Raw genomic sequence first — 57,671 nt, 5'->3', positions numbered from 1 at the left:
TATGACCATCTGGACACCACAGGACGACGGCTATGCCGACCTGAGCAGCCACGACACCTTTGCCAATGGGGCGCCGCATAACACCTTTGCCCGTCTGCGCCGCGAGGATCCGCTGCATTGGACCGCCTATGCCGGCGGCGAGGATTTTTGGTCGGTCACCCGCTACGAGGACATCACCCAGATGAACAAGAACACTGAGGTGTTCTCTTCGGCGCGGGGCATCCGCATGGAAGACCAGAGCTATGAGGAGTATCTGGCGCGACGCACCTTTCAGGAGACCGATCCGCCGGAGCATTCCAAGGTGCGGATGAAGCTGATGAAGGCCTTTTCCAAGACCTCGATGGCGCAGTATGAGCAGGAAATCCGCGATATCTGCGCCGAGATCCTGGACCCGGTTCTGGAGCAGGGCAGCTTTGACGCCACAAAGGACATCGCCCGGCAATTGCCGATGCGGATGCTTGGCCGCGTCGTGGGCCTGCCAGAGGCGGATCTGCCCTGGCTGGTGGAAAAGGGCGATGCTCTGATTGCCAATACCGACCCCGATTTCACCGCCCATGTGATGGATAAGCTGCAAACGGATGAATACCGGATGATGCCGTTTAACTCGCCCGCCGGGGCGGAGCTGTACGTCTACGCCAAGGAGCTGATGGCGGCAAAGGCAAAGGCGGGGGATACCGCAGGGGTGCTCAATATGATTTTGCAGCCCGCCAAGGATGGCTCCACCATAACCGAGACCGAGTTCCGTAATTTCTTTTGCCTATTGGTGGCGGCGGGCAATGATACCACCCGTTACTCTATTGCGGCAGGGATTCAGGCCCTGTGCCATCAGCCTGAGCTGTTGGCGCAAATGCAGGCGGGGGGCGCGGTTTGGGAGACTGCAGCGGATGAGATCATCCGCTGGGCCACGCCTGCGCTGTATTTTCGGCGCACTGCGACGCGGGATGTCGAGATGCATGACAAGCTGATCCGGGAGGGTGACAAGGTGCTTTACTGGTTCATCTCGGCCAATCGCGATGAGAGCTATTTTGACGATCCCCTTCGGGTGAACCTGATGCGCAGCCCCAATCGCCATCTGTCCTTTGGCCAGTTTGGCCCCCATGTTTGCCTGGGCATGTGGCTGGCCCGGTTGGAGGTCACGGTGCTGTTTCAGGAGCTGGCAAAGCGGATCAGCCATATCGAAGCCAATGGGCCGCAGAAATTCCTGCGGTCGAATTTTGTTGGCGGCATCAAGGAGCTGCCGGTGTGCGTCACCCGGCGCTGATCCTGTGCTGATCTTGCGTTTATCCCAGGGTGTCTTTTTGCGGAGCTCAGGCAAAAATGGGTCCCTGTTAGGCGCTAAATATGTTAAGTAAATATCTGGCAAGCGCTGCGGCAGAACAGGCGCGACCAACCCAATTTGACGTCTCCAACCCGGAAGGATTCCCCTCATGAAGACCCGCTTGCGTGCGATGTTTTGCGACCACCTCAGCATCATGCGGGGGAAGTACCTGCCCAATTCCAAGATTGGCGATGGGGACACCCGGTTTTGCCGCTCTGTCTTTGGCACCCATTATGATCGCGATTTGCTGGATGCGCCGGGATCCCTGGTCAAGCAGGGGATGCCGGATATGGAGCTGCGCTGGCAGCATGACGATATTCGCGACAGCTGGCATGCCTCGACCAAAGTGGTTCTGGGCGACCTCTTTGATGTCGAGGGCGTGCCTTTGTCGCTGTGCCCGCGGGGGGCACTGAAACGCGCGGTTTCGGCCTGGAAGGCGCGGGGCTTGACCCCGAAGGTGGGGATCGAGCTGGAAGCCTATGCGCTGCAGGCGGATGATCGGGGCCGGTTGATGCCCTATGATGCGCCTGGTGGCGTGGTCTATGGCACCGGGCCTTTTGCGGATCCCTTGCGGTTCAATGACCGGATCTGGGCGATGGCGGATGAAATGGGATTTTCGCTGGATATGATCACGGCAGAGTTCGACTCGCCGCAGTTTGAATACACGCTGACCTTTGATGATGCGGTGAAGGCGGTGGATGATATTGTCTTGTTCCGCCTGATGGCGCGGGAGATTGCGCTGGAATATGGCATTGTGCTGACCTTCATGCCCAAGCCGGTGGCCGAGGCGGGCGGATCTGGCATGCATATTAACTTTTCCTTTGTGGATGAGGCCGGGGGCAATGCGCTCTCGTCTGGGCCACGGGGCGGGCCGGAGCATATGAATGACCTGGCGCGGGGCTGTCTGGCGGGGGTCTTGCAGCATCACAAAGGCCTGGCCGGGCTGATTGCGCCCACCGCGAACAGCTATATGCGGCTGCAGCCGGGATCGCTGTCGGGCTATTGGCAGAACTGGGGCGGCGATCATCGCAATGTGACCACGCGGATCAGCTCAGAGGGAGGCGCCAAGGCGCGCTTGGAGCACCGGATGGCGGATGCCTCCTCCAATCCTTACACTTCGGTAGCAGCAGTTATGCAGGCCTCATTGCTTGGGGTGGAGAAGGGCTATGAATTGCCGCCGATGGAGACGGGCGATGGCTTTGACCGCACCGATGCGCGGGAGGGGACAGCGATTGACCTGAAAGGCGCGGTGAATGATCTGGAACGTGATACGGTGCTGGCAGAGGCCGTTGGCGCCGAGCTGGTCGCGAACCATGTCTTTATGAAGCGCAAAGAAGTTCGCAAAACCCGGGACCTTGAAGGCGACGGGATGCGGGACTTCTACGTTCACTTTGTCTAGCGCTTTGTACGGCACGGACGAGACCGGGCTTGATGGCAGGGCTGCTTTTGCAAAAGCAGCCTAGCTCACCATATAGAACAGCCGCGCCGCGGTAGCGGCGCTACGAGAAGCAGCGGGCCCGAAGCATATGCTTCGGGCCCGCCATGGTATCTGGTGGCAGCCGACCTATGGTCGGCTGCGGCGGCGCTTGTGTCTGCGTTAGCGCACCGCCGAAAAGCCTGCGTCCAGGGCGGAAAGGATGCCCTGGACGTCTTGTGCGGTGAGAACCAGCGGGGGCGAGAGGATGATATTGGGGCCGGAAACGCGCACCATTGCACCGTTCTGGTAGGTCACCTCTTGCAGGGTGGCAGTGGTCTGTTTATCGATTGGGCTCTTACTGGCGCGATCTGCCACCAGCTCCATGGCGCACATCAAACCATGGCCGCCACGGACATCGCCGATCAGCGTGTGTTTCTCTTGCAGAGCGAGCAGCCCCTGATGCAACTCCTGGCCACGGGCCGCTGCGTTCTCGGCCACATTCAGGCGCAGGGTTTCCTCCAAACAAGCAAGCGCGGCGGCGGCGCCGACCGGGTGGCCGGAATAGGTGTAGCCATGGCCAATGGCCGCGCGCCCGGTTTTGTCCTGCTCAAACACCTCTGCCACCGCATCCGCGATCATCACTGCACCAAAGGGAAAGTAGCCATTGGTGATGGCCTTGGCGGTGCACATGAAATCAGGCTGCACCCCCCAATGCCGCGACCCGGTCCAAGAGCCTGTGCGACCAAAGGCGGTGATGACCTCATCCGCAATCAGCAGGATGCCGTGCTTGCTGCAGATCTCGCGCACCCCAGGCATGAAGCTTTCATGGGGCGGGATCACTCCGCCAGCGCCCAGGATCGGCTCCATGATAAAGGCCGCGATGGTGCCTGCCCCCTGAAAGGCGATCTCGTCTTCCAGGGCCTGCAGGCAGAGCTGTGCCAGCTTTGCGGGGTCGCTTTCATGAAAGGGATTGCGATAGGTATAGGGGGCCGGGATATGGTAGCAGCCTGGCAGCAGTGGTTCATACTGGGTACGGAAATTGGCATTGCCGTTGACCGAAGCCCCGCCCATGTGGGTGCCATGGTAGCCTTTTTTCAGGCTGAGGAATTTGGTCCGCCCAGCCTCGCCCCGGATTTTGTGATACTGCCGTGCCAGCCGCAGGGCGGTTTCCACCGAATCTGAACCGCCAGAGGTGAAAAAGGCACGGGTCAGCCCGTCCGCCGCGAAAAAATCCTTCAGCACCTCGGCCAGCTGGATCACCTGATCATTACTGGTGCCGCGAAAGGTGGAATAATAGGGCAGCACATCCAGCTGGGCGGCAATGGCGTCTTTGACTGGCTGACAGGAAAACCCAAGGTTGACGTTCCACAGCCCGCCCACGGCATCAATCACTTCGTGACCATCCACATCGCTGATCCGCACGCCGGAGGCGCCGGTGATGATGGTGGGCGGGTTGGCCAGGCTATCGGCGGGATGCGCCATGGGATGCCACAGCGATTTGGCGTTATGTTCCTTGAGGAAATTGGAATCTTTCATTGGCTAAACTCCTGATCGGGTCCAGCGGGGGACCGGGATATCTTGAAAAAGGGCAGTGGTTACAGAGCCGCATCCTGCGGATAATCAGCGGGAGGGCTGCCTCCGATGCGATGGGTGAGGGAGGCCCCGGCCCTGCGCAGGGCGGTGCGAATAGTATCCTGTTGTTGCGGAGACATCCGTGAGGCAGGGGCGGCCACGGCAAGCGCCCCGAGCGCCTTATGGTCTGCACCAAAGATCGGCACCGCATGGGAGTGCACTTCCAGCTCAAAGCTGCCCAGGGTGTCTGCAATGCCAGTCTCGCGGATCTGGGTCAGTTTGGCGCGGATCTCATCAGGATCGACCAGCGTCTTGCTGGTATGCACTTTCAGCGGCTGCGCCAGCACCTGTTCGACAAAGTCCGGATCGGCATAGGCCAGGATCGCGAGGCCAGAGCTGGTAGCATGATAGGTCACGGTCTGGGCGTCATCCATGGTGACCTTGGTGGCATGGCGCGGCGAATAGGCATGGCTGAGGGTCTGCACCCAGGTTTCATGCCCCAAGGACACATGGGTCGTCTCGCCGGTTTCATCGCTCAGCTCGCGCAGGACACGGCGGGACACCGATAGGATCGGGGTTGAGGCTTCGCGCAGCGCTGCCAGGTGCAAAACCTGTGGCCCCAGCCGATAGGCGCGATCGTTTTCCCCCTGTTCCACAAAGCCCGATTCTTGCAGCTCACCCATAAGGCGATAGGCTGTCGCCTTGTTGATGCCCGAGAGGCGAGTGAGGTCGCTCAGGCCGATTTCGGTTCGGTCGGGGGCGAAAAAACTTAACAATGAAAGGGCTTTGCTGACAGTTCCCATATGCCGGTCCGAGCTCCGTTTGGCCAATTGCGCGGCGAGAGTTTGGAAAAGAAAACTCCTGCGTTGATATTTTGTTGACAGATAAGCAAGCGGCCTGTCAATCTAAATTCAAACCAACGGTTCAAATAATGAACCAATCTTGCTGAAACCTCAGCACCAACCGGGAGACTGAAATGAAACTGACCCATCTCGTGAAAGGCGCCGCTGTTGCTGCCGCTCTTGGCCTCAGCGCTGTGGCTGCGCAGGCTGAATATCCAGAAAAACCTGTAAGCTTTATTGTGCCCTGGCCTCCTGGTGATCTGGAGGATGTGCTGACCCGCATGATCGCAGATGATTTTCAGGCCGAATACGGTGTGGCTGCTGCTGTGGTGAACAAACCCGGCGGTGGCGGTGGCCCCTTCCCAGGCGCAATCGAAGTGGCCAATGCGCCTGCGGATGGCTACACGGTTGGCTCTTTTGTGATCGGCGTGCCGGTGATGGGTCATCAGATTGATATCCCGCCGCTGACCCCGGAAAAGTTCGACCCGCTGGGGATCTTCCTCACCTATCCCTTTGTCATCGCCACCTCGGCGGATGCGCCCTATTCTTCGATGGAAGAGCTGGCCGCCTATGCCAAGGACAACGACGTGGCCCTGGGCCATTTTGGCGATGTGCTGACGCCGACGCAGGTAACCAAAGCCTTTGCCAAGAACGCAGGCTTTGAGTGGGGCTCGGATGCGGCTTTTGATGCGTTGGACTGCAATACCCTGGCCTCTGGCGATGCGGATGTGATCAACACCACCCTGCAGCTGATCCTGCCCTGCCTGGATCAGGTCAAGGTTCTGGTCTCAATCACCGATGAACGTATCCCGCTGGTGCCCGACGCGCCCGCCATTGGTGAGCTGGACGCAGGCCTCAACATTGCCCTGTGGAACGGTCTGTTTGTCACCAAGGACACGCCGCAGGATGTGCGCGAAAAAATCATTGCCGTGGCGCAGAAAACCATGATGAGCGAACGGGCGCAGGCCGTGGCAGCGGAAACCGGAGCGCTGGTCTATTGGCAAAGCGCCCCCGACAGCGCCGCCCGCGTGGCGACTGACATTGCCACCATGGCAAAAATCGGCTCGATCCTAGAGTAATACTCCGCACCTTTTGCCGGGGCCAGAACTGGCCCCGGTTCCCGTTTCAGCGCGAAAAAGATCCTCCCAATGACCACGGAACGAGAACGCCGCTTTGTCGGCCCCCGGCGCGGGCAGCTGGTATTTGCCCTTGTGTTTCTTACCCTCTCGGTGCTGCTTTTGGCGCTGATTGGTGAACAGACCACCTGGGTCAAAAAGGCCAAACTCTTTGCCCAGCCCCGGTTCTGGCCAGCCGTGAGCCTGGGCGGAATGGTGCTGCTTGGGGGTTTGCATTTTTACCATCTGCCCTGGCGGCGGGCCTCGCGCTATGACCTGTGGGAGACGCGGCAATGGGGGCGCAGCGCGGAATATGCGCTCTGGTTTATGGGCTATGTGCTTTTGGTTCCCATCATTGGCTATCTGCCCGTAACCCTGATTTTTGTCCCGTTGCTGGCGCGCCGTATGGGCTATCGCAGTCGGTTCATGATGGGAATTAGTCTCGGCTTTGCCCTGGCAGTTGTGCTGCTGTTCAAGGGCGTCTTGTCTGTCCGGATCCCTGGTGCACTGCTCTATGAGTATCTGCCCGGGGCCCTGCGCAACTTCTTTATTCTCTATTTCTAGTCCTCGGGGTTTTTGATGGATCTTATCCTCTCTGCAATCGAAATCCTGATGCGCTGGGACGTGGCGCTGGCGCTGCTTGCGGGCTCGGTTGGTGGGGTGCTGATTGGCGCCATCCCCGGCGTTGGCCCGGCGGTGGCCATCGCCATCCTGCTGCCGGCGACCTTTTCTATGGATCCAATTGTGGGCCTGACAGTACTGTTGGGGATCTATGGCTCCTCGATGTATGGCGGTGCCATCCCGGCGATCCTGATCAATACACCGGGCACTGCAGTGAATGCGCTGACCACCTATGATGGCTATCCGATGACCGCACGCGGTGAGCCGCGTCGGGCGCTGAGCCTGGCTTATTCTGCCAGCTTTTTTGGCGGTGTCTTCTCGGTGATCTGTCTGATCTTGTTTGCGCCGCTGCTGGCCAAGGTGGCGCCGATGTTTGGCAGCCGCGAGATCTTTTTGGCGGCCCTGCTGGGGTTGATCCTGGTGGTGGTGGCCCATCGGGGCCAGGCGCTGATCGCAGGTGCACTGGCCTGTCTGGGGATTTTTCTCAACACCATCGGCATGGAGCCGGTAAAATACACCCAACGCTACACCTTTGATCAGAATTTCTTGGGCAGCGGCGTGAACCTGATCGTGGTGGTTCTGGGGTTGTTTGCGCTGAGCCAGGCCTTTGTGTTGCTGATGGATGAGGACGAAAAGGTTCATATCACCAAGCTGCGCGGCGGCATGTTTCAAGGGCTGCGCGAGCTGGCGCGGCATCCTCGGGTCACCGCCGTTTCAGCCAGCTTTGGCGTTTTGATGGGAATGATCCCCGGGGTTGGTGAATTCACCGCTCAATTCATGTCCTACACCTATGCGCAAAAGTCATCAAAACGGCCGCAGGATTTTGGCAAGGGCTCCTCTGAGGGGCTGATCGCTGCCGAGACCGCCAATAACGCCGTGCCCGCCGCCGCGATGGTGCCTCTTTTGGCCCTGGGCATTCCCGGCGAGGCGCTGACAGCGATGATGCTGAGCGTTTTTTACGTGCATAACGTGGTGCCGGGGCCGGGGCTGTTTCAAAACGACATGGATTTTGTCGTGGCGCTGTATTTGGCGTTGCTGATCCTTAATGTGCTGGTTCTTGGCTTTCTGCTCTTTGCCACTCGCGCCTTGGTGCAGGTGGTGAAGATCCCCAATCGCTTTCTGGGCGTCTGCATCCTGACGCTGAGCTTTGTGGGGGTGTATTCGCTGCGCAATTCCGCCACCGATTGCCTGATCGCGGCGGGCTTTGGTCTCTTTGGCTTTATCCTCAAACGCCTGTCCCTACCGGCGGTGCCGATCATCCTAGGCATGGTTCTGGGTGGCATTATGGAGGTCAAGCTGCGTTCGGGTATGGCCCGGGTCAAGGAGCTGCTGGATTTCATCGACCGACCGATATCGTTCATTCTTTTCATCATCATCATCTTGGTTCTGGCGAGTCATATCCTGCGCGTCTGGCGCGATCGCAAAGAACTGAAGGAGGCCGAATGGCAGAACAAGACCGCATCCACCAGCTTCGGAAAGCTGATGTCGCGCCGCAAAAACTCTTTCTTGAAGGATCGTGGGAAAGAGGTTCGGGGACGCCACTCGAAGTTACTTCGCCGATTGAAGGGGCTGTTCTAACCACGCTTGAGGGCGCCTCTGCAACAGATGTTGAACGCGCTGTCGCTTCGGCGCGGCGGGCCTATGACGATGGCCGTTGGGCGGGGCAGTCCCCCGCCGCACGCAAGAAAGTGTTGCACCGCATCGCTGACCGCATCGAGGCCGAAGCGGTGGAACTGGCGGTGCTGGGTGTGCGCGACAATGGCACCGAATTCAACATGGCGCTGAAGGCCGAACCAGGTTCGGCGGCCGGCACCTTTCGCTATTACGCCGAAGCCCTGGATAAGGTTGCGGGCGAGGTGGCACCGACGCAGCCGGATGTGCTGGGGCTGGTGCATCGCACGCCTGTCGGGGTGGTCGGTGCCATTGTGCCCTGGAACTTTCCGCTGATGATTGGCGCCTGGAAGCTGGCACCGGCTTTGGCCATGGGCAATTCGGTGGTGCTGAAACCAGCGGAAACAGCCTCGTTGACGCTGTTGCGCCTGGCGCAGATCTGCGTCGAGTGTGGCCTGCCGGATGGGGTGTTCAACGTGGTCACAGGCAGCGGCGCCGAGACCGGCGCCGCCTTGGCGATGTCCATGGGCGTGGATGTGCTGACCTTTACCGGATCGGGCGGCACCGGGCGCAAACTGCTGGAGGCCTCGGCGCGGTCCAATCTGAAACGCTGCTATTTGGAACTGGGCGGGAAATCCCCCAATATCGTCTTTGGCGACGCGCCGGATTTGCAAAAGGCGGCCCGGGTTTCCGCCATGGGAATTTTCCGCAACTCTGGCCAGGTCTGTGTGGCGGGATCACGTCTGCTGGTTGAGGCCTCGGTACATGATGAGTTTGTCGCCCTGCTAAAGGCCGAGGCCGAGGCCCTGCGGGTAGGCGATCCACTGGATCTGGGCAATCAGATCGGCGCGGTGAACTCGGAAGAACAGCTGCGGCGCAACCTGTCCTTTATGGATATGGCCCGCGCGGAGGGCGGTCAGGTGATCACCGGAGGCGCGCGCATTCTGGCAGAGACCGGCGGCAGCTATATGGCGCCAACCATCGTCACTCATGTGGCACGCGATCATGCCCTGTTCCAGCGCGAGGTTTTTGGCCCGGTATTGTCGGTCACAAAGTTTGAGACCGAGGCCGAGGCCGTGAGCCTGGCAAATGCCACGGATTTTGGCCTCGCCGCTGGGGTCTGGACTGCGGATCTGTCGCGGGCCCATCGTATGGTCGCGGCTATCCAGGCCGGGGTTGTGCATGTGAACACCTATGGGGGGGCGGATAATACGGTGCCTTTGGGCGGTGTTGGGCAATCTGGCAATGGCCATGACAAATCCCTGCATGCGCTTGATAAATATGTCGATCTGAAGACGGCCTGGATTCAGTTGTGAGGGATGTTGTGAACAGGTTTTGCAGTGCAAAACCTGTGGCCTCCGGCGGAGGTATTTGGAGTAAGATGAAAGCGGGGGCGCCTTGGGCGTTGGGTGGGTGAGATGATGGCTGCAAAAACAATCCTGGTCGCAGGGACCTATGATACCAAAGATGATGAGCTGCATTATCTGGCGGAGATTATTCATGGCCAGGGCGGTCGGGTCTTGTCGATGGACGTGAGCGTCCTGGGGGATCCCAGCCGGCCTACAGATGTCAGCAAGCATCAAGTGGCCGAGGCAGGGGGCAGCTCAATTGAGGCGGCAATTGGCGCGGGTGATGAGAATACCGCGATGCAGATCATGGGCAGCGGTGCTGCGGCTAAGGCGTTGGAACTGTACCGTGCGGGAAGCATTCACGGGGTTGTGGTCTTGGGGGGGACTATGGGGACGGATCTGGCGCTGGATCTCTGCGCTGCCCTGCCCCTCGGGGTGCCCAAATATGTGGTCTCTACCGTTGCGTTTTCGCCGCTCCTGCCGCCGGAGCGGATTCCGGCGGATGTGCAGATGATTCTCTGGTCAGGCGGTCTTTATGGATTGAATTCGATCTGCAAGGCGGCGCTGAGCCAGGCTGCCGGGGCGGTCTTGGGGGCGGCGCGTGCTGTCGAAGCGCCGCGCCGGGAGCGGCCGTTGATTGGCATGACCTCCTTTGGGAAAACGGTACTGCGTTACATGGTGACGTTGAAACCTGCATTGGAGGCCCGAGGCTTTGAGGTGGCGGTGTTTCATGCCACCGGTATGGGGGGGCGCGCCTTTGAAAGCCTGTCCCGTGAGGGGGCTTTTGCGGCGGTAATGGATTTTGCGCCACAGGAGGTTTCTAACCACATGTTTGGCGGGCTCTCGGCGGGGGCGGACCGGCTGACCAATGCAGGTCAGGCGGGTATTCCGCAATTGGTGGCTCCGGGCTGTTACGATCTGGTGGATTTTGTCGGATGGCAGGCCGTTCCCCCGCAGATTGAGGGGCGTCCGACCCATGCGCATAACCGCCTGTTGTCTTCTGCGGTGCTCGAACCGGGGGAGCGTCGCGCTGTGGCGAAGAGCCTGTGCGATAAGCTGTCGCAGGCGCAAGCCCCGGTGGCGTTTGTGCTGCCAAACCAGGGCTGTAACGAATGGGATCGTCCGGGCGGCGAACTGCATGATGCTGAGGGGCTTGCGGCTTTTTGTGATGAGATCCGCAGCCTCTGTCCTGACACCGTTGCGCTGCATGAGCTGGATTGCCACATCAACGATGGGGCATTTTGTGACCGGGTGTTGGAGATCTTTGACGGGTGGATGGCAAGCGGCCTGGTGCGCGCGACGGCGTAGGGTCGGCTGGACTGGCTGACGGAGACGCCCGAACTGGCCATCTGAACTCCAGTCTGAACAGGACAGAGACGATTTTTGCGCGGGCGGAGCTGTGGCAGCGGGCTTTAGAATGTTGCCTGGCGTGGCCCTGACAGTCGCAGGGGCATCGGCGGAAAAGACAAGGAGGGCATCTGTTTAGAGCAGCTGTCCTTTTTTCTGTTGGCGGCCTGGATTTCTCCGTAGTGCAGCATTCCCCAGCGTCGCGCAGGTTTATTGCTTGATCACCGCGATGCTCTTGCCTAAGGTGCCTGCAATTTTGTGGAACTAGGTTCTGCATAGTGGAATTTTTGCACAAGCTGCTCCACCTCCAAGTTGTAGCGGGTGAGCCGAGGTCGTGACGCAGGGTTCTGGATCGCGGTATCGAGCCGGGGCTGGCATGGGGACTTGGCTTGTGCTGAGAATGAAAAAGGACTTAGGGCTAGACCGGACGATTGTTTGGTAGACCTAAAGAGGAGAGGAAATTCGAATGACAGATGCCATCGCATACGAGCGCATTGGGGAAATTGCGGTTCTGAAAGCGCAGAATCCTCCGGTGAACGCGCTGGGCTTTGATATTCGCGAAGGCCTGCTGGCTGGGATCGAACGGGCTGAAAAGGACGGTGTAAAAGCGGTTTTGATCTATGGTGATGGCCGCACCTATTTTGCCGGGGCCGACATTACTGAATTTGGCAAACCCCCACGCGGCATCTTTTTGCCCGACCTCTGCGCACGCATCGAGGCCTCTCCTTTGGTGGTGGTCTCTGCGCTGCACGGGACCGCTTTGGGGGGCGGGCTGGAGGTTGCATTGGCCTCGCATTACCGCATTGCAGTTCCATCGGCGCGGGTGGGTCTGCCCGAAGTGCTGATTGGGGTGATGCCCGGTGCCGGTGGTACCCAGCGTCTGCCACGTTTGATCGGTGTTGAGGCCTCTGTGGATGTCATCACCTCGGGTCGTCAGGTTGGCGCCAAAGAAGCGCTGGCACTGGGTATTCTGGATCGCATCGAAGAGGGTGAGCCGCGCGAGATTGGTCTGGCCTATACTCAGGAATTGCTTGATAGCGGCGCCACCCGTCGCCCCGTGAGCGAAATGCCAGCACCAGAGGCGGTTGATTTCGATGCGCTCTATGACAAGGTTCTGAAAAAGGGCCGTGGCCTGCTGGCGCCTGCGGTTGCGGTGCGCGGTATTCAGGCCTGCTGTGAGCTGCCTTTTGACGCGGGCATGAAGCGCGAGCGCGAATTGTTCATGGAACTGATGGATACTGATCAGCGTCAGGGCATGATCCATGCTTTCTTCTCGGAGCGCGCTGTCAGCAAGCTGCCTGAGCTGAAAGGCATTGCCCCGCGTGCGCTGGCGTCGATTGGCGTTATCGGTGGTGGCACCATGGGTGCAGGTATTGCTACCGCAGCACTGCTGGCCGGCCTTCCGGTGGTGATGCTGGAGATGAGCGACGAGGCGGCAGAGGCCGCAAAAGGCCGCATCGCGGGCAATTTGCAGGGCGCCTTGAAGCGCGGCAAGATTTCCGAAGCGCAATTCACCCAGCTCACCGAAGAGGCGCTGACCCTGGCCACCGACTATGACGCCTTGAGCGATGTGGATCTGGTGATCGAGGCGGTCTTTGAAGAGATGAGCGTCAAGAAAGTGGTGTTTGGCAAGCTGGATGCGGTCTGCAAGAAGGGCGCGATCCTGGCCTCCAACACCTCCTATCTGGATGTGAATGAAATTGCCGCCTGCACTTCGCGTCCTGAGGATGTGATCGGGCTGCACTTCTTCTCGCCCGCGCATGTGATGAAGCTGCTGGAAATTGTTGTGGCAGACAAGACTGCGCTGGACGTGGTTGCCACCGGCTTTGCCCTGGGGCAGCGGCTGAAAAAGATCTCGGTGCGCGCTGGCGTTTGCGATGGCTTTATCGGCAACCGTATTTTGGCTACCTATCGCAAGGCGGCTGACCATATGGTGCTGGATGGGGCCTCACCCTATCAGATCGACAAGGCGCTGACTGATTTTGGCTTTGCCATGGGGCCCTTTGCCGTGGCGGATCTGGCCGGGCTCGACATTGGCTGGGCGGTGCGCAAACGCAAACGGGCCGAAGGCATGGACCCGCGCGATCGTGACAGCGAATATATGGATAAGGTCTGCGAAGCTGGCAACTTTGGCCAAAAGACCGGCAAGGGCTATTACATCTATGAGGCCGGTAAGCGCGGCGGCACGCCAAACCCAGAAGTCACCGATTTGATTGCGGCGGAACGGGCGGCAAAAGGCATCACGCCCCGGGCCTTTACCGATGACGAAATTGTCACTCGTTATATGGCGGCAATGGTCAATGAGGCCGCCAAGGTTGTGGGCGAAGGCATCGCCCGCCGCCCGCTGGATGTCGATATGACCCTGCTGTTTGGCTATGGCTTCCCGCGTTACCGGGGTGGGCCGCTGAAATGGGCCGATATGGAAGGCTTGGACAAGGTTCTGGCCACGATCAAAAATGGTGCGCAGGAAGATGACTATTTCTGGGAGCCTGCGCCCCTGCTCGAAAAACTGGTGGCTGAAGGCCGCTCCTTTGATGATCTCAACAAGGAATAAAGCAAATGAAACAAGTCGTTATTGTCTCGGCCGCCCGTACCGGGTTGGCTAAGTCCTTCCGGGGATCCTTCAACATGACCCATGGGGCCACCATGGGTGGTGCTGCGGTTGAGGCTGCCATGGCGCGCGCCGGGATCGAGGGCGCGGAAATCGAAGACTGCATCATGGGCTGTGGCGCTCCCGAAGGGGAAACCGGATCCAACATCGCGCGTCAGATCGCCCTGCGCGCAGGCCTGCCGGTAACCGTATCGGGCATGACCGTGAACCGGTTCTGCTCGTCCGGTTTGCAGACCATCGCGCTGGCGGCTCAGCAGATTATCTGCGAAGGCGCAGGTCCCATGGTTGCCGGCGGGGTCGAAAGCATCTCGATGGTGCAACCAAAGGTGCGCGCGGCTCCTGAGGCCTGGCTGCAGGAACACAAGCCCGCTGTCTATATGACCATGATCGAGACCGCCGATATCGTGGCGCAGCGCTATGGTATCAGCCGCGAAGAGCAGGATGCTTATGGTCTGCGCAGCCAGCAACGCATCGCTGCGGCGCAGGAGGCAGGTCTTTTTGCTGATGAAATCGTGCCAATGACCACCACCATGGCGGTCAAGGACAAGGAAACCGGCGAAATCTCGATGAAAGAGGCGCTGGTGGATCGGGACGAATGCAACCGCCCCACCACCACGCTGGATGGTCTGGGCAGCTTGGCGCCGGTTCGCGGTGACGGCAACTTTGTCACCGCAGGCAACGCCAGCCAGCTGTCTGATGGTGCCGCCGCGGTGGTCCTGATGGACTCCAAAGAGGCCGAGAAGCGCGGGCTCGAGGCCATGGGCGCCTTTAAAGGCTTTGCGGTTGCAGGCTGTGAGCCAGACGAGATGGGCATTGGTCCGGTCTTTGCCGTTCCACGTCTGCTGGAGCGCCACGGCCTGACCGTGGACGACATCGACATCTGGGAGCTGAACGAAGCCTTCGCCAGCCAGGCGCTCTATTGCCGCAATCGCCTGGGCATTGATGACGAGAAATGCAACGTCAACGGCGGCTCGATCGCCATTGGCCACCCCTTTGGCATGACCGGTGCGCGGATGACCGGCCATATCCTGCGTGAAGGCAAACGTCGCGGGGCCAAACTGGGCGTTGTCACCATGTGTGTGGGTGGCGGCATGGGGGCCGCAGGCCTGTTTGAGATCTACTGATCTAAAGCGTTTAATCTAGCAAAGGAGCGCCCATATGCCCCATCGAGGGCCATATGGGCGCGCCCCGGCCTGCGGACCGGGGGGCGGCTTTCTGGGAGGAAGCACCAAATGGATCTGAATTACTCAGTTGAAGAGCAGGCGTTTCGCGCCGAAGTGCAAGAGTTTCTGGCACAGAAATTGCCAAAGGAAATGTCTGACGCCATTCGCGTCGGGCGTGAGCTTGGCAAAGAAGGCCATGAGAAATGGCATGGCATTCTGAACGACCAGGGTTGGCTGGCGCCGAACTGGCCCAAGGAATTTGGCGGCTGCGAGTGGAACGCGGTACAGCGCCATATCTTTGAGGAAGAATGCTGCCGCGCCAATGCGCCCCGCATTGTGCCTTTTGGCTTGGCGATGCTGGCGCCGGTGTTGCAGAAGTTTGGCTCCAAGGAACAGCAAGATCACTATCTGCCCCGCATTCTGTCTGGCGAAGACTGGTGGTGTCAGGGCTATTCCGAGCCCGGTGCCGGATCGGATCTGGCCAGCCTGAAGACCCGCGCTGTGCGTGAGGAGGACCACTATGTGGTCAACGGCCAGAAAACCTGGACCACCCTGGGCCAATACGCCAATTGGATTTTCTGTCTGGTGCGCACGGATCCGGATGCGAAACAGCAATCCGGGATCTCTTTCCTGCTGATCGACATGGACACACCGGGTATCGAAGTACGTCCGATTATCCTGCTGGACGGCACCCACGAGGTGAACGAAGTCTGGTTTACGGACGTCAAAGTTCCGGTGGAAAATCTGGTGGGTGAGGAAAACAAAGGCTGGACCTATGCCAAATATCTGCTGACCCATGAGCGGACCAATATCGCCGGTGTTGGCTTTAGCAGTGCTGGCCTGGAGGCGGTGAAACGCATGGCTCGCAGCCAGATGCATCGCGGCCGACCTCTAAGTGAGAACCCGCATTTTGCCGCCCGTGTGGCGCGGGCCGAGATCGATCTGATGGCCATGTCCACCACCAACCTGCGGATCATTTCGCGCGCCGCCTCTGGTCAGGCGCCAGGGGTTGAAAGCTCGATGCTCAAGGTGAAGGGCACAGAAATCCGTCAGGAAATCAACGACTTGGCACGTCGCGCAGCGGGTGCCTATGCGATGCCATTTGTTTCGGAGGCGCTGGAAGGCGGCAATGAGCCCGACATGGGGCCGGAAGGCAGCGCCGCTGCCGCTCCGCAGTATTTCAACAATCGCAAACTTTCGATCTTTGGGGGCTCCAACGAGGTCCAGAAGAACATCATTGCCAAAGTCAAACTGGGAGGCGGGGCATGAACTTTGATCTGACAGAAGAACGTCAAATGCTGCAGGACAGCCTGCGTCGGTTCCTGCGGGACAACCAGGACGGGCTGCGCGCCAGCACGCGTTTGGGGGATGCAGAAAACGCTCTCGGGTTTGATGCTGGGATCTGGGGCAAACTGGCTGAGCTGGGCGTCATCGGTGCCCTGTTCAGCGAAGAAGACGGCGGTTTTGCCGGCGCGGGTTTTGACCTCACCACCGTGTTTGAAGAGCTGGGGCGCGCCGGTGCCGTAGAGCCGCTGCTGGACACAGCCATTCTGGGCGGTGGCTTGATCGCGGCCCTGGGCAATGAGACGCAAAAAGAACTGGTGGAGCAGGTGATTGGTGGCGAATTGCACCTGGCCCTGGCCCATGGTGAACCCAACAGCCGCTATGATCTGGCGCAGGTGGAAACCACCGCACAGGTTGAGGGCGACGACATCGTTCTCACCGGGCGCAAGGCCGTTGTGATCAATGCTGAAGCCGCCGACTACCTGATTGTCTCGGCACGCGAGTCCGGTGCTGCCGCAGACGAAGAGGGGATCTCTTTGTTCCTGGTGCCACGTGACAGCGCTGGCCTGTCGCTGCGCGGCTATGCGCTGCTGGCCGGTGGCCGGGCGGCTGAGGTCGATATCGACGGGTTGCGTCTTTCTGCGGATGCGCGACTGGGCGCAGGGGGCTCTGCCTATGGGGCGCTGAAACGGGCGAGCAACCGCGCCGAGGTGGCGCTGGCTGCCGAAACGCTGGGCGCGATGGAAGCGGCAACCGAGTTGACGCGGGAATACCTGCTGACACGGCAACAGTTTGGGCGGCCAATTGGCACGTTCCAGGCCTTGCAACACCGGATGGCCACCCTGCTGATCGAGCTGGAACAGGCCCGCTCTGCGGTGATCAATGCTGCGGGGTACCTGGACTCTTCTGCTGCAGAACAGGCCTTGCAGATTTCAGCGGCACGCAACCTGATTGGCCGCGCAGGCCGTTTGGTCGCTGAGGAAAGCATTCAGCTGCATGGTGGTATTGCCATGACCGAAGAGTATGAGCTGGCCCATATCGCCAAGCGCATCGTGATGGCGGACCACCGGTTTGGTGACACCGATACTCAGCTGGAGCGTTTTATTGACCAAAGCGCGGCCTGAGGCAGATCAAGCTGAAACGGGCCAGTGTGACGCTGGCCCGTCAGAAACCGACCTTACTTTTCAGATCGAAGACCCGGGCGTTCAGCAACTGGTGGGGTACAAAACGACAATCGACCGGCGGGATGGGTCCTGCCGGGTGACTTTGGATTTGCAGCCACCTCACCTGAACCGCCATGGCATCCTGCACGGCGGTATCGTTGCGACGGTTCTTGACGTGGTCTGCGGCAATACCGCCTCGCAGTTTTTTGATCCTGAAAACCATGCCGCTCTGGTCACTGTATCGCTGACGCTGTCCTATGTGGCGGCGGTGCGTCAGGGGCGGATTACCGCCACGGCACGGGTCACCGGCGGTGGCGCCTCCATTGCGCATCTCTTGGGCGAACTGCACGACGAGGAAGGTCGGCTTCTGGCCACTGCAACGGGCGTGTTCAAAAGGATTCGCAAATGACTGTTTTGGCCCGACTGGAAGACCAGGGCGATCGCGCTGTTGTGGTGAACATGAATGCCACCCGTCGCGGCGCCCTGTCGCCAGATCTCTATGCTGCGATCAATGACGCGGTGGCCCTGGCGCAAGAGCCGCGCATTCGCGCCATTTTGCTGACATCTGAAGGCGGCTTTTTCTGTGCGGGCGGGGATCTGAACGTCTTGATCGAACGGCGCACCCTGACTGAGGCGCAGCGGCGCGACAAGGTGGATGAGCTGCACGGGATGATCCGGGGGCTGCGCGCAGCCCCGGTGCCGGTGATTGCCGCCGTTGAGGGTGGCGCCGCAGGCGCTGGCCTGTCGCTGGCCCTGGCGGCGGATCTCATCGTGGCTGAGGCAGGCATCAAGTTCACCGCGGCTTATGTCAAGGCGGGGCTGGTGCCGGATGGGGGCCTGACCTCTGCTTTGGCACGCATGCTGCCACGTCCGCTGGCAATGGAGATGTGTCTTTTGGCACGTCCGGTGACGGCGGAACGGATGCAGGCGCTGGGGGCGGTAAACCTGGTGGTGCCCGGCGATCAGGTTCTGGCCTCGGCACAGGCGCTGGCAGATACTCTGGCCAAGGGACCACCTCAGGCACAGCGGATGATCCGTCACATGATGTCTGAGGCCTATGAGACCAGCGAGTCAGCGCAGCTGGACCGCGAGCGCAACGCTATGGCAGAGGCGGCTGGCGCAGCCGAGGCTGGCGAGGGGATCGCGGCATTTTTGGAAAAACGCGCGCCGGAATTTGGCGCGACATAGCCCTGGGCTGGAACTGCTGTGCGGCAGTACAGGGCGGAAGACACACAAACAAAAACAGGTGGGGAGCTGCGGTGATGAATTACTGGCATGATCTATTGGCAGCGCAGGCAAAGGCGCGTCCTGAGGCTGCAGGATTTTCCGACAGTGTCGGCGTGAGCTGGAGTTATGGGGCGCTGGCAACGGCGGTGGCAGAGCTGTCACAGGTGATCACGCAGGCGGGCGTTCGGCCCGGCGACCGGGTGGTGGTGCTGGCAGAAAACTGCTGTGCGGTGGTGGCGGCGCTTTTGGCAAGCTCGCAATGTGGCGCCGTGGCGGTTCCGGTGAATGCCCGGATGAGCAGCGGAGAAGTGGACCGTATCCTGGATCATGCCCGCCCTGTGGTGGTGTTGATCTCGACCCAGATCGAAGGCAGTGCGCAGACCCATGCAACCCGATTGGGTGCAGAGGAAATTACCGGCTCTTTTGGCGCAATGCATATGGCCTGCCCTTACCCAAGTTCTGGCGATGCGCCCGCAGATGCTGCTGTGCTGCTCTATACCACGGGCACCACTGGCGCCCCCAAAGGCGTGATGCTGACCCATAAGAACCTGCTTTATGGTGGCAAGGCCTCTGCAGAGCTGCGCGATATGGTGCCGGGGGATGTGATTTATGGGGTTTTGCCGATGACCCATGTTTTTGGTCTGGCATCAGTGATGACAGCCTCGCTTTATATCGGCGCGGAGGTTTTGCTGGAGGCGCGGTTCTCGGCTGAAAAGCTCTATCAGGCACTGCGTCGGGGGGTGACCCGGTTGTCGGCGGTGCCGCAGATGCATGCTCTGGTGATGCAATTTGCCAAGGAACAGGGGCTGGACCGGCTTGATAGTCCGGTGTTGCAATATGTGTCCTCCGGGGCGGCGCCGCTCGACCCGGATTGGAAGCGACGGGCCGAGGCCTTTTATGGTGTGGCCCTGCAAAACGGCTATGGCATGACAGAAGCCACGGCCGGGGTGTGCGCCACCAAGAACAGCAGCCCCGGAAATCCGGATATCTCGGTTGGGCCGCCCCTGCCTGGTGTCGAGGTGCGCATTGATGAAAGCGTTGCGGGTGGCGGCGAGGGCATTGGCGAGGTGCTGATACGCGGTGATAATGTAATGCTGGGGTACTACCGCAATCCGGAAGAGACGGCGCTGGTGCTGGATCAGGACGGCTGGCTGCGCAGTGGCGATCTGGGACGGCTGGACGCCCAGGGTTTTTTGCATATCGAGGGTCGCTCGAAAGAGTTGATCATCCATGGTGGCTTCAATGTATTCCCACCAGAGGTCGAAGCCGCGTTGAATGCCCATCCGCAAGTGGTGCAATCCGCAGTGGTCGGGCGGCGCGGCAAGGGCGATGAGGAGGTTCTGGCCTTTGTGCAGGTTTCACAAGACGACCAGCCTGATGTGGCCGACCTGATGCAATTCGTGCGGGGGCAGCTGGCTGGATACAAATGCCCGGCGCAGATCGTTTTGACAGAGGTCTTGCCGGCGGCGCCTACCGGCAAAATTCTGAAACATAAGCTGTTGGAGCATTTTGCCCAGCAGCTTCGGTGATGTCGCGCGACGGCTTTAACAGGAAAGGCGAGGGGCAGTGCCCTCGCCTTTGATCATGGTGGTTAGAAGTCTTGCCATTTACCGTCGTCGCTGTCGGCCGGCCCATTGACCTGTTGTTGAACCACCTCTTCCCCCCAGTCCAGATAGTCATGGGCAATGACGGGGTCTGTGGTTGCAGCCTTGGCCAGCGGTGGTTTGGCAGTTCGCGGCGCGCCCAGAGTCTGAAACCCAGCAACCACTTCTGTGAGTTTTTGCGCGTCTGCCTTGAGCAGATGGCCCGCTGCGGTGGATTCTTCAACCATGGCGGCGTTTTGCTGGGTCACCTGATCCAGCTGGGTGACGCCAATATTGATCTCGGCCAGGCCGGTGGATTGCTCAACCGCCCCTTCGGTAATACCTGAGACCAGCTCGGAAATCTCGTTGACCCGCCCGACAATGGAGTTGAGCGCCTGGCCTGCTTTGCCAACCAGATCAACCCCGCGGCCAACCTGTTCGGCGCTGGCGCCAATCAGTGCTTTGATCTCCATCGCCGCCTCAGAGGAGCGCTGCGCCAGCCCCCGGACCTCGGCGGCAACCACTGCAAAGCCCCGTCCGGCTTCGCCAGCGCGGGCGGCTTCAACCCCTGCATTCAGCGCCAATAGGTTGGTCTGAAAGGCGATGTCATCAATCACGGTGATAATCTGGCCGATATGGCTGGAGGAGTCGGAAATTTCGGTCATGGCGGCGACGGCATTGGCGACCACTTCACCGCTGCTACGGGCCTCATTCTTGGCCTCATCCATGGTTGTCTCGACACTGCGGGCCCCATCAGCGGCCGCCTTGACCGAGGCGGTCATCTGGTCCAGCGCTGCAGCGGTCTGTTCCAGGGTTGCTGCTTGGCTTTCGGTACGGTGCGACAGATCATCAGAGGCCTGGCTGATTTCGGTGGCGCCATTGCCAATTGATTCCGAGGCTTCGATCACCTGGGCAACTGTGACCGAGAGGGTATCAATGGTCTGATTGAAGTTCTGGCGGAGTTTTTCGTGGGCCCCGGAAAACTCTACAGTAATCGGCTGGGAAAAATCACCGCGTGATAGCCTGACCAGCCCGGAGCTGAGATGCTGTACCACATCGTGTTGTTCCTGTTGCAGTGCGGCGCGACGTTCTTCGCCGACGCGGGCCTGTTGCAGATCGCTTTGCAATTCGACCAGCGCCTTGCCGATCTTACCGATTTCATCCTTGCGGCTTGCCGATGCGACCTCGGTGTTCAGATCGCCAGAAGAAACCGCAGCAATATCTGCGCAAACGCGGTCAATTGGCCGGATTACCGAGCGGGCAACCGAAATGCAGACTGCCAGAAGAACCGCACTCATCACAGCCAAACCGATGAGTATGTTCCGCGACAAGGCCTGTGTATTGGCCAGTATGGGATCAAGATTTCGGCGGACTTCGATGACGCCGCGCAGATCGCCCAGCTGCCAGTCGGTTTTGGGCGACCCTGCCACCGTGTTGTGACAGGCGACACAGACTTCCGAAGTCATCTGGTCCGCAACCGCCACCCGCAGAAAGGTGCTGCCATTGACCACTGCGGTCTGTTCAAAACTGCGCGCGGGGTCATTTGACAGGGCGTCCCAAGCCTCCTCCATGAAAGCGTCTGATGGGCGGTCGGCCCGGTTTTCAAATGGAAAGGGACTGTAAAGGGAGAAATTGATCTGTTCCCCAGCAACCAGTTCGCTGACGTCGTGCACCATTGTGGCTGGCAGAGGAATGACGTTTGGGTCGTTTTGGTGATCAATTCCCAAAGACAGGCTGCCGGAGGCCTTTGCGTCGCTCACCACGAATTTTGTATAATAGCTGCGCAGTGTCTTGACCTGGCCTGCGGTTTCAACAGCGGCTTCGGTTGCAGCTGAAATTGCATTATTGCGCATGGCGGAGGGAAGGAGCAGCCCCGCGAGCAGAAGACCCAGGCACAGGCACAGGGGGATGGGCACAACCAACTTGAACAAGAGAGAGTCTTTATTCACCTAAACGAACCTTCTATTCTCTAGGGTGCTTCCAGCGGAGCAACCGGTATTCGGCGGTTGCAAAACAGACGGCGAAACACTGCCAAACCTTAAACGACAGGTTCAAGGTGACTTGATTCGGTTAATTTTCCTGAAAATTGAATTTGTATTGCCACGACCCTCCTGCAACCAGGGGGATAGGTCGGTGCAGACGCGCAAACGCTGGGGCGACTGGGGGCCTGTCACAGGGGCAGGTTAGCCTGCGATCTTCAATCCGGTTTTGCTAAATCAAAAAGAGCGGCCCAAAAGGACCGCTCTGATACCGTAAACAACAGCCCATGGGCAACGATGCCCGGTGCCACAGAGCCGGGCGTGACACACATGTGGTCTCTTGTCCTGCGCGGTGCGGTCAGGCCCAGTGACCCTCGGCTGCGGCGCGGATAAGACGCATGTTTTCGCCATAGACCTCGGGGTTAGACACCGAGCCGCCCTTGAACACAGCCGAGCCTGCAACCAGAACATCAGCGCCGGCCTCAACAACCAATGGCGCGGTCTTGGGGTCTACGCCGCCGTCGATTTCGATATGTACCGGGCGGTCACCGATCATCTGGCGCAATTGACGAACCTTGGCCGTCATGTCGATGAATTTCTGGCCGCCAAATCCTGGGTTTACCGTCATCACACAGATCAAGTCGGTGAGATCCAGCAGAGGGGCGACCGCTTCGGCGGGGGTGCCGGGGTTCAGCGCCACACCTGCTTTCATGCCTGCGGCACGGATCGCCTGCAGGGTGCGGTGGATATGCGGACCTGCCTCGATATGGGCGGTGAGCACATCGGCACCAGCATCGGCGTAGGCGTCGATATAGGCATCGACCGGAGAGATCATCAGATGCACATCCATCACGGTTTTTACATGCGGGCGGAAGGCTTTGACCGCCATGGGGCCAAAGGTGAGGTTGGGCACAAAATGGCCATCCATCACATCCACATGCACCCAGTCAGCGCCCTGGGCCTCGATGGCCTGAATTTCCTGGCCAAAATTGGCAAAGTCAGCAGAGAGGATGGAGGGGGCAATCTTGATCTTGCGGTCAAAGGACATCGGGCGGTTTCCTTTTGGAAAGACAATAGAGGAGTGTTCAGCCGCCATATAGCTGCTTGCTGGCGCTCTGCACAGGGGCTGTTTGCCGAGTCAAATCAATGACATTTACAAAAGCTTCATTCCTTTGACACAAATCGTTTGAGTGCCAGCCTTAGTCAATGCCCGAAACGAGAGGGACCGACTGTGCTGCGTATCGATAAATTGACGAAACGTTTTGGTGACAAGATTGCGGTGGATGCCGCGACATTGGACATCGACAAACCTTGCATGATCGGGGTGATTGGGCGGTCAGGTGCCGGCAAGTCGACCCTGTTGCGGATGATCAACCGCCTGTCCGATGCCAGCGAAGGCCGCATCCTGTTTGAAGACCGCGAGATTACCGGCCTGCGGGGAAATGCGAAGCGCGCCTGGCAGTCGGACTGCGCGATGATCTTTCAGCAGTTCAATCTGGTGCCTCGTATGGATGTGGTCTCCAACGTGCTGCACGGCACGCTCAATCGCCGCTCCACCTTTGCCACCATGTTCAATCTGTTCCCGATGGATGACATCCACCGGGCGATCGACATTCTGGACCGTCTCGGCATTGCCGAACATGCCGCCAAACGGGCCGAAGCCCTGTCTGGGGGGCAACAACAGCGTGTCGCCATTGCCCGCGCGCTGATGCAAGACCCCAAGATCATTCTGGCGGATGAGCCGATTGCCTCGCTGGATCCGATGAACGCACAGACCGTGATGGAGGCGCTGCGCCGCATCCATGAAGAAGACGGGCGCACGGTGATTGCCAACCTGCACACGCTGGATACGGCACGGCGCTACTGCGACCGGGTCATCGGCATGCGCGATGGGCGCATCGTCTTTGACGGGCTGCCGGAACAGCTGACCACAGGTGTCGCCCGTGAGATCTATGGCGCTGATGCCAGTTTCTCGGAAGCGGCGACCTCGACCGAGATCGACACCCTGGATGCCACCATCCGGGCTGAGATGGCGCAAGCCTGAACAACCGAACCATCCAATTTCATCACCCGTACCCGATGGGGGGGCGGGAAAACTTAACCGGAGAAAAAAGATGAAAAAACTGCTGCTGGCCGCTCTGGCCTCGACTGCTTTGACCACACCTGTCATGGCCGAAGAAATCACTCAGTTCCGCATTGGTCTCCTGGGCGGCGAGAACGCTCAGGACCGTTTGAACAACAACGAATGCCTGCGCGCCAAAACCGAAGAGCTGCTGGGTGTTGAAACCAAGCTGTTTGCCCCTGCCGACTATAACGGTGTTATCCAGGGTCTGCTGGGCGGCACCCTCGACATGGCGTGGCTGGGTGCCTCCGGTTATGCAAAAACTTACCTGTCCGACCCAGAAGCGGTTGAGCCAATCCTGGTTAAAGTCAACGAGGACGGCGGCTACGGCTACTACTCGGTAGGCTTTGCGCGCGCCGACAGCGGCATCACCTCGCTGGAAGACATGCAGGGCAAAGTTTTTGGCTTTGGCGACCCTAACTCGACCTCCGGCTTCCTGATCCCGTCGATCGAGATCCCTGAAATCACCGGTGCCACCATGACCTCGGGCGATTACTTTGGCGAAGTCAAATTCTCCGGCGGTCACGAGCAGACCATCGTTGGCGTCAACAATGGCGATTTTGACGGTGGTGTGACCTGGGCTGACGGTCTGGGCAACTGGGAAGACGGCTACAACTCTGGCGCCCTGCGTCGCGCTGTGGATGCCGGCCTGGTTGACATGAACGACCTGGTGCAGATCTGGCAGTCCAAGCCAATCCCAGAAGGCCCAATCGTTCTGCGCAAAGACCTGCCAGAAGACGTCAAAGTCAAGTTCACCGCCTTGATGGCTTCGCTGCCCTCAATGGATCCTGAGTGCGCCTATGGTGTGCTCTCCGGTGAGGCCAAAGGCGTTATGCCAATCGGTCACGACGCCTACCAGGCAATCATCGAAGCCCGCAAGCTGAAGTCCAACTAAGACTTCCACGTGGTTCTTTCTTCGGGGTCCGGGCAGCAATGTCCGGACCCCGTTTCCCAGTGATCGACCGGCCCGGAGCGGCCCTGGATCACAGTTTCCCAAATCAGGACGGCAACGATGGCAGATCTGACCGCAGCGCCCCTAACGACGGCCGATATTCGCGCCCAATATGGCGAGATGACCCGGCGCAAGCGTCTTTATGGCGGCATAATTTTGGTGGTGTTTGTCGCCTTGATGATGGCAGGGTTCCGTACCGCTGACGGCCGCAATGCTGGCTCGTTTTATGACGGTATCACCCATGTTTTCGACTACCCGAACGAAGTTCTGGCGGAAGCCAGCGAGAAAGTTACAGAGCTCCCCGGTCATCTGGTCAACTTTTTTCCAGCCCTGATCGAGACGCTGAATATCGCCGCTGCCTCTACCCTTGTGGGGCTGGTCTTTGGCACCCTGTTGTCGCTGTTGTCGACCCATGGCATGGCGCCCTGGCCGCGCCTTATCCCGCTGTTTCGCCGGATCATGGATATCTGTCGCGCCATTCCTGAAATTGTCATCGCCCTGGTCCTGATCTTCCTGCTTGGTGGCGGCCCGGTGCCTGCGATGATTGCCATTGCAATCCACACCGCTGGCGCCCTGGGCAAGCTGTTCTCCGAAGTGAATGAAAACGCCTCGCTGAAACCTGTCGAGGGGCTTGAATCCGTTGGCAGCAGCTGGGGGCAGCGGATGTGGCTGGGTGTCATCCCGCAGGTGGGGCCAAACTATGTGAGCTACGCCCTGTTGCGGTTTGAAATCAACATTCGCGCCTCGGCCATTCTGGGTTTCGTTGGCGCTGGCGGCATTGGCTACGAGCTGAAAAACGCCATGTCCTGGGGCCAGGGCCGCTACGATGAGGCCGCCGCCATTTTCCTGTTGTTGTTTATCACCATCGTCGTGGTCGATCAGATCTCGAGCGGCATGCGTGACCGTTTGATCCATGGAGCCAAGGCATGACCATTCTAGAGGCCGACCTGACCCCCGCGACTTTGAAACAGGACATGGACCGCCTGTTTTTCAAAAAGAAACTGCTGAATTTTGCCGTGCCCGCCCTGATCCTGGTCTATATGGGTTATGTCTTTGTGGCCTTTGACATGGCAGGCCTGTGGCAGCGGGTCAGCTGGCAGAACGCCCAGACCCTGGTGAGCGACACCTATAGTTACAAAACCCATGTGACGCGGGACAACCGCGATGGCTCGGTCTCGGTGGCCATTGAGGGCGAGCGCAAAGGTGCCTATCCCGAAGGTGACAGCCCAGCCTGGGTTTCTCTGGGTGAGACCGCAGGGGCTGAGACTGCGATTGATCTGGAAAACGGTCATCTGGTGCGCTTTGGTGCTGAAAGCATTGAATATGACATTCCGGGCTATGGTCTGGTCCGCGCGACCCCGACCCGCGCCAAAGGTGTCCAGGCAGAATTGCCCGCTGGCGCTGTGCCAGACTGGATCAGTGTGTCCAAGAACCGTCTGGCGATCAAAACCGATGCCGGTCGCCTTACTGTCACCCGCAACCGCGCTGAGGTCTTTCGGTATTTCAACGGCTGGGAGCTGTTCTTTTTCACCCTCGACAGCCCCTATCATGGGCTGAGCATCGGCGAGGTGCTGACCCGCGCGGCATCAGGCGAAGCCGGGGCAATCCTGAATGATTTCTGGAACAACAAGATGTGGCGCCATAGGGATGTTGCCTGGGCCATCGCCGAGACACTGCTGATGGCCTTCCTCGGCACCATTGGTGCGGGTATCATTGCCCTGCCGCTGGCCTTTATTGCCGCGCGCAACTTTTCGCCCTTTGGCCCGCTCAGGTTTGTTGCACGCCGGTTCTTTGACTTTTTGCGCGGCGTGGACTCGCTGATCTGGACCGTGGTCCTGGCACGCGCCTTTGGCCCCGGTCCTTTGACGGGTGCCCTGGCCATTCTGGTGACGGATACCGGCACCTTCGGCAAGATTTTCTCGGAAGCCCTGGAAAATGTCGATGAGAAACAGATCGAAGGCATTGCCTCCACTGGGGCAAAACCGGCGCAGCGCTATCGCTTTGGAGTGATCCCGCAGATCACTCCGGTGCTGCTGAGCCAGCTGTTGTATTTCCTGGAATCCAACACCCGCTCTGCCACCATCATTGGGGCAATTACCGGGGGCGGTATCGGCTTGCTGCTGACCCAGGCGATCATCACCCAAAAGGACTGGGAAGAGGTGGCCTATTACATCGTGTTGATCATCTTGATGGTGATGATGATGGATTGGTTGTCGGGCTGGCTACGCCGTCGTCTGATCAAGGGCGAGGGTGGCAAGACCAAGCGCAAGGCACGCGCTGATGGCAAGGCCTTCCTGCTGCCCTGAAGCGAAAGACCCCGTCTTGACGTAACACCCCTTGCCATTCCATCGGAGTGGCGAGGGCCAATATTGGAAAGTGCCCCGATGCCGAAACTCTCCCCAGAGACCCCGTTTATTCACCCCGAATGCCAGATCAGCGACAGTCGTTTTGGTGCCTATGTTGAGATTGGCGCAGGCAGTCGCGTGGCCAATAGTGATATTGGCGACTATTCCTATTGTGACCGTAACTGCGATATCGCCAATGCGCAGGTGGGGAAATTCTCCAATATTGCCAGCGCCACCCGGATCGGGGCCACGGATCATCCGATGGAAAAGGCCTCGCTGCACCACTTCCATTATCGGTCTGCATCGTATTGGGATGATGTCACCGATGATGCGGATTGGTTTGCCCATCGCGCCAGTCGGCGGGCGCAGATTGGCCATGATACCTGGATTGGCCATGGTGCTTTGATCAAGCCAGAGGTGACCATTGGTCATGGGGCTGTTGTTGCTTCCGGCTCGGTGGTGACCAAGGATGTGGCGCCGTATACGATTGTTGGTGGCAACACGGCGCGGCTGATCCGGCGTCGCTATACAGCGCTGGTGGCTGATCAAATGATGCAGCTGGCCTGGTGGGACTGGGACCACGCCCGCCTGCGCACCTGCCTGCCAGATTTCCGTAAGCTCACCGCAGAAGCTTTTCTGGAAAAATATGCCTGAGGGCTGCGCCGGGTTTTTGGCAAACCTGTGTCGCGCAGATATCTCCTGCTAAACGGAGCAAGGGGGAGCTCCCGCCCCCGCAGGGGCAGCTGGCTTTGCCAGCGACCCCTTGGCGGCCTTGGGCCCGGCGCCGCTACGCGGCGCAAAAAAACAAGATCTGCTGAGAGGTCCTTAAGGGGCAGGTTTGCCCCGCAAGGACCCTGTCTAGTTTATTGGATCAGAGACACCTCAAGGGTAAACCCTGCCTTTCGGCAGGGCCGCGTTGCGGCCCTTGACCTGTCTCTTCTGAAAAAAAGAGTTCGGCGCCGCGTCAGCAGCGCTGGGCCCAACGGGAGAAGATCCCGCAAGGATCTATCGACGGGCGGGAGAGCTCCCTTACTGGGGGAGGTCAGTCTTCCGGGGTGACATGAATGGCGAACTGTTCGAGCCCTGCTGATTGCGGTTCGATGCTGCGGAAGCTCTCTCTCACACCGGCGTCGCTGAGCTCGCGTGCGACGGTGAGCAGCGTGTTGGGCGGGTTTTCAGCGCAGAGATCGCGCATTTGTGTCAGCTCTTCAGTGGCCACAGGGCGGGCGCTGGCAAGATCCGGGGCGCCATAGAAGTCTACAAAATGCTGAGCCAGAACATCAGTCAGCTCCTCCAGCTCAGCCTCCTCAATCTGGGTAACGGCGACAAAGGTCACCCGGCCAGAGGTTTCCAGCCCAAGCCAGCCATTGGCAAAGGCCTGGCGTTGTTTGCCGGTCAGGTCGTCCTCTACCCAGTTGGAGAATTCAAAGCCGCCGGAAATACACCATTCCCCAGTGCGGGCCGGATTGGCAAAGACATTCTGATCGCTCTCGTCAAAATGGATGGCGCGGGCGAGATACATCATCAAGTCTCCAGTTGTGTGGTCAGAGGAATAAGCCGGGTTGTGTCGGCATCGCGCAGCAGCATGCCAAAGTCTTCATCGACGCCGAGGAAGGTACCGGAGACGCCATTCAACTGCGTCTCTTCGCCAACCCCATGGGCCAGCCCGCGCCATTCGGCATGCAAGGGGGTTAGCCCGTCTTGCTCCCAGCGGTTGATCCAGTGCAGGGCATGGCGCGCCCAGCTTTCAACCAGAGCCGGGGCCTGCACATCAGCGCAGCCCTCGGCATAAAGCGCGGTTTGGTCGGGGGTTTCTCCGGTGTCATCGCGACCCGGCCACAGGGGCATTTCCAGCCCCACCACCAGCCAGTCTGGTATGGTGTCCGGCTCATCGCTGCTGGCCGCGATGCGCAGTCTGCCACAACGCCCGCCGTTGATGCGCAGACCTCCGCCCCATTCCAGATGCACCGCGACTTCGGGCGGGGCCAGTGCTCCCAGAGCGTTCTGCAAGCCGATCCCACATGTGGGCAACATGGCCATGGCCTTGTGCAGGGGTACCTCTGGGGCAAAAACCAGGGCGGCCCGCAGCAGGTCCGCGCCCAGATTATAGGTCACCAATCCCGCGTCACAGCCCAGGATCGCCCGCTGGCAGGCGGTTTCAAATGGGTCTTCCTGTCCGGTCAGTGCGTGGCCAGACATCAAGGGCGGAAAGGAGAGCTGGCTCATGCGGCGCCGCGCTCCACCAGGGCCGCTGCAACGTCGATAAAGGCTTTTGCCTGGGCGCTGTCGGGTTTGGCGGCCACGATGGGCGCGCCGCTGTCTGCGGCCAGACGGACGTCCAGGTGCAGCGGGATTTCTGCCAGCAGCGGCACGTTCAGCTTGGCCGCTTCAGCTGCCACACCACCGTGACCAAAGACATGTTCCTCGTGGCCGCAGTTGGAGCAGATATGGGTCGACATGTTTTCAATCATGCCCAGGATCGGCACGTTCAGCTTGTTGAACATATCAATGCCTTTGCGGGCATCAATCAGCGCCACGTCCTGCGGGGTGGAGACGATAACAGCGCCATCCACCTGGGCCTTTTGCGCCAGGGTCATCTGCACATCGCCGGTGCCCGGCGGCAGATCAACAATCAGCACATCCAAAGCGCCCCATTGTACCTGCATCATCATCTGCTGCAGCGCCCCCATCAGCATCGGCCCGCGCCAGACCACCGCCTGATCGTCATTGGTCATCAGGCCAATGGACATCATGGTGACGCCGTGATTGCGCAGCGGCAGGATGGTTTTGCCGTCGGGGCTGGCGGGGCGGCCAGAGACGCCCAGCATCCGGGGTTGCGAGGGGCCATAGACATCAGCGTCCAGCAAGCCAACACGGCGTCCCTGAGCGGCCAGCGCGCAGGCGAGATTGGCAGAGACGGTGGATTTTCCCACGCCGCCCTTGCCCGAGGCCACCGCGATAATGCGATCTACGCCAGGGATTTTCTGTGGCCCCTGCGGTGTGGCTGGTTTTGACGGCTTCAAATCCGGGGGCGGCGCCTTGGCAGCATGGCCGGTCAGCATCACCGAGACCTTCTCAACGCCATCAAGGTCTTTGACAACGGCCTCAGCCTGATCCCGGACCGGGCCATAAAGCTCCGATTTGGCGGGGTCGATTTCCAGCACAAACAACACGGTTCCTGCCTCAACAGACAGGCCGCGTGTGATGCCTGCGGCGACAATGTCCTGGCCGCTGACTGGGTCGGAAATGTTCTTTAGCGCCGCGAGGACGGATTCTCGGGTAATGGACACGCGGGACTTGCTCCTTTGATGGTGGCCCGGCAGGGGGCTCTGGCTGTCTGGCTATGGGAGGCCAAGCTGGCTTTGCCTGCTCGGGTCTCTTTCATTTTGTTTTATCTATCTGACTTGCAGCTTTGTTGCATCTGCCAACTGCGCTGGGGGGTGAAATTGCTGTAGCCTCTCCTGGTTCCAACGGGCGGACCTGTGATCTTATGTGGGATCTCAATGGTCCCGGCGTTTGCTGAGGTAGTCCTCTGTCGTGCGCACCTTGGGGCGGTCTGCTCCGGCAAATGGGCTGTCTTTTTGGTGGAACTGGGCCTGCACCCGGCAGTCGTCGCACATCTGAATCATTCGGGCCATTTCGGGGCGGGCGAACATTGCGTGTTTCCCGGCCAGTTTCTCGGTGATCTTTTCGATGGTGGATTTCACCCCAAACAGGCTGCCACACTCGACGCAGGCAAAGGGCTCCTCTTCGTGCAGCACCACCTGCGACAGGGCGACAGGGTCCAGGTTGAGACGTGGCTCAAAAGAGATCGCATCCTCGGGGCAGGCGCTGGCACAGATTCCACATTGCAGGCAGGCCTCTTCCTGAAATCTGAGCTGTGGCAGGTCGGGATTGTCCCCCAGGGCCCCCGAAGGACACAGAGAGACACAAGACAGGCACAGGGTGCAGCTGTCCTGGTCAACCAGAACAGCGCCATAGGGGGCCTGCGCGGGCAGGGGCAGCTGCTGCGCCTCTGGCTGCAGCGCCATGGCGGCCTGACGGGTAATCTGGCGGCGTGACCCCATTGGCCGGATCGGCGTCGCCAGCGGTTGGGAGACCTGCGCATCATAGAGCGCATCGCTCAGCAGGTCGGGGTCTGCAATATCCAGCAGCCGCGCCTTGCCCGCGCCGCCAATCGCCAGCGCCAGGTCCAGCTCGGTTTGCTGTACCTCATGGTCGATGCCGGGGCTCAGCAGCAGTGAGACATCAGCAAAACCGGCGGCCAGCGCCGCAAGGATTTCTGCATGGCCAAAGGCATTGAGCGCTGTCACCTCCAGCGGCACCACATCCGCAGGCAAGCCACGGCCAAAGCGTGCCGCGAGGCTGATCATCTCACTGCCATGGGGGGCCACCACCAGCAAACGGGGGCTTTGACCTCCGGCATCGAGGTAGGCCTTGGCCAGGGTCTGGATGCGGCGGAATTGGTCATCAGTGGCCGGCGCATCGTAGGTGATCGCCCCAGAGGGGCAGAGCGCGGCGCAGGCGCCGCAGCCGGCGCAGATCATCGGATCAATGCTGACCTGATCCCCGGCAGAGCTGATCGCCGAGGTGGGGCAATGGTCCAGGCATTTGCTGCAGCCGGACTGAGCAGCGCGGGAATGGGCGCACAGCAGCGCCTCATGGCGCAGGTACAGCGGTTTTTCAAAGGTTCCCACCATCTGCGAGGCTGCCAGAATGACATCGGCAACCGCCTGCGGGTTCTTGGGATCGGCGCGCAGATAGCCTTCGCGTTTGTCCGGGGCCGGAAACAGGGGGGTGTCGCCGCGCAGATCCAGGATGAGATCGCAGTCCGACAGGGCGCCGTCACGCGCGGCTGTCCAGCTCCACTGGCGTCCCGCCACATCCAGCTGTTGTAGCGCATCAATGCTGACTTGAAACTGCCCCAAAGCGCCCTGTGCGCGCCGTAACTTGCCTCGGACCACATCAAATTCGCGCCCTGGGGCAAGGTTCATCGGCTCCAGGGTGGGGGCATTTTTATCTGTATCCAGCAGCACAGTGACCCCCAGCACGTCTTGCAGACGTTCAGCGGCGGCCAGGGCCAGGTCAGCTGCCCCCAGGATGAGGCAGAGCCCCTCGCTGGTCACATCCACGGATTTCCCCGGGGAGACATCTAAGCAGGCTTCAGCGATAAGGGCGGACATTTTGGGTAGTAAATCACCGGTATCAGCGGTCCAGCCTGCCCTGTCCCGCAGGTCAAGCAAAGGCGGCTCTGGCTGGTCCAATTCCGCCGCCAAATCGGCGAAGAATCTTTTTTCCTGGGTGCAGCAAATCACCGAATCGCCGCCTGAAATTGCCGCCGCAGTGGTCTCGACCTGGGTGGTGCACAGGGCAGTATGAACGCGGCTGCACCCCAGGCCCGTTGCCTTGGAGAGGGCATCAGCGTTGAGGGTCTGTGTCCCTGAACAATCACATAAAATCAATTGCTTGGTCATTCTTTGCCTCGCGAATTTTCCGGTAAAATCCTGTTGGATCGACGGCTTGCTGGGAGGTCAGACTAGCTCTGTTTCTTTGTCGAGGTAAACCGGGTTTCAGTTGCAACAGCCGCCCCGCAGGCAGGTTTGGAGAACGGGTGATTCGCCATTTGCCGGCACAGCGGGTTCCTGATCTTTTTTGTCGAAATAGACATTTCGACCGCAGGGCGGTGGTGGTCAATGTGCAGCACCCCAATTTGTCCCGCTGCAGAGGTTTTCTCCAGCTGCCTGCTTTTTGGGCTTTCGTGACGCGGCGTTGTCGGCGCAATCTTGCTGCAACCAGTGACGGTCCGACGTTTTGCGATTGGACTGCAGCCGTGACAGTGGGAAATGACAAAGGGTGTCGTGACAGGGTGAGTCAAACCACACAGAAAACTGACGTGATGCCGGTGGGCGTGGTTTTGCGCCGCTCTCCGGGTGTTACCCGCTGGGCCAAATGGAATTGGACGGTCTCGGGGCTCTTGCCTGCCGCGTCGGCGGCCGATTGGCAGCTGTTGCGCAGCGAGGGCGGTGTCAGAGAATACCATGCCGCGACCCTGCCACTGGAACTGCACCGCGCCGAAGCAGAGGCCTACATGCAGGCGCTGACCACCAATCCCCCGAGTGTCTATGTGATCCTGCGCGAGGCCAGCGAGGGGGAATTCCCGCTGGAGGTCACCCTGATCACCGCCTCACCGTTTGAGGCGCAGGACTATGCCGACAGTGGCGAAGAGCTGGTGGAGAAGGTGGCGATGCCCTCGGGGCTGGTGGCCTGGCTGCGTGAATTCACCCTGGCGCATTTCCAGGAAGAAGAGTTCAAGAAACGGCGCCGGGACAACAAGGATATCGGCGGTAGCGAAGATGGCATTGGCGATCCGCGCATTGCCCAGCTTACGGATGTATACCGCTCGCCCTCCTTGGCCAAAAAGGGGCGCATGCAATGAGCAGGGGTGATTTCTGGTCCCGTCGGCAGGCCGCCGTGGCCGCCGAGGCAGAGGCAGAACAGCGGGCGGAGGTCGCGGCAGAGGCTGCAGCACGGGAAGCGGAACTTGCTGAGCAAAGCGACGACGAAATCCTTTCCGCGCTGGATCTGCCTGCTCCCGAGAGCCTTAAGGACGGGGATGATTTCAAGATCTTTCTGACCGATCAGGTTCCCGCGCGCATCAAGACCCGCGCCCTGCGGCATCTGTGGCGCGCTAATCCAGTGCTTGCCTGCGTCGATGGGCTGGTGGATTATGGCGAGGACTTTACCGATGCGGCCTGTGTCATTGAGGGGCTGCAAACCGCCTATCAGGTGGGCAAAGGCATGACCAAACATGTCGAAGCGCTGGCCCAGGAGGCTGCGGCACAGGATGCCGCAACAGAGCAGGCTGAGGCCGAGCGGATCGCTGCCGAGGCCGAGGCGGACGACCCGCAGGCGTCCTCGGTGGCCGCGGTCGCAGCCACCGGGGAGGCGCCATCAGTTGCTGCCGCCGCGTCGCAACAGGTCGGCCAGCGTGCAAATGAACTGGCAGCAGCCCAGGCCGATCTGGACGAAGAGGCTGCTCTCTCCGGTGAGGCCTTGATCCCAGCGGCCCCCCGGCGCATGCGTTTCTCATTTGCAGAAACAGAGGCGCAGACATGAGCAGCAGCGAGACCACCCGCAAGGAGCCAAAAATAATGACAGACCTAGAGACCATGCCAGCGGCACCTGCGCCATCTGCTCCCATCCGGGCAGAGGACCAAATGCGCGCAGATCTCTACAACTATCTTGGCGTTATGCTGGCTGGCCCCCCGGATGAAATGCTGCTGGGGCAGACATCCGGTTTGGTGGGCGATGACAGTCCCCTGGGCGAGGCCATCAATGCGCTGGCCAAACTGGCGCGCCACAGCAAGCCTGCCTCGGCGGAGCGGGAGTTCAACAAGCTGTTCATCGGTTTGGGGCGGGGCGAGCTGCTGCCCTATGCCAGCTACTACCTGACGGGCTTTCTAAACGAAAAGCCACTGGCACAGCTGCGCCAGGACATGGCGGCAGGCGGGCTGACCCGTGCCCCCAACGCCTATGAGCCTGAGGACAACATCGCCTCTTTGATGGAGATGATGGGCGCGATGATTGCCGGGCGTTTTGGCACGGCCTCAGATCTGGTCCAGCAAAAACAGTTTTTTGGCAAACACATCGGCCCCTGGGCCGGACATTTCTTTTCGGATCTCGAAGGTGCCAAATCTTCGGTTCTCTATGCCGCGCTCGGCGCCGTCGGGCGGCAGTTCATGGAGATCGAAGCTGAAGCCTTTCGGATGAGCGCGGAGTAATCCGCAAAAGGGCGCTGGGCTTTGGCCCTGCGCTGTAACCCGTGAAACAAAACCTGGCATTTTGCGCCAGGAGGAGGAGTTCACATGAGCAAGAAAGATGAGGGGGCCAGCAGCCGCCGCGACTTTCTGAAAATGGCGGCGACAACTGCGCCGCTGGCTGCAGTGGCGGTTGCCACCAGCGGGTCAGAGGCCGCAGCCGCAGCACCTGATCTTGCATCCGACAAGATGCAAGATACTGCGCATACCCGCGCCTATTACGAAAGCACCCGGTTCTAACCAGCACCGGTCGCACACAAAAGACTATTCATTGACCACACGGCAACTGGTTGCGAGACGCCCGACCGCCACGTGGTTTCCTTGAACCAAGCGCGCTCTTTCCACTGTGAAGGGGTTAGCAAGGGAGGTTTATATGCTTAGGAAAAAGACCAACGGGGTTGCGAGACGCCCCCAGCGGAGCTCGATCCTCAATAAGGTCGCGGAAACATCCGTTGACCGCCGCTCGTTTTTACGCGGCTCTGGCCTGGCCATTGGCGGATTGGCAGCGATTAGCGCCACCGGCGGCACGGTCACGCAGGCCACGGCGGCCACGGCAGCCCAAGGCGCTGTCGACACGATCAAATCCATCTGTACCCATTGTTCCGTCGGCTGCACGGTTGTTGCCGAAGTACAAAGCGGTGTCTGGGTCGGGCAGGAACCCGGTTGGGACAGCCCCTTCAACCTTGGGGCACATTGCGCCAAAGGCGCCTCGGTGCGCGAACACGCCCATGGCGAACGCCGTCTGAAGTACCCAATGAAAAAAGAGGGCGGTGAGTGGAAGCGCATCTCTTGGGATCAGGCCATCGACGAGATCGGCGGCGGCATGATGGACATCCGCGAAGAAAGCGGCCCCGACAGCGTTTACTGGCTGGGCTCTGCCAAGCACAACAACGAACAGGCTTATCTGTTCCGCAAATTTGCCGCATACTGGGGCACCAATAACGTCGACCACCAGGCGCGGATCTGTCACTCGACAACTGTGGCAGGTGTGGCAAATACATGGGGCTACGGCGCCATGACCAACTCCTACAACGACATCCATAACTCCAAATCGATCTTCATCATCGGTGGCAACCCGGCCGAGGCACACCCCGTGTCGCTGTTGCACCTCTTGAAGGCCAAGGAGCAAAACAACGCGCCGGTTATCGTGTGTGATCCACGCTTTACCCGCACCGCGGCCCACGCGGACGAATATGTCCGTTTCCGTCCCGGCACCGATGTGGCGCTGGTCTGGGGGATCCTGTGGCACATCTTCGAGAACGGTTGGGAGGATAAAGAGTTCATCCGCACCCGTGTCTGGGGTATGGAACAGATCCGCGATGAGGTGAAACACTGGACCCCTGAAGAGGTCGAGCGCGTCACCGGCGCGCCGGGTGAGCAGTTGCAGCGCGTTGCGCGCACCCTGGCCAACAACCGTCCAGGTACGGTGATCTGGTGTATGGGTGGTACGCAGCACACCACCGGCAACAACAACACCCGCGCCTATTGCATCCTGCAGCTGGCGCTGGGCAACATGGGCGCCTCTGGCGGCGGCACCAATATCTTCCGTGGCCACGACAACGTGCAGGGCGCCACCGATCTGGGCGTGCTTTCGCATACTTTGCCGGGTTACTACGGGCTGTCCAAAGGGGCCTGGGCCCACTGGGCACGGGTCTGGGAAGAAGATCCCGAGTGGCTTGCCAATCAGTTCGACATGCTGAAAGGCGCCGACGGCAAGGACAAGAGCCTGCAGAACCTCAAAGGCATTCCTGTCAGCCGCTGGATTGATGGCATCCTTGAAGATAAGGACAACATCGATCAGCCCAACAACGTGCGGGCGATGGTTCTGTGGGGGCACGCGCCCAATTCGCAGACCCGGATGACGGAAATGAAAACGGCGATGGAAAAGCTGGATATGCTGGTCGTGATCGACCCCTATCCAACGGTTTCAGCTGTTTTGCAGGATCGTACCGATGGCGTCTATTTGCTGCCGGCCTGTACCCAGTTTGAAACCCGTGGCTCTGTCACCGCGTCAAACCGCTCGTTCCAGTGGCGTGACCGCGTTGTGGAACCGCTGTTTGAAAGCCTGCCGGATGAGGTCATCATGGCCAAGTTCGCCAACAAGTTCGGCTGGGCGGATCGTCTGTTCCGCAATATCGAAATGGAAGACCCCGAGACACCTGTGGTGGAAAGCATCACCCGGGAGTTCAACAAGGGTCTCTGGACCATTGGTTATACGGGTCAAAGCCCGGAGCGGCTGAAACTGCATATGGCCAACCAGCACACCTTTGACCGCACCACGTTGCGGGCTGTGGGTGGCCCTGCGGATGGCGATTTCTATGGTCTGCCGTGGCCTTGCTGGGGCACGCCCGAGATGAACCACCCCGGCACGCCAAATCTCTATGATATGTCGCGGCCGGTCTCTGAGGGTGGTCTTACCTTCCGTGCCCGTTTTGGCGTTGAACGTGATGGCGACAACCTGCTGGCTGAAGGCGTCTACAGCAAGAATTCGGAAATCCAGGACGGATACCCTGAATTCACCATGCAGATGCTGATGGATCTGGGCTGGGACGGCGACCTGACGGACGCAGAGCGCGCCTCGATTGAGGCCGTGGCAGGTCCCAAGACCAACTGGAAAACCGACCTGTCCGGCGGGATTCAGCGGGTGGCGATCAAGCACGAATGTGCGCCCTTTGGCAATGCCAAGGCCCGCGCCGTGGTCTGGACCTTCCCGGATCCGGTGCCAATTCACCGCGAGCCGCTGTATACCAACCGTCGTGATCTGGTTGCAGACTACCCAACATATGAGGACCGTCAGTCTTATCGTCTGCCGACCCTGTATGCGTCGATCCAGAAAAACGATGTCTCCAAGGACTATCCGATCATCCTCACCTCTGGGCGACTGGTGGAATATGAGGGCGGCGGTGAAGAGACGCGCTCGAACCCTTGGCTGGCAGAATTGCAGCAGGACATGTTTGTCGAAATCAACACACGCGACGCCAATAATCTGGGCGTACGTGACGGCGAACAGTGTTGGGTCGAAGGCGCAGAGGGCGGCAAGGTCAAGGTCATGGCCATGGTCACCGAACGGGTGGGGGCGGGCGTTGCCTTTATGCCCTTCCACTTTGGCGGCCATTTCCAGGGCAAGGATCTGCGGGACAAATATCCCGAAGGATCAGACCCCTACGTCCTGGGTGAAAGCGCCAACGTGGCCTTTACCTATGGCTATGACAGCGTCACGCAAATGCAAGAGAGCAAATGCACTCTTTGCAAAATCACTGCAGCATAAGGAGAGAGAAACATGGCAAGAGCAAAGTTCCTCTGTGACGCCGAACGCTGCATTGAATGTAATGCCTGCGTAACCGCCTGTAAAAACGAGCACGAAGTCCCCTGGGGGATCAACCGTCGCCGCGTTGTCACCATCAATGATGGCAAACCCGGTGAACGTTCGATCTCGGTGGCCTGTATGCATTGTTCCGATGCGCCCTGCATGGCCGTTTGCCCGGTGGACTGCTTCTACCAGACTGATGACGGTGTGGTGCTGCACTCCAAAGATCTCTGTATTGGCTGCGGCTATTGCTTCTATGCGTGCCCCTTTGGCGCACCGCAATATCCACAGGCCGGCAGCTTTGGCAGCCGTGGTAAGATGGACAAATGCACCTTCTGCGCCGGTGGCCCCGAGGAGAACAATTCCAATGCGGAGTTCTCCAAATATGGCCGCAACCGGATTGCCGAAGGCAAGCTGCCCATCTGCGCCGAGATGTGTTCCACCAAGGCTCTGCTGGCTGGTGACGGCGATACTGTTTCGGCGATCTACCGGGAACGTATCGTGGCACGTGGCTTTGGCTCCGGTGCTTGGGGCTGGGGCACAGCCTATGAACAAAAGGGCGGTTAACCGCCTTTGACGTTCGCGTGATACGGGGGCGGCCTGCGTGATGTGGGCCGTCCGCGATCTCTTGTATTCAAATTTGTGACCTGCAAAGGAGTGTGGCCCATGCTGCGCCTGGCATCTCTATTTTTCGTGCAGCTTACGCTGTGTTTCTTCCTGATCTCCGACGTAGCGGTGGCGCAGGCGGTCACGACAGACGCGGCGGGGGCAGTGGACCGCAGTGCAACCGGTGGCGCGCAGACTCTGGATGATATTCTGGCGCGGCAACGGGGGCAGGCGCTGGATGACAGTTTTCGCAAAGACAACACCGGGGACCCCGAATCCGCAGCGGCGATAAGCGCCCAGCTGGGCACCCTGGGCGGGGTTTCCGACCCTGAACTGTGGCGGCAGCTGCGCTACGGCACTGCCGATGTGAAGGTCTCCAGCGGCGGCGAGGTTGCCAAGGTGCTGGTGCAGGACGGCGGCATGCGCTGGCTCGCGTTCCGTGAAGGTCCCTTGCGCCAGTATGGCGGCTGGCTGTTGCTGGGCACCATTGGTGTGCTTTTGGTGTTCTTTGTGTTGCGCGGCAGAATTCGCATTGATGGCGAAAAAACCGGGCGCACCGTGACGCGGTTCAAAGCCATCGAACGCATTGGTCACTGGCTGTTGGCAGGGTCATTCATCGTGCTGGGGGTGACCGGGCTATTGTCCCTGTTTGGCCGACTGGTCATTGCGCCCTATTTGGGCAAAGCGCCCAATGCGGCGCTGTTGGACCTGAGCAAATGGCTGCACAACACGGTGGCCTGGGGGTTTATTCTCGGGTTGGTGATGATCTTTGTGATGTGGGCGGTCCACAATATTCCAAATCGTACGGACCTGGTCTGGCTGCGCCAGTTCGGCGGCATCATCGGTTCAGCCCACCCACCTGCCAAGAAATTCAACGCCGGACAAAAGATGATATTTTGGTCCGTTGTGCTGTTTGGCACCTCAATCTCGCTGTCGGGTGTGTCATTGCTGTTCCCCTATGAATTGCCGCTCTTTGCCAAGACATTTGGCCTGCTGAACGCCTCGGGCCTGTCCGAGCTGTTGGGATTGGGCCTGTTGCCGGTTGAGCTGGCGCCACAGGAAGAAATGCAGCTGGCGCAGGCGTGGCATGCCATTCTGGGCTTTGTGCTGATGGCGATCATCATTGCCCATATCTACATCGGCTCGGTGGGCATGGAAGGCGCTTATGATGCCATGGGGTCGGGCGAGGTAGACGAGGCCTGGGCCAAACAGCACCACTCGATCTGGCTGGAAGAGGTGCAGCGCGACCAAGCGCAGGCCCCTAAAAATAGCGCTGCCACGCCCGCCGAATAGGTGAGCCGTAAAGTCAGAGGTTTGATTTTTGCGGGTAAAGGCGTCAGGCTCAGGTGGGGGAGACCGGGATGAGAGACGGGATAGGAACGGCAATGCGTCCGGCTGACAGCACGAGCGATGAATATGGTGAGAACCTCGCCGGGGCCTCGATCCTGGTGATTGATGATGAGCCGGGCATGCGCAACTTCCTCACCAAAATCCTGGCGCCGCGTTGCAAACGGGTGGAGCAGGCGGCTTCGGCGGCTGCGGCCTCGGCCATATTGGATCAGGCGCATTTTGATCTGATCATTCTGGATAATCTCATGCCCGGAAAAACCGGCCTGGAATGGGTGCAGGAACAACGCCGGGTGGGATTGTTTGCCGACACTATTCTGGTCACCGCCTATGCCGATCTGGAAACCGCGATCCTGGCCCTGCGGGCTGGGGTGGCGGATTTTGTGCTCAAACCGTTTCGGGCCAATCAGATCCTAAACTCGATCGCCCGGGCGCTGGACCGCAAATACCTGCGGCGGGAAAACTATCTGCTGAAGCACGAACTCTCGGCAGAGGGCGCGACGGGGCGGGGACGGTTGTTGGGCAAATCCGCAGCCATCAGCCAGGCCCGCGATATGCTGCACCGCCTGGCGCCGCTGCCGACACCGGTCTTGTTCACCGGAGCCAGCGGCACCGGCAAGGAGATCGCGGCGCGGACCCTGCATTCGCTGTCGGACCGTGCGGAAAAACCCTTTGTGGCGGTGAACTGCGCGGCGATCGCGCCGGACCGCATTGCCCATGAGCTGTTTGGGCAGATTGACGATCAGAACCGGCGCAGGGATGGTCTGTTTTTGCATGCGGATGGCGGCACGCTGTTTCTGGATGAAGTGGCGCAGATGCCGGATCAGGTTCAGGCGGCACTGCTGCGGGTGCTGGAGGATCAGCGGGTGCGCCCGGTCGGGGCGGAACGGGATATCCCGCTCAACCTGCGTTTTCTTTTTGCCACCAACGCGGATCTGCAACAGGCCGTGGCAGACGGGCGGTTCCGTGCTGATCTCTATCATCGGATCAATGTGGTTGAGATCCAGATGCCGCCGCTGAAGGATCGGGTCGAAGACATTGTCGAGTTGGCTGCCCTGTTCATGGAGCAATTTGCCAGCAGTCTTGGCATGGCGGCCTTGGAGCTGAATGAAGATACTTTACTGAAGTTTTCACGCTATGACTGGCCGGGAAATGTGCGGGAGCTGCGCAATCTTATCGAACGCTCGGTGATCCTGGGGGAGTTTCCCGAGGAGTTTGCCGGCAAGGGCGGCATTACCGGTGTGGCGGCGGTTGAATCCCTGGACCTGGTCACTCAGCGTCATATTATGCATGTGCTGGATGCCTGTGATGGCAACCGGGCCGAGGCAGCCCGCCGTTTGGGAGTGTCGCGCAAAACAGTTGACCGGAAGTGTTCCAGCTGGGAAGTCTGACCGTGCTTGCGTCCATAGCATTTGTTGCAGACGGTGGCTCTCCCGCGCCCAGTCTTTGTTCTGGAGAGCGCGAGGCCAGAACCGCGCCGATGGGCCTTGGGCCGGGCGCGCAGTGCGGGCCATAGCGCGGGTATTCAGCAATTGCGTGACAGAATACTAAGACAGGGTATTGATCTGTCGGCTATTGGGCGGCGGATGTGGTTTCAGCGGCTTGTGAAGCTTCTGCGGCGGGAAGCCAAATGGAGAAGGCGGCTCCGCCGGCCTTGCGGTTGCGCGCGGAAATAATACCGCCGGCGCGCTGGATCAGGGTTTGACTGATCGAGAGCCCCAGGCCCGTGCCCTCGCCAAGTTTTGTGGTGTAAAACGGATTGAACACCGCCGCGAGATGATCTTCGGGGATGCCGCAGCCGCTGTCGGCAACCGTGAGCAGGGCACCGTAGCGGTCGTCGCGGTCAGCGCCCTGCAGGGATAGGGTCAAAGTGCCGTCGCCCTCCATAGCTTGGGCGGCGTTGAGGATCAGGTTGATCACCACCTGTTGCAGCTCGCCCGGATCGATGCGGACCGGAGGGGCAGGGTGCGTTTCCTGATCAAACCGTTTTTCCACCTGGATTGCCTGTCGCGCGATCACATGATCAACCAACACCAGGCAATCAGTGACCAGAGGCGCTAGATCCAGGCACTCCTCAAAGGTGCCAAATTCCGAGGGCCGGGCAAATTGCAACAGCTTGCTGACGATGGCGCCAATACGCATCACTTGATTGTCGATGAGATCCAGTTCGGTCCCCACCTCCAGTGCCTCATCGGGGCCCAGGGTCATGCGGATCACATCCACATTGCCCTGGATTACCGCTACCGGGTTGTTGATCTCATGGGCGACCCCGGCGGTGATTTCTCCGATCGAGGCGAGCTTTTCACTCATCACCAGTTGTTGAAAGGTCTCTTCCAGTTTCTTGTTCGCCGCGCGCAGTTCGACAGTGCGCCGATCTACCCGCTGGTTCAGCTCCCCTGCCCAATCGCGCAGGCGTTGGTCACGCTCCTGGATCTGATCCAGAAGACTGTCGAGATGCCCTGCCACCTGGCCAATTTCATCCTGCCGCCCGGTGCTGCCATTGCGCGCTGTCAGGTCGCCACGTTCCACCCGCTTCATTGTCAGGCTCATCCGTTCCAAGGGCGAAAAGATCCCCTTGGCCAGCCATAAAAAAAGTGGGGCGGACAAGGCCAAGACAGCCAGGAACACCGCAACAATTGTCCAGTAGGCCTCTTTTTTGGCGGCGGTATAAGGCGCTTCGAGAAACCCGACATAGAGCATGCCCACCCGGGTGCCATAGCTGTCGGTCAGGGGCAGATAGCCGGAAATATACCAGTCATTGACCACAAAGGCGCGGTTCAGCCAAGTCAGCCCCTCTCCCAGCACCTTGTTGCGCACCACCGCTGAAACGCGGGTGCCAAGGGCGCGCACGTCCTCGAACAGGCGCACATTGGTTGAGATGCGGGTATCGTCCAGAAACAGGGTGGCAGTGCCCTGACGGTTCTGTTCAGCCGGGCCGCCGAGATAGACCAGCGCATTGAGCGTGTCGATAAAGCCAAGGTTGCGATTGAGCAACCGACCGCCGCGCAGCACACCGTGATGGCCAAGGGTGGCAACCGGGGCGGCGGTATGCAGCACCATGCCGCGATCTTCGACCTGGCGCGAGGTCGGCGCGGCGGCTTCGGTCTCGATCAGGGAAATTCGGGCTTGGTCTGCCAGATGGGGGGCGACATCGGTAAGGTCATCCGCGGAGAAAATATCAATCTGCGACGCGCGCTGGCCCCTGGATGCGGCCTGAATGACTGGCCAGTCCCCCAAGTCAGGTGTCAGGTCAGAGAGGGTGAGATAGTCCAGAAAATCCAGTTGCAGGTCATCGCGCAGCGCCTGCAGGTGGGCCTGAACCTCTGCGGGGCCTTTGGCCAGCGCCTGATGAAAGGCAGTAGAATTGGCAATGCTGCGCAGGCTTTCTGCGCTGCCAATCTGCAAATGGCCCAGATATTGCTCTGCAATGCGCAAATCGCTTTCGACCTTGGCGATGAGCACCGCATCGTAATCGGCGTTCCACCGGGCCATCGCCAGTGTCAGCAGCAATGGCATCAGCACGGCAAGGGGCAACAGAGCCAGCAGGAGCAATCTGAGACGGACGGATTTCAGCAGCGTTTCTCCCCTGGTGGGGCGATCCAGCCCTCTGTTTGCATCCTGCCAGAGTGCCATTTCTTGATGCAAAATTGCAAGGAAAAGCCAGGCGCTGAGACGCCTGACAGGATCTCGGTCCGGGTGCTAGGTGGTCTAGATCAGGCTGCCCATATGCCGCGCGGTGTCCAGCATCCGATTGGAAAATCCCCATTCATTGTCATACCAGCTCACCACCCGAACCAGGCCCCCAGCCGTTACCGTGGTTTGAGCGGGAGCAAAGCAGGAGGAATGGGGATCATGGTTGAAATCAACCGACACCATCGGGTCTTGCTCATAGGAGAGCACGCCTTTTAGTGGCCCTTCAGCTGCGGCCTGGACGGCGGCATTGATTGCTTCTGGCGTTGCGGGGCGCTCAGGCATGAAGCTCAGATCCACCATGGATACATTGGGGGTGGGCACCCGGATGGCGGAGCCTTCGAGGCGGCCTTTGAGCTGCGGTAAAACCTCGGCAATGGCGCGCGCTGCCCCGGTTGAGGTGGGCACCATCGACAGGGCGGCCGCGCGCCCCCGATAGAGATCGCTATGGGGGCTGTCATGGGTGGGCTGGTCGCCGGTGTAAGCGTGAATAGTGGTCATGTACCCGGTCTGAATGCCAAAGCTCTGATCCAGCACCTGGGCCAGTGGCGCCAGGCAATTGGTGGTGCAGGAGGCATTGGAGACAATCAGATCTTCCGCGGTAAGCGCGGTGTGGTTGACGCCGTAAACCACGGTCCGGTCCATGTCTTTGCCCGGTGCCGACAGCAGCACCCGTTTGGAGCCATTGGCCAAATGGGCGGCAGCTGCGTTGCGGCTGGTGAAATGCCCGGTGCATTCCAGGGCAATGTCCACATCCGACCAGGGCAGGTCTTTGGGGTCACGCATAGCGGTCAGGCGAATGGTCTTTCCGGCCAGGACGATGTGGTCTGTGCCCGTTTCAACCGGTGTTTTCAGGCGCCCGTGCACCGAGTCATATTTCAGCAGATGCGCCAGTGTTTCTACCGAGGCCAGATCATTGATCGCCACCACTTCCATATCCCCGGTGCCATTTTCCAAAAGCGCGCGCATCACGCCACGGCCAATGCGGCCAAATCCATTGATTGCGATTTTGAGGGTCATATGGAGGCTCCGTTTCGTGGATGAGTTATATTGTTAGCGATAACGTTGCTCGAACCGTTATCGCTAACGAAATCGAAAAGCAACCCTGTTGAAGATCAGGTGACTGTGATCTTCAGGTTTTGAACTGACCCCACAATAGAAACCGGCCCCTCGCGCAGATCCCAGCGTATGGCGGGAACGAGCCCACAGTGACGGTACTTGCTGAGTTCCAGTTTGAGGGAATTCGGCGGTCGGAATTTGTCATCTTAAATGGTAAGTTGTTGTGAGATTGGCCAAACGGCTACTTGGAGGAGTATTAAAAAATGACTGCGTTCGTAATTGGACAAATGCACATCCAAAGCCGCGACTGGATGGATGAGTATTTTGCAAAAATCCCCACTGTGGTATCTGATAATTCGGGCAAGTTTATAGTACGCGGTGGAGATCCAGAACATCTGGAAGGGGAAAGCAAATTGCCAGATGCCGCCTTTATCATCGAGTTCCCTGACCGGGAACATGCCCGACGATTTTGGGCTTCAGATGAATTTCAAGCGCTCGCGATTTTGCGACGATCTGGCTCTTTTCTAAACGCTATCTTGGTCGACAAGCTGCCATAGATGGACGGCAGCTTTGTCCGCGTTTTGAACCTTCGTGTGCTCTGCGTCGAGGGACCGGTCTGGGGCTAATGTTTGTGGTTTGAAGCAGGACAGCCTGACGCGGACCACTGAGGGGATGCAGAACGTCCGGCGTCTCCAATGCGTTCGTAAGATCCTCAATCTTGCAGTTTTGCTCAGCAGCACTTGCGGTGGAGCACGAAGTACAAGACCATGTGCGCATGACAAAAAAAATGCTCCTGAAGGATGTTGCCCGGCTTGCCGGTGTCAGCGAAATGACCGCCAGTCGCGCGCTGCGTGGCGCCCGGGATGTTTCAAAATCAACCCGCGCCAAGGTCGAGGAGATAGCCCGCGCCCATGGCTATGTGCCCAATCGCATTGCCGGCTCTCTGTCGTCGCAATCGGTGAACCTGGTGGCTGTGGTGGTCCCCTCGCTCAACAGTTTTGTCTTTCCCGAAGTGCTGTCCGGGATTTCTTCGGTGTTGAAACAAAGCCCGCTAAAGCCCGTTGTTGGTATTTCCGGCTATGAGCTGAATGAGGAAGAGGAGGTCATCCGCGAGATGCTGAGCTGGCGACCTTCTGGCCTGATCGTGGCTGGGTTGGAGCACAACGATGCCACCCGGCGGATGCTCTTGCAGGCGGATTGTCCGGTGGTCGAGGTGATGGATGTTGATGGCACGCCACTGCGCCACTGCGTTGGTATTTCGCATTTGCAGGCGGGACGGGATATGGCGGCGCAAATCCTGGCGCGGGGCTATCGGCGCATCGGTTTTATCGGCACCAAGATGCCGCAGGATTTTCGCGCCCGCAAACGCTTTGATGGCTTTGCCGAAGGGCTCGCTGCGCAGGGGGTAACACTGGTGGATCTGGAGCACTACGCCGGCGACAGCTCGATAGAAACCGGGCGTGCGCTGACCGCAAATATGCTGGCGCGCCAGCCGGATCTGGACTGTATTTACTATTCCAGCGATGTGATGAGCGTCGGCGGCTATATGCACTGCCTTGCCACTGGGCTGTCGGTGCCCGGGGATGTGGCCTTGGCGGGGTTCAATAATCTACAGATTCTATCGGGACTGCCGCTGCAATTGGCGACCACCGATGCCTGCCGCCGTGACATTGGCGAACGGGCCGCAGAAATTCTGCTGCAGGCGCGTGACAGCGCAGAAGAACTGGCGCCCATATGCGAAGCGCTGAGCCCGCGTATCAGTCTGGGCCAGTCCTTGTAGGCGCAGTGTTCAGATCCGCGCGGTCCGTCTCTCAACTAAAAACTCCCCGGCCATGGACCGGGGAGCAGGAACCGTGAAGGATCGTTTGGTTTACAGTGCTGCTTTGAACAGCTGCGTCAGGTTTTCTTCTGTCAGCTCAATGGGGTTGCCGCCGCAAGACGGGTCAATGAGTGCGCCTTTGACCAGATCGGGGATCGAGGCCTCGGTGACGCCGAGATCCGACAGGCCGCGCGGAATGCCCATGCTGTCGTTCAGCTCCTGCACGTAAGCGCGGAAGCCGTCAAAGCCGCCCTCAATCCCCAGATATGCGGCTGCCATATTGAAACGGTCGGCAATTTCAGGGGCGTTGAACTCAAGCACCGCCGGCATACAGACGGCATTGGTGGTGCCGTGGTGGGTGTTGAAATGGGCTCCGATCGGGTGGCTCATGGCGTGGATAGCGCCGAGACCTTTCTGGAAACCAGTGGCCCCCATGGCGGCGGCTGACATCATCTGCGCGCGGGCCTCGATGTCGCTGCCATCGGCATAGGCCCGGGGCAGGTAGTCTTTGACCAGACGCATGCCTTCCAGTGCAATGCCCTGCGACATTGGGTGGTAATGCGGTGAGGAAAAGGCCTCAACACAATGGGCAAAGGCGTCCAGACCCGTGCCAGCGGTGATGAACTTTGGCATCCCAACGGTGAGTTCCGGGTCACAGATCACCACGGTGGGCAGCACTTTGGGGTGAAAGATGATCTTTTTCACATGGCTGACAGAATCGGTAATCACCGAGGCGCGCCCGACTTCGGACCCGGTGCCTGCGGTGGTGGGCACTGCAATGATCGGGGCAATGGCATCTGCATCGGCGCGGGTCCACCAATCGCCAATGTCTTCAAAATCCCATATTGGTCGGGTCTGACCTGCCATAAAGGCGACCATTTTTCCCAGATCCAGACCCGAGCCGCCGCCAAAGGCGATGACGCCATCATGGCCACCTGCGTTATAGGCCGCGACACCGGCCTCCAGGTTCTTCTCATTTGGGTTGGGGTCTACTTCAAAAAAGATCCCCCGACCCAGGCCTGCGGCCTCCATGATGTCGAGAGTGCTTTTGGTGACGGGCAAATCCGCCAGCCCCTTGTCGGTGACCAGCAGTGGCTTTTTGATCCCGGCAGAGGCACAGGCCTCACCCAGTTCTTTAATCCGGTCGGCGCCGAATTTGATTGCGGTCGGATAGGACCAGTTTCCAACGAGGTTCATAAGCGTTTTCCTGTGATGGAGCGGGAGAGGGGGCGCTGCCCCCGCTTGCCTTGCGGCAAGCTCCCCCGAGATATTTGTAGTAAGATGAAGGCTGCTAGGCGGTGCGTTTCTTCAGGTGATAGCTTTTGGGGCGGGTGAGGTTCTGATAGCCGATGACGGACAAACCTCCCCCGCGGCCAGTGTTCTTGCAACCAGTCCAGCACAGGCTGGGATCGAGGTAATCCGCACGGTTCAGGAACACGGTGCCGGTTTCGATCTCATCACCGATGCGGGCGGCGCGGTCCAGATCTCGGGTCCAGAGCGAGGCGGTGAGGCCAAATTCGCTGTCGTTCATCAGCGCGATAGCCTCGGCGTCGGAAGACACTTTCATGATGCCAACCACGGGCCCAAAGCTTTCATCCCGCATCACTCGCATCTCATGGGTGACATTTGTCAGGATCTGCGGGGTCAGATAGGCACCACCATCGTCTTCGGCCATGGTGGGGATATGCGCCACGGCGCCCGCGGCGATGGCCTCGTCAATCTGGGCGCGCACTTCAGCGGCAAAACGCACATTGGCCATTGGGCCCATGGTCGTTGTCTCCTGCAGTGGATTGCCCAGTTTGTAGCCTTTGACGATCTCGACCGCCTTGGCGACAAAATCATCATAAAGGCTTTCGTGCACATAGATGCGTTCAATACCGCAGCAGCACTGGCCGGCGTTGAACATGGCGCCATCGATCAGCGTATCCACCGCCGCATCCAGATCGGCATCTTCCATCACATAACCGGGATCTTTGCCGCCCAGCTCGGTGCCGACGCCGGTAAATGTACCAGCAGCAGCGCGTTCCATTGCCTGGCCGCCGCCAACTGACCCGGTGAAATTGACAAAGTCAAAGGCGCGGTCCGAAATCAGGGCCGAAGTGGTGTCATGGTCCAGGAATACGTTCTGGAACACCTCGGCAGGGACCCCAGCAGCCTGGAAGGCCGCTGCCATGCGTTCCCCGACAAGCAGGGTTTGCGTGGCATGTTTCAGCACCACGGTATTGCCGGCAATCAGGGCTGGTGCCAGCGTGTTGATCGCCGTCATATAGGGATAGTTCCAGGGGGCCACGATGAAGACAACCCCATGTGGAACGCGCTTGATGTAGCGTTTAAAGTCAGCATCATCGCCAACTTCGATATCTGCCAGCGCAGTTTCGGCAATCTCTGCCATGTAGGAACTGCGCTCGTTAAAGCCGCCAAACTCGCCACCATAGCGCACCGGGCGCCCCATCATATGGGCCAGCTCGGGCACGATTTCATCGTTCATCGCGCCAACAGCGGCTACGCCTGCCATGACCAGCTTGATGCGTTCCTGCACTGGGCGTGCAGCCCAGGCCTTTTGCGCCGCGCGCGCCGCAGTGGCGACAGCAAATCCCTCTTCGCGGGACAGGGTCTGGCGCTCTGCATAAACCGATCCGTCAATCGGAGAGATACATTTCAGGGTCTGGCCCATGTTCATCCTCATCTCGTTTGAAAGGGGAGCCCCCCCTTCATCTTGCTAAAAATACCTTCGCCGAAGGCCGCGCGTCGTTAGACGCGCTCAAACCCACGGGCGATTTCATAGTCGGTGACCACGCGGTCAAAATCTTCGATCTCAACTTCGGCGGCGCGGGTGTAGTGGTCCACCACATCATCGCCCATGGCAGCGCGCAGCATGGCAGAGTCTTTAAGGCTGAGACGGGCGTCGCGCAGGGTTTCCGGGATCATCCCGCTGTCGCCCTGATAGACATCGCCCGTTGCGGGCGCCTGCAGCTGCAGCCCTTCTTCGATACCCGCAATACCAGCAGCCAGCATGGCTGCCATCGCCAGGTAGGGGTTCATATCCGACCCCGGAATGCGGCATTCGACGCGGATTGATTTGCTGCCAACACCACAAAGACGATATCCGGCGGTGCGGTTGTCCACCGACCAGATGATGCGAGTGGGGGCAAAAGTGCCCTTCATGAAGCGCTTGTAGCTGTTGATGTAGGGCGCCATGAAATAGGTGTAGTCAGGCGCGTACTTCAGCAGGCCAGCCATATAATTCTTCATCAGATCGGACATGCCAAGCGCATCTTGCGCGTCATAAAAGGCGGGCTTGCCATCTTTCCACAGGGACTGGTGCACATGGCTGGAGGAGCCCACTTTGTCGTGACGCCATTTCGGCAGGAAGGTCACCGCGTGGCCCTGCTGCCAGGCGATCTCCTTGGTGGCGTGCTTGGCGATGGTGTGGAAATCGGCGGTGTCCTGCGCCCGGCCATATTTGATGTTCAGCTCTTCCTGGCCGGTTTCGGCCTCACCCTTGGTGCATTCCACCGGGATCCCGGCGTTCCACAGGTGATTGCGCAGGGGGCGCATCACGTGCTCTTCCTTGGTGGTCTGCAGGATGTGGTAGTCCTCGTTGTAGCCAGAAATAGGCTGCAAATCGCGGAAATCCGATTTGCGGATCTCGTCAAAGCTTTTCTCGAACAGGAAAAACTCCAGTTCGGTCGCGGTCATGGCGTCAAAGCCAAGCGCGTCAAGGCGGCGAATCTGTTTCTTCAAAATGGCGCGGGGACTATGGGGGATCTCTTCGTGGCTGTGGTGATCCAGCACATCACACAGCACCATCACCGTACCCTCGAGCCAGGGCAGGGGGCGCAGGGTGGCAAGATCGGGTTTCATCACATAATCGCCATAGCCGGATTCCCAGCTGGTCGAGGCAAAGCCATCGGGCGTTGCCATTTCCAGGTCGGTGGCCAGCAGATAGTTGCAGCAATGGGTCTCTTCCCAGGCGCCAGCAACAAAATGCCCGGCGTGAAAGCGTTTGCCCATCAGGCGGCCCTGCATATCCACAAGGCAAACCAGCACGGTATCCACCTCGCCAGCGGCAACTTGGGCTTTCAGATCGTCAAAACTCAGAACACCAGTCATGGGGCATTTTCCTGTCTAGATAGAGTGTCCCGGCACCAGCGGCGCCGGGACAGATGGGTTTAGCCGTAGCGGTAGGGGCGACCGGCTTTTTGCATGTCAGCATTATACTTCTTGAAGATCTCGACAACCTTGGCCTTGGTGGGGCTTTCGGCGGCGATTTCATCCCAGAATTTGACCGCTGCATCTTCGACGGTTTTCCATTCCGCGTCTGGAATAGAGGTCAGCTCCATCTTGGGGCCATTGACCCGCAGGGAGGCTTCGCCACCCCAATACCACCACTGACGGTAGTAGTGCGACTGGTCACAACAGACGCGGAACAGGGTCTGCAGATCTTCGGGCAGCTCGTTCCAGCGACCCTGGTTGGCAAAGAAGGATCCCGCCCAGGCACCAGAGATGTTGTTGGTCAGGAAGTAGTTGGTCACATCGGCCCAGCCAACAGTGTAGTCTTCGGTGATGCCCGACCAGGCAACCCCGTCCAGTTCGCCGGTTTGCAGGGCGACTTCGATGTCTTCCCAGGGCAGGGTGACAGGCACGACGCCAAACTGGCTGAGGAAACGACCCGCAGTTGGGAAGGTGAAGACGCGCTTGCCTTTGAGGTCAGCGAGGCTGCGGATTGGGTCTTTGGTGGCAAAGTGGCAAGGATCCCAGGCGCCGGCAGAGATGTGTTTGACGCCAACCTTGGAATATTCCTCGTCCCAGATCTCGTTCAGGCCATACTGGTTGAACAGCACAGGCACGTCGAGCGAGTAGCGCGAGCCGAAGGGGAAGTAGCCGCCAAAAACGGTGACCTCGGTGGGCGAGGCCATCGAGTCATCATCCGACTGCACGGCGTCAATGGTGCCGCGCTGCATGGCGCGGAACAGCTCACCTGTGGGGACCAGTTGATCGGCATAGAACAGCTCGATCTGCATGCGGTCGCCTGCGATCTGGTTGAACATGTCGATGGCGGGTTTCACCACGTGCTCGGCCAGGGCTGTGCCGGCATAGGTCTGCATCCGCCATTTGATGGTGGATTGTGCCAGGGCTGGTGTCGCCAGCGGGGCGGCCATTGCCCCCACACCAGCGGTTTGCAGAAACTTACGTCTTGTTGTCATTACACTCACTCCTTGTTGACTCTCGGTTGTGAAATCAGGCCCCCGCGCGGGGCTCTTTTTGGTTTATTCGGGTGTTTCATCACCTGCCGTAGACCAGGTCTGGCAGCCACAGGGCGATCTGTGGGAAGGCCATGATCAGGGCCAGTGCCACCACCATGACGGCGGCAAAGGGGATGATGGAGATATAGATATCCTTCAGGCCAATCTCTGGCGGGGCCATGGCGCGCATCAGGAACAGGTTATAGCCAAAGGGGGGCGTCATATAGGCGATCTGCGTGGTGATGGTATATAGCACCCCGTACCAGATCAGATCAAATCCAAGGGCGCCCACCAGTGGCACATAAAGCGGCGCAACAATCACCAGCATGGCGGTGTCGTCCAGGAAGGTTCCCATCACGATAAAGCTCAGCTGCATCAGGATCAGGATCATCCAGGGGCTTAGCCCCAGTTGTGCGGTGAACAGATCCTCGATGGCCTTTACCGCGCCCAGCCCGTCAAAGATGGCGCCAAAGCCCAGGGCTGCCAGGATGATCCACATGAACATGCAGGAAATCCCCAGGGTAGACCGAACAGTGGTTTCAAACACCGCCTTGTTCATCCGACCTTTGAGGATGGCGGCGATAAAGGCGGTCATGGCACCAATGGCAGAGCTTTCGACCAGTGAAGTCCAGCCATTTACAAAGGGCACCATCATGGTGGCAAAGATCGCCAGGGGCAGGACGCCGGAAAACAGCAGCCGGTGCTTTTCCTTGAGGAAGACATCCCGGTAGAACAGCGGCATGGCGCGGGTGGCAAAGCCCAGAACGGCCGCACCGAGGGCAAAACCAATGGCAGATTTTGGCGCGATAACGTCCAGTTTCACCAAAAGCGGCACCAGCACGATCCCGGCCAGCACGATGAAGTTCAGCCGCAGCGGATGGGTGCTGATCTCATCATATTCGGCCAGTTCTTCGTGGCTCATGGCGGGGCCAAGGTCAGGCTGCATCTTGGCGCGGATATAGATGTAGATGATGAACATGGTGGCCATCAGCAGGCCGGGGACGACACCAGCCAGCCAGAGCTGCCCCACGGGTTGACGCGCAATCATCGCATAGAGCACCAGAACCACCGAAGGCGGCACCAGAATGCCCAGAGAGGACCCGGCCTGGATGGTGCCGGTGACCAAGATCTTGTCATAGCCCCGGCGCAGCAATTCGGGCAGGGCGATGGTGGCGCCAATGGCCATACCGGCCACCGACAGGCCATTCATCGCGGAAACCAGCACCATCAGCCCGATGGTGCCAATGGCCAGACCGCCCTGTACCGGACCCATCCAGACGTGGAACATCCGGTAAAGATCATCTGCAATTTTGGATTCCGACAGCACATAGCCCATGAAGATGAACATCGGCAGGGTCAGCAGCGGATACCATTTCATCAGCTTCATGGAGGCGGCAAAGGGGATCTCGACCCCGCCGGTGCCCCAAAGCAGCATCCCCGCCACAGCGCCAACAAATCCGATGGCGCCAAACACCCGCTGGCCGGTCATCAGCATCAGCATCATGCCGGCAAACATGACAACGGCGATCAATTCATAAGGCATCAGATTTCAACTCCGCGAAGACGTCCGATATCGCGGAACAATTCGGCAAGGCATTGCAACAGCATCAGAAAGACACCGAAGCAGAGGATAGATTTCACCGGCCACAGATAGGGGCGCCAGGCGGTGGAACTGCGCTCGATATAGCCGATCTTGCCCCAGGCGGCGCTTGGGCCCTCGGTAAAGAAGGTCACGATGATATCGCCAAAGAAAGAGAACGGCTCTAGCCCAAAATAGCCCAGGCTGTAGGCCATCGAGCTGACCGCGCCATAAAGCAGGATGCCCAGGTAGGTCATGAGGAACAAGACGGTAAAGGCATCGACAAGAGCCTTGGTCCGGGTGGTCCAGCCACCATAGAACAGATCCATCCGCACGTTTGATCCCATCTGCATCGAATAGGGTCCGCCTAGAATGTAGTAGGCCACCATGATGAACTGAGCCATCTCCAGCGTCCAAAGCGAGGGATTGAAAAAGGTCTTGGAGACCGAGGACCACAAGAGAACCGCGATAAGGGCAAAGATCAGATACATGGCAAAACGACCAATCACCCTGTTCATCGCCTCCACGGCGCGAATGTAGCGCAGGATAAGTTTAGGCACTGGTGCCTCCTTCGGCCTTTAGGGCTGCCAGCGCCGGGCGCAGCAGGGCCAACAGCTCATCCGCCATCTGGGTTTCTTGCTGAGGGGTGCGCAGCAGGTCGTTGCGGACTTCGATCATCACATTGGGGAGCCCGTTTTCCAGCCCGTGAATTTGCAGAGAATGGGTCACGCCGTCTTCTGGCCCGTAAGGCTCATTGCGGTCCACCTGGCGCTGGGGCAGGGCAGAGGCCTGCGCCAACATGGCATCGGCAAGCCGCGTGTCACTGGCGTGCAAGATGCCGATTTCCACTGCGCGGGGGGTGCCGTAGTACACTGGTGTAAAGCTGTGAATGGTGATCAGCGCGGTCTGCAGCCCTTCGGCCTTGCGTCGCTCGATCATCTGGTCAACCGCAGTGATGAAAGGCTGATAAACCGTGTCAACGCGTTCCGCACGCTGCGCTTCCGTCAGCGCGACATTGCCGGGCACTTCAATCAGTTCAGATTTCTCCGGCATCGCCGAAGCCGCTTCTGGGGGGCGATTGCAGTCATAGACAAGACGGGAAATGCACGAGGCAATCAGAGGCGAGTCAAGGGCGTCAGATAGAGCCTTTGCCACGGCCAATGCGCCGGGGTCCCAGGCTGCGTGGCTCTGGCGATCGGCCCCCACCAAACCCAAATCGCCGTAGCGATCCGGGATGTGATGACTGGCGTGCTCGCACAGGATCAAAGCCTCACCACGGCCGGTGCCGTTGAACACTTCGTAAGCCGCACAGGGAGCGTGGGAATCGCTCAACGTCATTCATCTCTCCTCGTTTTGAAAAAATCTTTTCACGAAGCAATATTTCTGTCAATATTATTTCAGAAGGGATTTCTGCGATACTGGTAACCGCGGCGGTATTTCGGGTATACTGTGCCTCTTGCCGCCTGTTTTTTGATCACCCCGAGGAGGGATGCCACTGTGACCAAACCGCCGCTCACCGTGCGAGAGTTGATCCGGGATCAATATAAAACGCTGACCCAGTCAGAGCGCAAATTTGCCAATTCGCTGCTGGAGAATTATCCAGTGGCTGGATTGGCCTCGATCACTATTGTAGCCTCCAACGCCGATGTCTCCACGCCCACTGTGGCGCGAATGGTGCAAAAGCTGGGGTTCAAAGGCTACCCGCAGTTTCACCAGGCCCTGCTCAAGGAACTGGAGGCTAAGGTTTCGGGGCCGACACAGCGGCGCGAAAACTGGGCTGCCGAGGCGCCAGAGGGGCATTTGCTCAACCGGTTTTCCCAGGCGGTGACCGATAACCTCAGTCAGACCTTTTCCAATGTAGACACCGGCCAGTTTGATGCGGCTGTGCGGCAGCTCGCCAATACCGAGGCGCGGCTCTATGTGGTTGGCGGTCGGATCACTCGGGCGCTGGCTGACTATGCCTTTACCCATTTTCAGGCGATCCGGCAGCGGGTGACACATATGACCTCTTCCTCCGCCACCTGGCCGCACTATGTGTTGGACATGGAGCCGGGGGATACCCTGCTGATGTTTGACGTGCGCCGCTACGAGACCAACCTGCAACGGCTTGCTGAGCTGGCTGCCGAGCGGGGTGTCAAAGTGGTGCTGATCACCGATCAATGGGCCAGTCCGGTGACTGCGGTGGCTGAACATGCCTTCAATTGCTGGGTTGAAATCCCCTCGGCTTGGGATTCGAATATCTCGACCATGATGTTGCTGGAGGCGATGATTGCCGCCACCCAGGAGGAAAGCTGGGACAAGACCAAAGAGCGCTATGATCGCCTGGATGAACTCTTTGACACCACGCGGCTGTTTCGCAAGTTCTCCTGAGGCGCGGGCCATGCGCTGTGGTGGATGGACAGGGCAGGCGGCTTGCGTCATGTTGGGCCCGTCAGCTCTTGCCTTGTCGTAGGTCTTAGGGGCTGTTTTGAACATTTCCTTTCAGGTTAAGACATCCATGATCAAATCTGCTGCTTTCTTCCCTGCGCTTGTTGTTGCCGCATCTGTTGTATTTGCCTCTGTCCCGGCAACGGCCAAGCCCCTGAGCCGAATTTTAGCCCAATCGCCGCTGTCGCCTGTCGATTTTGACACGATGCGCGCGGCCGAATCCGCGCTGTATGAGCATGCGAGGGTAACAGTTGGCAGTTCGGTCAAGTGGAGCAACCCGCAAACGCGCTCCCATGGTGTGGTCAACGTGACAGCAAAGCAGGGCGCCTGCGTTTCGCTGAAACACGTGACTCACCCCAATGGCGGAGCTGCGACGGTAAGCGCCTCTCGTCGCTTCTGTCGGCAGGCCAGTGGCAAGTGGCTGTTGTCGCAATAACCGAGACCTGACCTCCTGCGAAGGTGTCTCTCTTAGATATGCGTCGGGGGTTTCTCCGATCGTAGCTTTTTCTTTTCAACCAGGAATACAATCATGACTGAAATCACCCGTCTCCACACCGGCGCCCGCATGAGCCAGATCGTAGTGCATGGCGATACCATCTATCTTGCCGGGCAGGTCGGTACCAAAGGCGCCAGCGTGGCCCAGCAGACCCAGGACTGCCTGGATAAGATCGACGCCCTGCTGGCTGAGGTCGGGTCTGACAAGACCCGCATCCTGCAGACCACCATCTGGCTGGCCGATATGGCCGACTTTGAGGAAATGAATGCGGTTTGGGACGCTTGGGTCCCCGAGGGCAATGCGCCGGCCCGCGCCTGTGGTGAGGCCAAACTGGCCCTGCCGGAGTTCCTGGTAGAGTTCCTGGTGACCGCCGCCAAGGCTTGATGTCTCTGCCTGGGGCGGTTGTCCTTCCAAAAGCTCTGAGAGGTTCGGCTGTTAGCCGGGCCTCTTTTTGTATTCCCGCACAAGGCATTTGGTTTTCCGGTGCAGCTCTTTCGGGTTTTTCTCTGGGGCATTGTGTTGTTTGTTTTGATTCCTTTTGTTGAGTCTGTGGGTAATGTTGTGGGTAAGTTGGATTTTGGTTGTTTTGTGGTTTGTGGGGGCTGTTTTTGAGGGTGTTTGGGGTGTGGGTGTGGGGGTGGTTTGTGTGGTAAGGTG

General features: G+C 59.4%; 50 protein-coding genes. 32 read left to right on the top strand and 18 right to left on the bottom strand.

The window, feature by feature from the left end; all coding sequences use genetic code 11:
* Window position 1: 1 nt before the first annotated feature.
* Together QZ268_RS03580 and QZ268_RS03575 are read left to right on the top strand one after the other, a co-directional pair.
* Entirely contained in the window at window positions 2–1,261 is a 1,260-nt protein-coding gene (locus QZ268_RS03580) for a cytochrome P450 (protein WP_295448088.1), read from the top strand.
* A 166-nt stretch (window positions 1,262–1,427) separates the two neighbouring features.
* Window positions 1,428–2,717, top strand: coding sequence for a glutamine synthetase family protein (locus QZ268_RS03575; protein ID WP_295448084.1), 1,290 nt, complete (start codon window positions 1,428–1,430; stop codon window positions 2,715–2,717).
* A 198-nt stretch (window positions 2,718–2,915) separates the two neighbouring features.
* Here QZ268_RS03575 and QZ268_RS03570 read toward each other — a convergent pair whose 3' ends face one another.
* Entirely contained in the window at window positions 2,916–4,271 is a 1,356-nt protein-coding gene (locus QZ268_RS03570) for an aspartate aminotransferase family protein (RefSeq protein ID WP_295448081.1), read from the bottom strand.
* 59 nt (window positions 4,272–4,330) lie between these two features.
* Window positions 4,331–5,110 (bottom strand): IclR family transcriptional regulator, encoded by a 780-nt coding sequence (locus QZ268_RS03565; protein ID WP_295448078.1) that lies wholly within the window; start codon window positions 5,108–5,110, stop codon window positions 4,331–4,333.
* A gap of 173 nt (window positions 5,111–5,283) precedes the next feature.
* Between QZ268_RS03565 and QZ268_RS03560 the strand changes: the two genes are divergently transcribed.
* The 12 genes from QZ268_RS03560 to QZ268_RS03505 all read left to right on the top strand — a co-directional run bounded on the left by QZ268_RS03560 (window position 5,284) and on the right by QZ268_RS03505 (window position 20,169).
* A complete protein-coding gene (locus tag QZ268_RS03560; RefSeq protein WP_295448074.1) occupies window positions 5,284–6,228 on the top strand; it encodes a tripartite tricarboxylate transporter substrate binding protein in 945 nt (314 codons plus the stop codon).
* Between the two features lie 69 nt (window positions 6,229–6,297).
* On the top strand, window positions 6,298–6,828 hold the full coding sequence (locus QZ268_RS03555) for a tripartite tricarboxylate transporter TctB family protein (RefSeq protein ID WP_295448071.1): 531 nt from the start codon (window positions 6,298–6,300) through the stop codon (window positions 6,826–6,828).
* 15 nt (window positions 6,829–6,843) lie between these two features.
* Window positions 6,844–8,463, top strand: a complete 1,620-nt coding sequence (locus QZ268_RS03550) for a tripartite tricarboxylate transporter permease (protein WP_295448068.1) — start codon at window positions 6,844–6,846, stop codon at window positions 8,461–8,463.
* Window positions 8,346–9,812, top strand: a complete 1,467-nt coding sequence (locus QZ268_RS03545) for an aldehyde dehydrogenase family protein (protein WP_295448123.1) — start codon at window positions 8,346–8,348, stop codon at window positions 9,810–9,812. Before QZ268_RS03550 ends, QZ268_RS03545 begins: the two co-directional genes overlap by 118 nt.
* Window positions 9,813–9,914: 102 nt before the next feature.
* On the top strand, window positions 9,915–11,153 hold the full coding sequence (locus QZ268_RS03540; RefSeq protein ID WP_295448065.1) for a Tm-1-like ATP-binding domain-containing protein: 1,239 nt from the start codon (window positions 9,915–9,917) through the stop codon (window positions 11,151–11,153).
* Between the two features lie 505 nt (window positions 11,154–11,658).
* The gene (locus QZ268_RS03535) at window positions 11,659–13,746 is read left to right on the top strand and encodes an FAD-dependent oxidoreductase (RefSeq protein ID WP_295448063.1); all 2,088 of its coding nucleotides are present in this window, start codon (window positions 11,659–11,661) and stop codon (window positions 13,744–13,746) included.
* Window positions 13,747–13,751: 5 nt separating this feature from the next.
* A complete protein-coding gene (locus QZ268_RS03530) occupies window positions 13,752–14,927 on the top strand; it encodes an acetyl-CoA C-acyltransferase (protein WP_295448060.1) in 1,176 nt (391 codons plus the stop codon).
* A 108-nt stretch (window positions 14,928–15,035) separates the two neighbouring features.
* A complete protein-coding gene (locus QZ268_RS03525) occupies window positions 15,036–16,235 on the top strand; it encodes an acyl-CoA dehydrogenase family protein (protein ID WP_295448057.1) in 1,200 nt (399 codons plus the stop codon).
* The gene (locus QZ268_RS03520) at window positions 16,232–17,374 is read left to right on the top strand and encodes an acyl-CoA dehydrogenase family protein (protein ID WP_295448054.1); all 1,143 of its coding nucleotides are present in this window, start codon (window positions 16,232–16,234) and stop codon (window positions 17,372–17,374) included. Before QZ268_RS03525 ends, QZ268_RS03520 begins: the two co-directional genes overlap by 4 nt.
* Complete coding sequence (locus QZ268_RS03515; protein WP_295448051.1) at window positions 17,355–17,822, top strand: PaaI family thioesterase; 468 nt, start codon at window positions 17,355–17,357, stop codon at window positions 17,820–17,822. The genes QZ268_RS03520 and QZ268_RS03515 overlap by 20 nt, the downstream gene beginning before the upstream one ends.
* A complete protein-coding gene (locus QZ268_RS03510; protein ID WP_295448048.1) occupies window positions 17,819–18,601 on the top strand; it encodes an oxepin-CoA hydrolase, alternative type in 783 nt (260 codons plus the stop codon). Before QZ268_RS03515 ends, QZ268_RS03510 begins: the two co-directional genes overlap by 4 nt.
* 74 nt (window positions 18,602–18,675) lie before the next feature.
* Window positions 18,676–20,169 (top strand): class I adenylate-forming enzyme family protein, encoded by a 1,494-nt coding sequence (locus QZ268_RS03505; protein ID WP_295448045.1) that lies wholly within the window; start codon window positions 18,676–18,678, stop codon window positions 20,167–20,169.
* A gap of 62 nt (window positions 20,170–20,231) precedes the next feature.
* Here the strand turns inward: QZ268_RS03505 and QZ268_RS03500 are convergent, their stop codons facing one another.
* Together QZ268_RS03500 and rpe are read right to left on the bottom strand one after the other, a co-directional pair.
* Window positions 20,232–22,172, bottom strand: coding sequence for a methyl-accepting chemotaxis protein (locus QZ268_RS03500; protein ID WP_295448042.1), 1,941 nt, complete (start codon window positions 22,170–22,172; stop codon window positions 20,232–20,234).
* Window positions 22,173–22,560: 388 nt separating this feature from the next.
* Window positions 22,561–23,250, bottom strand: coding sequence for a ribulose-phosphate 3-epimerase (gene rpe / locus QZ268_RS03495; RefSeq protein ID WP_295448039.1), 690 nt, complete (start codon window positions 23,248–23,250; stop codon window positions 22,561–22,563).
* A gap of 183 nt (window positions 23,251–23,433) precedes the next feature.
* On the opposite strand from rpe, the gene phnC reads away from it, so the two are divergent.
* From phnC to QZ268_RS03470, 5 genes are all read left to right on the top strand, one after another.
* Entirely contained in the window at window positions 23,434–24,246 is an 813-nt protein-coding gene (gene phnC / locus QZ268_RS03490) for a phosphonate ABC transporter ATP-binding protein (protein ID WP_295448036.1), read from the top strand.
* A gap of 70 nt (window positions 24,247–24,316) precedes the next feature.
* On the top strand, window positions 24,317–25,219 hold the full coding sequence (gene phnD, locus QZ268_RS03485; protein ID WP_295448033.1) for a phosphonate ABC transporter substrate-binding protein: 903 nt from the start codon (window positions 24,317–24,319) through the stop codon (window positions 25,217–25,219).
* 117 nt (window positions 25,220–25,336) lie between these two features.
* Entirely contained in the window at window positions 25,337–26,206 is an 870-nt protein-coding gene (gene phnE, locus QZ268_RS03480; protein WP_295448030.1) for a phosphonate ABC transporter, permease protein PhnE, read from the top strand.
* Window positions 26,203–27,582 carry a phosphonate ABC transporter, permease protein PhnE gene (phnE, locus tag QZ268_RS03475; protein ID WP_295448027.1) on the top strand — a complete coding sequence of 460 codons (1,380 nt, stop codon included), beginning with the start codon at window positions 26,203–26,205 and terminating at the stop codon, window positions 27,580–27,582. The genes phnE (QZ268_RS03480) and phnE (QZ268_RS03475) overlap by 4 nt, the downstream gene beginning before the upstream one ends.
* A gap of 78 nt (window positions 27,583–27,660) precedes the next feature.
* Entirely contained in the window at window positions 27,661–28,275 is a 615-nt protein-coding gene (locus tag QZ268_RS03470; protein WP_295448024.1) for a chloramphenicol acetyltransferase, read from the top strand.
* 388 nt (window positions 28,276–28,663) lie between these two features.
* On the opposite strand, the gene QZ268_RS03465 is transcribed toward QZ268_RS03470, so the two are convergent.
* From QZ268_RS03465 to QZ268_RS03450, 4 genes are all read right to left on the bottom strand, one after another.
* Window positions 28,664–29,143, bottom strand: a complete 480-nt coding sequence (locus QZ268_RS03465) for a DUF6505 family protein (RefSeq protein ID WP_295448120.1) — start codon at window positions 29,141–29,143, stop codon at window positions 28,664–28,666.
* 2 nt (window positions 29,144–29,145) lie between these two features.
* Window positions 29,146–29,847 carry a biotin/lipoate--protein ligase family protein gene (locus tag QZ268_RS03460; RefSeq protein WP_295448021.1) on the bottom strand — a complete coding sequence of 234 codons (702 nt, stop codon included), beginning with the start codon at window positions 29,845–29,847 and terminating at the stop codon, window positions 29,146–29,148.
* Window positions 29,844–30,911 carry an Mrp/NBP35 family ATP-binding protein gene (locus tag QZ268_RS03455; RefSeq protein ID WP_295448018.1) on the bottom strand — a complete coding sequence of 356 codons (1,068 nt, stop codon included), beginning with the start codon at window positions 30,909–30,911 and terminating at the stop codon, window positions 29,844–29,846. The genes QZ268_RS03460 and QZ268_RS03455 overlap by 4 nt, the downstream gene beginning before the upstream one ends.
* Before the next feature lie 210 nt (window positions 30,912–31,121).
* Complete coding sequence (locus tag QZ268_RS03450) at window positions 31,122–33,095, bottom strand: 4Fe-4S binding protein (protein WP_295448015.1); 1,974 nt, start codon at window positions 33,093–33,095, stop codon at window positions 31,122–31,124.
* Between the two features lie 422 nt (window positions 33,096–33,517).
* On the opposite strand from QZ268_RS03450, the gene QZ268_RS03445 reads away from it, so the two are divergent.
* The 8 genes from QZ268_RS03445 (at window position 33,518) to QZ268_RS03410 (ending at window position 42,089) form a co-directional block, all read left to right on the top strand.
* A complete protein-coding gene (locus QZ268_RS03445; RefSeq protein WP_295448117.1) occupies window positions 33,518–34,057 on the top strand; it encodes a DUF3305 domain-containing protein in 540 nt (179 codons plus the stop codon).
* Window positions 34,054–34,737 (top strand): DUF3306 domain-containing protein, encoded by a 684-nt coding sequence (locus QZ268_RS03440; protein ID WP_295448012.1) that lies wholly within the window; start codon window positions 34,054–34,056, stop codon window positions 34,735–34,737. Before QZ268_RS03445 ends, QZ268_RS03440 begins: the two co-directional genes overlap by 4 nt.
* Window positions 34,738–34,772: 35 nt before the next feature.
* Complete coding sequence (locus QZ268_RS03435) at window positions 34,773–35,402, top strand: molecular chaperone TorD family protein (RefSeq protein WP_295448009.1); 630 nt, start codon at window positions 34,773–34,775, stop codon at window positions 35,400–35,402.
* An 84-nt stretch (window positions 35,403–35,486) separates the two neighbouring features.
* Entirely contained in the window at window positions 35,487–35,678 is a 192-nt protein-coding gene (locus QZ268_RS03430; protein WP_295448007.1) for a twin-arginine translocation signal domain-containing protein, read from the top strand.
* Between the two features lie 133 nt (window positions 35,679–35,811).
* On the top strand, window positions 35,812–38,706 hold the full coding sequence (locus QZ268_RS03425; protein WP_295448004.1) for a formate dehydrogenase subunit alpha: 2,895 nt from the start codon (window positions 35,812–35,814) through the stop codon (window positions 38,704–38,706).
* 12 nt (window positions 38,707–38,718) lie between these two features.
* Window positions 38,719–39,312, top strand: a complete 594-nt coding sequence (gene fdh3B, locus QZ268_RS03420; RefSeq protein WP_027241428.1) for a formate dehydrogenase FDH3 subunit beta — start codon at window positions 38,719–38,721, stop codon at window positions 39,310–39,312.
* A gap of 99 nt (window positions 39,313–39,411) precedes the next feature.
* Window positions 39,412–40,644 carry a formate dehydrogenase subunit gamma gene (locus tag QZ268_RS03415; RefSeq protein WP_295447999.1) on the top strand — a complete coding sequence of 411 codons (1,233 nt, stop codon included), beginning with the start codon at window positions 39,412–39,414 and terminating at the stop codon, window positions 40,642–40,644.
* Window positions 40,645–40,736: 92 nt separating this feature from the next.
* Window positions 40,737–42,089 (top strand): sigma-54 dependent transcriptional regulator, encoded by a 1,353-nt coding sequence (locus tag QZ268_RS03410; protein WP_295447996.1) that lies wholly within the window; start codon window positions 40,737–40,739, stop codon window positions 42,087–42,089.
* Between the two features lie 181 nt (window positions 42,090–42,270).
* Here the strand turns inward: QZ268_RS03410 and QZ268_RS03405 are convergent, their stop codons facing one another.
* Together QZ268_RS03405 and gap are read right to left on the bottom strand one after the other, a co-directional pair.
* Entirely contained in the window at window positions 42,271–44,331 is a 2,061-nt protein-coding gene (locus QZ268_RS03405) for a cache domain-containing protein (RefSeq protein WP_295447993.1), read from the bottom strand.
* A 75-nt stretch (window positions 44,332–44,406) separates the two neighbouring features.
* Window positions 44,407–45,408, bottom strand: coding sequence for a type I glyceraldehyde-3-phosphate dehydrogenase (gap, locus tag QZ268_RS03400; RefSeq protein ID WP_295447990.1), 1,002 nt, complete (start codon window positions 45,406–45,408; stop codon window positions 44,407–44,409).
* Window positions 45,409–45,710: 302 nt separating this feature from the next.
* Between gap and QZ268_RS03395 the strand changes: the two genes are divergently transcribed.
* Both QZ268_RS03395 and QZ268_RS03390 read left to right on the top strand, forming a co-directional pair.
* Window positions 45,711–46,004 (top strand): DUF1330 domain-containing protein, encoded by a 294-nt coding sequence (locus QZ268_RS03395; protein WP_295447987.1) that lies wholly within the window; start codon window positions 45,711–45,713, stop codon window positions 46,002–46,004.
* A gap of 218 nt (window positions 46,005–46,222) precedes the next feature.
* The gene (locus tag QZ268_RS03390) at window positions 46,223–47,227 is read left to right on the top strand and encodes a LacI family DNA-binding transcriptional regulator (RefSeq protein ID WP_295447983.1); all 1,005 of its coding nucleotides are present in this window, start codon (window positions 46,223–46,225) and stop codon (window positions 47,225–47,227) included.
* 90 nt (window positions 47,228–47,317) lie between these two features.
* Here QZ268_RS03390 and QZ268_RS03385 read toward each other — a convergent pair whose 3' ends face one another.
* The 7 genes from QZ268_RS03385 to QZ268_RS03355 form a co-directional block, all read right to left on the bottom strand.
* Window positions 47,318–48,463: an iron-containing alcohol dehydrogenase gene (locus QZ268_RS03385; protein WP_295447981.1), complete on the bottom strand. Its 1,146-nt coding sequence runs from the start codon at window positions 48,461–48,463 to the stop codon at window positions 47,318–47,320.
* A 94-nt stretch (window positions 48,464–48,557) separates the two neighbouring features.
* Entirely contained in the window at window positions 48,558–49,940 is a 1,383-nt protein-coding gene (locus QZ268_RS03380; protein ID WP_295447978.1) for an aldehyde dehydrogenase family protein, read from the bottom strand.
* A 77-nt stretch (window positions 49,941–50,017) separates the two neighbouring features.
* Window positions 50,018–51,379, bottom strand: a complete 1,362-nt coding sequence (locus QZ268_RS03375; protein ID WP_295447975.1) for a glutamine synthetase family protein — start codon at window positions 51,377–51,379, stop codon at window positions 50,018–50,020.
* 59 nt (window positions 51,380–51,438) lie between these two features.
* Entirely contained in the window at window positions 51,439–52,473 is a 1,035-nt protein-coding gene (locus QZ268_RS03370; protein WP_295447972.1) for a TRAP transporter substrate-binding protein, read from the bottom strand.
* 79 nt (window positions 52,474–52,552) lie between these two features.
* Complete coding sequence (locus QZ268_RS03365) at window positions 52,553–54,055, bottom strand: TRAP transporter large permease subunit (protein ID WP_295447969.1); 1,503 nt, start codon at window positions 54,053–54,055, stop codon at window positions 52,553–52,555.
* Window positions 54,055–54,651 carry a TRAP transporter small permease subunit gene (locus QZ268_RS03360; RefSeq protein ID WP_295447965.1) on the bottom strand — a complete coding sequence of 199 codons (597 nt, stop codon included), beginning with the start codon at window positions 54,649–54,651 and terminating at the stop codon, window positions 54,055–54,057. The genes QZ268_RS03365 and QZ268_RS03360 overlap by 1 nt, the downstream gene beginning before the upstream one ends.
* The gene (locus QZ268_RS03355; RefSeq protein WP_295447962.1) at window positions 54,644–55,429 is read right to left on the bottom strand and encodes an N-formylglutamate amidohydrolase; all 786 of its coding nucleotides are present in this window, start codon (window positions 55,427–55,429) and stop codon (window positions 54,644–54,646) included. Before QZ268_RS03355 ends, QZ268_RS03360 begins: the two co-directional genes overlap by 8 nt.
* 159 nt (window positions 55,430–55,588) lie before the next feature.
* On the opposite strand from QZ268_RS03355, the gene QZ268_RS03350 reads away from it, so the two are divergent.
* The 3 genes from QZ268_RS03350 (at window position 55,589) to QZ268_RS03340 (ending at window position 57,398) form a co-directional block, all read left to right on the top strand.
* Window positions 55,589–56,461 carry a MurR/RpiR family transcriptional regulator gene (locus QZ268_RS03350; RefSeq protein ID WP_295447959.1) on the top strand — a complete coding sequence of 291 codons (873 nt, stop codon included), beginning with the start codon at window positions 55,589–55,591 and terminating at the stop codon, window positions 56,459–56,461.
* Window positions 56,462–56,588: 127 nt separating this feature from the next.
* A complete protein-coding gene (locus tag QZ268_RS03345) occupies window positions 56,589–56,954 on the top strand; it encodes a hypothetical protein (protein ID WP_295447956.1) in 366 nt (121 codons plus the stop codon).
* Between the two features lie 93 nt (window positions 56,955–57,047).
* The gene (locus tag QZ268_RS03340) at window positions 57,048–57,398 is read left to right on the top strand and encodes a RidA family protein (RefSeq protein ID WP_295447953.1); all 351 of its coding nucleotides are present in this window, start codon (window positions 57,048–57,050) and stop codon (window positions 57,396–57,398) included.
* Between the two features lie 51 nt (window positions 57,399–57,449).
* On the opposite strand, the gene QZ268_RS03335 is transcribed toward QZ268_RS03340, so the two are convergent.
* A partial coding sequence (locus QZ268_RS03335) for a hypothetical protein (protein WP_295447950.1) occupies window positions 57,450–57,671 on the bottom strand: 222 nt, incomplete at its 5' end.

This window comes from uncultured Pseudophaeobacter sp. (assembly GCA_905479575.1).
In the GTDB taxonomy this organism is placed as follows: Bacteria; Pseudomonadota; Alphaproteobacteria; order Rhodobacterales; family Rhodobacteraceae; genus Pseudophaeobacter.
The sequence above is the reverse complement of the archived record's forward strand: the minus strand, read 5'-3'. Positions and strand labels throughout refer to the sequence as shown.

What these genes read in the sequence shown, in the direction of transcription:
- QZ268_RS03530 (WP_295448060.1), top strand. Translation starts at nt 13,752, where the DNA reads ATGAAACAAGTCGTTATTGTCTCGGCCGCCCGTACCGGGTTGGCTAAG.
- QZ268_RS03560 (WP_295448074.1), top strand. Translation starts at nt 5,284, where the DNA reads ATGAAACTGACCCATCTCGTGAAAGGCGCCGCTGTTGCTGCCGCTCTT.
- QZ268_RS03470 (WP_295448024.1), top strand. Translation starts at nt 27,661, where the DNA reads ATGCCGAAACTCTCCCCAGAGACCCCGTTTATTCACCCCGAATGCCAG.
- QZ268_RS03505 (WP_295448045.1), top strand. Translation starts at nt 18,676, where the DNA reads ATGAATTACTGGCATGATCTATTGGCAGCGCAGGCAAAGGCGCGTCCT.
- QZ268_RS03355 (WP_295447962.1), bottom strand. Translation starts at nt 55,429, where the DNA reads ATGACGTTGAGCGATTCCCACGCTCCCTGTGCGGCTTACGAAGTGTTC.
- QZ268_RS03370 (WP_295447972.1), bottom strand. Translation starts at nt 52,473, where the DNA reads ATGACAACAAGACGTAAGTTTCTGCAAACCGCTGGTGTGGGGGCAATG.
- QZ268_RS03510 (WP_295448048.1), top strand. Translation starts at nt 17,819, where the DNA reads ATGACTGTTTTGGCCCGACTGGAAGACCAGGGCGATCGCGCTGTTGTG.
- QZ268_RS03345 (WP_295447956.1), top strand. Translation starts at nt 56,589, where the DNA reads ATGATCAAATCTGCTGCTTTCTTCCCTGCGCTTGTTGTTGCCGCATCT.
- QZ268_RS03435 (WP_295448009.1), top strand. Translation starts at nt 34,773, where the DNA reads ATGACAGACCTAGAGACCATGCCAGCGGCACCTGCGCCATCTGCTCCC.
- QZ268_RS03405 (WP_295447993.1), bottom strand. Translation starts at nt 44,331, where the DNA reads ATGGCACTCTGGCAGGATGCAAACAGAGGGCTGGATCGCCCCACCAGG.
- QZ268_RS03540 (WP_295448065.1), top strand. Translation starts at nt 9,915, where the DNA reads ATGATGGCTGCAAAAACAATCCTGGTCGCAGGGACCTATGATACCAAA.
- QZ268_RS03430 (WP_295448007.1), top strand. Translation starts at nt 35,487, where the DNA reads ATGAGCAAGAAAGATGAGGGGGCCAGCAGCCGCCGCGACTTTCTGAAA.
- QZ268_RS03450 (WP_295448015.1), bottom strand. Translation starts at nt 33,095, where the DNA reads ATGACCAAGCAATTGATTTTATGTGATTGTTCAGGGACACAGACCCTC.
- QZ268_RS03575 (WP_295448084.1), top strand. Translation starts at nt 1,428, where the DNA reads ATGAAGACCCGCTTGCGTGCGATGTTTTGCGACCACCTCAGCATCATG.
- QZ268_RS03460 (WP_295448021.1), bottom strand. Translation starts at nt 29,847, where the DNA reads ATGAGCCAGCTCTCCTTTCCGCCCTTGATGTCTGGCCACGCACTGACC.
- QZ268_RS03415 (WP_295447999.1), top strand. Translation starts at nt 39,412, where the DNA reads ATGCTGCGCCTGGCATCTCTATTTTTCGTGCAGCTTACGCTGTGTTTC.
- QZ268_RS03445 (WP_295448117.1), top strand. Translation starts at nt 33,518, where the DNA reads ATGCCGGTGGGCGTGGTTTTGCGCCGCTCTCCGGGTGTTACCCGCTGG.
- QZ268_RS03550 (WP_295448068.1), top strand. Translation starts at nt 6,844, where the DNA reads ATGGATCTTATCCTCTCTGCAATCGAAATCCTGATGCGCTGGGACGTG.
- QZ268_RS03410 (WP_295447996.1), top strand. Translation starts at nt 40,737, where the DNA reads ATGCGTCCGGCTGACAGCACGAGCGATGAATATGGTGAGAACCTCGCC.
- QZ268_RS03465 (WP_295448120.1), bottom strand. Translation starts at nt 29,143, where the DNA reads ATGTATCTCGCCCGCGCCATCCATTTTGACGAGAGCGATCAGAATGTC.
- QZ268_RS03520 (WP_295448054.1), top strand. Translation starts at nt 16,232, where the DNA reads ATGAACTTTGATCTGACAGAAGAACGTCAAATGCTGCAGGACAGCCTG.
- QZ268_RS03425 (WP_295448004.1), top strand. Translation starts at nt 35,812, where the DNA reads ATGCTTAGGAAAAAGACCAACGGGGTTGCGAGACGCCCCCAGCGGAGC.
- gap (WP_295447990.1), bottom strand. Translation starts at nt 45,408, where the DNA reads ATGACCCTCAAAATCGCAATCAATGGATTTGGCCGCATTGGCCGTGGC.
- QZ268_RS03555 (WP_295448071.1), top strand. Translation starts at nt 6,298, where the DNA reads ATGACCACGGAACGAGAACGCCGCTTTGTCGGCCCCCGGCGCGGGCAG.
- QZ268_RS03380 (WP_295447978.1), bottom strand. Translation starts at nt 49,940, where the DNA reads ATGGGCCAGACCCTGAAATGTATCTCTCCGATTGACGGATCGGTTTAT.
- phnE (WP_295448030.1), top strand. Translation starts at nt 25,337, where the DNA reads ATGGCAGATCTGACCGCAGCGCCCCTAACGACGGCCGATATTCGCGCC.
- QZ268_RS03375 (WP_295447975.1), bottom strand. Translation starts at nt 51,379, where the DNA reads ATGACTGGTGTTCTGAGTTTTGACGATCTGAAAGCCCAAGTTGCCGCT.
- QZ268_RS03395 (WP_295447987.1), top strand. Translation starts at nt 45,711, where the DNA reads ATGACTGCGTTCGTAATTGGACAAATGCACATCCAAAGCCGCGACTGG.
- QZ268_RS03440 (WP_295448012.1), top strand. Translation starts at nt 34,054, where the DNA reads ATGAGCAGGGGTGATTTCTGGTCCCGTCGGCAGGCCGCCGTGGCCGCC.
- QZ268_RS03535 (WP_295448063.1), top strand. Translation starts at nt 11,659, where the DNA reads ATGACAGATGCCATCGCATACGAGCGCATTGGGGAAATTGCGGTTCTG.
- rpe (WP_295448039.1), bottom strand. Translation starts at nt 23,250, where the DNA reads ATGTCCTTTGACCGCAAGATCAAGATTGCCCCCTCCATCCTCTCTGCT.
- fdh3B (WP_027241428.1), top strand. Translation starts at nt 38,719, where the DNA reads ATGGCAAGAGCAAAGTTCCTCTGTGACGCCGAACGCTGCATTGAATGT.
- QZ268_RS03580 (WP_295448088.1), top strand. Translation starts at nt 2, where the DNA reads ATGACCATCTGGACACCACAGGACGACGGCTATGCCGACCTGAGCAGC.
- phnE (WP_295448027.1), top strand. Translation starts at nt 26,203, where the DNA reads ATGACCATTCTAGAGGCCGACCTGACCCCCGCGACTTTGAAACAGGAC.
- QZ268_RS03390 (WP_295447983.1), top strand. Translation starts at nt 46,223, where the DNA reads ATGACAAAAAAAATGCTCCTGAAGGATGTTGCCCGGCTTGCCGGTGTC.
- QZ268_RS03385 (WP_295447981.1), bottom strand. Translation starts at nt 48,463, where the DNA reads ATGAACCTCGTTGGAAACTGGTCCTATCCGACCGCAATCAAATTCGGC.
- QZ268_RS03340 (WP_295447953.1), top strand. Translation starts at nt 57,048, where the DNA reads ATGACTGAAATCACCCGTCTCCACACCGGCGCCCGCATGAGCCAGATC.
- QZ268_RS03365 (WP_295447969.1), bottom strand. Translation starts at nt 54,055, where the DNA reads ATGCCTTATGAATTGATCGCCGTTGTCATGTTTGCCGGCATGATGCTG.
- QZ268_RS03570 (WP_295448081.1), bottom strand. Translation starts at nt 4,271, where the DNA reads ATGAAAGATTCCAATTTCCTCAAGGAACATAACGCCAAATCGCTGTGG.
- QZ268_RS03525 (WP_295448057.1), top strand. Translation starts at nt 15,036, where the DNA reads ATGGATCTGAATTACTCAGTTGAAGAGCAGGCGTTTCGCGCCGAAGTG.
- QZ268_RS03565 (WP_295448078.1), bottom strand. Translation starts at nt 5,110, where the DNA reads ATGGGAACTGTCAGCAAAGCCCTTTCATTGTTAAGTTTTTTCGCCCCC.
- phnD (WP_295448033.1), top strand. Translation starts at nt 24,317, where the DNA reads ATGAAAAAACTGCTGCTGGCCGCTCTGGCCTCGACTGCTTTGACCACA.